Origin of the sequence: Paenibacillus sp. Mc5Re-14 (assembly GCF_001049835.1) — a bacterium.
GTDB classification, from domain to species: Bacteria; Bacillota; Bacilli; order Paenibacillales; family Paenibacillaceae; genus Paenibacillus; species Paenibacillus polymyxa_C.
Genome location: NZ_CVPD01000002.1, coordinates 57,672 through 115,000, shown reverse-complemented (window position 1 = coordinate 115,000; position 57,329 = coordinate 57,672). Strand labels below are relative to the sequence as shown.

At 44.4% G+C, this 57,329-nt stretch carries 46 protein-coding genes, 2 rRNA genes and 1 riboswitch (2 of these 49 cut by a window edge); of the genes, 32 read left to right on the top strand and 16 right to left on the bottom strand.

All coding sequences use genetic code 11. From position 1 onward, the window contains the following. The 4 genes from BN1546_RS25430 to BN1546_RS25410 form a co-directional block, all read left to right on the top strand. Window positions 1–1,951: ribosomal RNA gene (locus BN1546_RS25430) — 23S ribosomal RNA — on the top strand (it extends 977 nt beyond the left edge of the window). Between the two features lie 144 nt (window positions 1,952–2,095). Then, window positions 2,096–2,212: ribosomal RNA gene (gene rrf / locus BN1546_RS25425) — 5S ribosomal RNA — on the top strand. 381 nt (window positions 2,213–2,593) lie between these two features. Then, window positions 2,594–3,445 (top strand): alpha/beta fold hydrolase, encoded by an 852-nt coding sequence (locus tag BN1546_RS25415; RefSeq protein WP_064961846.1) that lies wholly within the window; start codon window positions 2,594–2,596, stop codon window positions 3,443–3,445. Window positions 3,446–3,702: 257 nt separating this feature from the next. After that, window positions 3,703–4,425 carry a YjjG family noncanonical pyrimidine nucleotidase gene (locus BN1546_RS25410; protein ID WP_090739224.1) on the top strand — a complete coding sequence of 241 codons (723 nt, stop codon included), beginning with the start codon at window positions 3,703–3,705 and terminating at the stop codon, window positions 4,423–4,425. 182 nt (window positions 4,426–4,607) lie between these two features. Here the strand turns inward: BN1546_RS25410 and BN1546_RS25405 are convergent, their stop codons facing one another. Together BN1546_RS25405 and BN1546_RS25400 are read right to left on the bottom strand one after the other, a co-directional pair. Then, on the bottom strand, window positions 4,608–6,881 hold the full coding sequence (locus BN1546_RS25405; RefSeq protein ID WP_090739223.1) for an alpha-galactosidase: 2,274 nt from the start codon (window positions 6,879–6,881) through the stop codon (window positions 4,608–4,610). Between the two features lie 70 nt (window positions 6,882–6,951). After that, window positions 6,952–7,950: a LacI family DNA-binding transcriptional regulator gene (locus tag BN1546_RS25400; protein ID WP_090739222.1), complete on the bottom strand. Its 999-nt coding sequence runs from the start codon at window positions 7,948–7,950 to the stop codon at window positions 6,952–6,954. A gap of 175 nt (window positions 7,951–8,125) precedes the next feature. On the opposite strand from BN1546_RS25400, the gene BN1546_RS25395 reads away from it, so the two are divergent. The 7 genes from BN1546_RS25395 (at window position 8,126) to BN1546_RS25360 (ending at window position 17,740) form a co-directional block, all read left to right on the top strand. Continuing rightward, window positions 8,126–9,934, top strand: coding sequence for a sensor histidine kinase (locus BN1546_RS25395; protein WP_025678396.1), 1,809 nt, complete (start codon window positions 8,126–8,128; stop codon window positions 9,932–9,934). Then, on the top strand, window positions 9,927–11,033 hold the full coding sequence (locus BN1546_RS25390) for a response regulator transcription factor (protein ID WP_090739221.1): 1,107 nt from the start codon (window positions 9,927–9,929) through the stop codon (window positions 11,031–11,033). The genes BN1546_RS25395 and BN1546_RS25390 overlap by 8 nt, the downstream gene beginning before the upstream one ends. A gap of 195 nt (window positions 11,034–11,228) precedes the next feature. Further along, entirely contained in the window at window positions 11,229–12,530 is a 1,302-nt protein-coding gene (locus BN1546_RS25385; RefSeq protein ID WP_025678389.1) for an ABC transporter substrate-binding protein, read from the top strand. A gap of 75 nt (window positions 12,531–12,605) precedes the next feature. Continuing rightward, window positions 12,606–13,484, top strand: a complete 879-nt coding sequence (locus tag BN1546_RS25380; protein WP_025678388.1) for a carbohydrate ABC transporter permease — start codon at window positions 12,606–12,608, stop codon at window positions 13,482–13,484. Window positions 13,485–13,512: 28 nt separating this feature from the next. Beyond that, window positions 13,513–14,355: a carbohydrate ABC transporter permease gene (locus BN1546_RS25375; protein ID WP_013371135.1), complete on the top strand. Its 843-nt coding sequence runs from the start codon at window positions 13,513–13,515 to the stop codon at window positions 14,353–14,355. Between the two features lie 194 nt (window positions 14,356–14,549). Further along, window positions 14,550–16,151, top strand: coding sequence for an alpha-amylase family glycosyl hydrolase (locus BN1546_RS25370; protein ID WP_090739220.1), 1,602 nt, complete (start codon window positions 14,550–14,552; stop codon window positions 16,149–16,151). A 524-nt stretch (window positions 16,152–16,675) separates the two neighbouring features. Then, window positions 16,676–17,740, top strand: a complete 1,065-nt coding sequence (locus BN1546_RS25360) for a Gfo/Idh/MocA family oxidoreductase (RefSeq protein WP_090739219.1) — start codon at window positions 16,676–16,678, stop codon at window positions 17,738–17,740. A 161-nt stretch (window positions 17,741–17,901) separates the two neighbouring features. Here BN1546_RS25360 and BN1546_RS25355 read toward each other — a convergent pair whose 3' ends face one another. After that, a complete protein-coding gene (locus tag BN1546_RS25355; RefSeq protein WP_025678384.1) occupies window positions 17,902–18,420 on the bottom strand; it encodes a DUF3231 family protein in 519 nt (172 codons plus the stop codon). Window positions 18,421–18,571: 151 nt separating this feature from the next. Here BN1546_RS25355 and BN1546_RS25350 point away from each other — a divergent pair, with 151 nt between their 5' ends. The 5 genes from BN1546_RS25350 to BN1546_RS25330 all read left to right on the top strand — a co-directional run bounded on the left by BN1546_RS25350 (window position 18,572) and on the right by BN1546_RS25330 (window position 22,926). Next, window positions 18,572–18,835 (top strand): WGxxGxxG family protein, encoded by a 264-nt coding sequence (locus BN1546_RS25350; RefSeq protein ID WP_013371139.1) that lies wholly within the window; start codon window positions 18,572–18,574, stop codon window positions 18,833–18,835. Between the two features lie 190 nt (window positions 18,836–19,025). Continuing rightward, window positions 19,026–19,454, top strand: coding sequence for a MarR family winged helix-turn-helix transcriptional regulator (locus BN1546_RS25345; protein WP_040101355.1), 429 nt, complete (start codon window positions 19,026–19,028; stop codon window positions 19,452–19,454). Window positions 19,455–19,676: 222 nt separating this feature from the next. After that, window positions 19,677–20,699, top strand: a complete 1,023-nt coding sequence (locus tag BN1546_RS25340; protein WP_013371141.1) for an NADH:flavin oxidoreductase/NADH oxidase — start codon at window positions 19,677–19,679, stop codon at window positions 20,697–20,699. A 193-nt stretch (window positions 20,700–20,892) separates the two neighbouring features. Beyond that, window positions 20,893–21,945 carry a helix-turn-helix transcriptional regulator gene (locus BN1546_RS25335; RefSeq protein ID WP_090739218.1) on the top strand — a complete coding sequence of 351 codons (1,053 nt, stop codon included), beginning with the start codon at window positions 20,893–20,895 and terminating at the stop codon, window positions 21,943–21,945. Window positions 21,946–22,131: 186 nt separating this feature from the next. Next, window positions 22,132–22,926, top strand: a complete 795-nt coding sequence (locus BN1546_RS25330; protein ID WP_090739284.1) for an SDR family NAD(P)-dependent oxidoreductase — start codon at window positions 22,132–22,134, stop codon at window positions 22,924–22,926. A 178-nt stretch (window positions 22,927–23,104) separates the two neighbouring features. On the opposite strand, the gene BN1546_RS25325 is transcribed toward BN1546_RS25330, so the two are convergent. Next, complete coding sequence (locus tag BN1546_RS25325; protein WP_090739217.1) at window positions 23,105–24,490, bottom strand: MFS transporter; 1,386 nt, start codon at window positions 24,488–24,490, stop codon at window positions 23,105–23,107. 112 nt (window positions 24,491–24,602) lie between these two features. Here BN1546_RS25325 and BN1546_RS25320 point away from each other — a divergent pair, with 112 nt between their 5' ends. From BN1546_RS25320 to BN1546_RS25300, 5 genes are all read left to right on the top strand, one after another. Continuing rightward, window positions 24,603–25,481: a LysR family transcriptional regulator gene (locus BN1546_RS25320; RefSeq protein WP_013371145.1), complete on the top strand. Its 879-nt coding sequence runs from the start codon at window positions 24,603–24,605 to the stop codon at window positions 25,479–25,481. 350 nt (window positions 25,482–25,831) lie between these two features. Further along, window positions 25,832–27,214, top strand: a complete 1,383-nt coding sequence (locus tag BN1546_RS25315) for an MFS transporter (RefSeq protein WP_090739216.1) — start codon at window positions 25,832–25,834, stop codon at window positions 27,212–27,214. A gap of 220 nt (window positions 27,215–27,434) precedes the next feature. After that, window positions 27,435–28,439 (top strand): LacI family DNA-binding transcriptional regulator, encoded by a 1,005-nt coding sequence (locus BN1546_RS25310; RefSeq protein WP_013371147.1) that lies wholly within the window; start codon window positions 27,435–27,437, stop codon window positions 28,437–28,439. Window positions 28,440–28,874: 435 nt separating this feature from the next. Further along, window positions 28,875–30,356 (top strand): glycoside hydrolase family 5 protein, encoded by a 1,482-nt coding sequence (locus BN1546_RS25305; protein ID WP_013371149.1) that lies wholly within the window; start codon window positions 28,875–28,877, stop codon window positions 30,354–30,356. Window positions 30,357–31,113: 757 nt separating this feature from the next. After that, window positions 31,114–32,118, top strand: coding sequence for an aldo/keto reductase (locus BN1546_RS25300; RefSeq protein WP_013371150.1), 1,005 nt, complete (start codon window positions 31,114–31,116; stop codon window positions 32,116–32,118). Window positions 32,119–32,155: 37 nt separating this feature from the next. Here BN1546_RS25300 and BN1546_RS25295 read toward each other — a convergent pair whose 3' ends face one another. Then, on the bottom strand, window positions 32,156–32,977 hold the full coding sequence (locus BN1546_RS25295; protein ID WP_013371151.1) for a helix-turn-helix domain-containing protein: 822 nt from the start codon (window positions 32,975–32,977) through the stop codon (window positions 32,156–32,158). An 87-nt stretch (window positions 32,978–33,064) separates the two neighbouring features. Between BN1546_RS25295 and BN1546_RS25290 the strand changes: the two genes are divergently transcribed. The 5 genes from BN1546_RS25290 (at window position 33,065) to BN1546_RS25270 (ending at window position 37,480) form a co-directional block, all read left to right on the top strand. After that, on the top strand, window positions 33,065–33,352 hold the full coding sequence (locus BN1546_RS25290; protein WP_013371152.1) for a xenobiotic reductase b: 288 nt from the start codon (window positions 33,065–33,067) through the stop codon (window positions 33,350–33,352). A gap of 158 nt (window positions 33,353–33,510) precedes the next feature. Next, complete coding sequence (locus BN1546_RS25285) at window positions 33,511–35,022, top strand: aminotransferase-like domain-containing protein (protein WP_090739215.1); 1,512 nt, start codon at window positions 33,511–33,513, stop codon at window positions 35,020–35,022. A gap of 36 nt (window positions 35,023–35,058) precedes the next feature. Next, window positions 35,059–35,976, top strand: a complete 918-nt coding sequence (locus BN1546_RS25280; RefSeq protein ID WP_013371154.1) for a D-alanine--D-alanine ligase — start codon at window positions 35,059–35,061, stop codon at window positions 35,974–35,976. A gap of 301 nt (window positions 35,977–36,277) precedes the next feature. Next, a complete protein-coding gene (locus BN1546_RS25275; RefSeq protein WP_090739214.1) occupies window positions 36,278–36,832 on the top strand; it encodes a GNAT family N-acetyltransferase in 555 nt (184 codons plus the stop codon). Window positions 36,833–36,868: 36 nt separating this feature from the next. Further along, window positions 36,869–37,480: a DUF1349 domain-containing protein gene (locus BN1546_RS25270; protein WP_013371156.1), complete on the top strand. Its 612-nt coding sequence runs from the start codon at window positions 36,869–36,871 to the stop codon at window positions 37,478–37,480. 452 nt (window positions 37,481–37,932) lie between these two features. Here the strand turns inward: BN1546_RS25270 and BN1546_RS25265 are convergent, their stop codons facing one another. From BN1546_RS25265 to uxuA, 6 genes are all read right to left on the bottom strand, one after another. Further along, entirely contained in the window at window positions 37,933–38,661 is a 729-nt protein-coding gene (locus BN1546_RS25265; protein WP_014599753.1) for an HAD family hydrolase, read from the bottom strand. A gap of 29 nt (window positions 38,662–38,690) precedes the next feature. Continuing rightward, window positions 38,691–39,740 (bottom strand): 2-amino-2-deoxy-D-mannitol dehydrogenase GutB1, encoded by a 1,050-nt coding sequence (gutB1, locus tag BN1546_RS25260; protein WP_090739213.1) that lies wholly within the window; start codon window positions 39,738–39,740, stop codon window positions 38,691–38,693. A 34-nt stretch (window positions 39,741–39,774) separates the two neighbouring features. Continuing rightward, entirely contained in the window at window positions 39,775–41,013 is a 1,239-nt protein-coding gene (locus BN1546_RS25255) for an aspartate aminotransferase family protein (RefSeq protein WP_090739212.1), read from the bottom strand. A gap of 252 nt (window positions 41,014–41,265) precedes the next feature. After that, the gene (locus tag BN1546_RS25250; RefSeq protein WP_025678347.1) at window positions 41,266–42,474 is read right to left on the bottom strand and encodes an MFS transporter; all 1,209 of its coding nucleotides are present in this window, start codon (window positions 42,472–42,474) and stop codon (window positions 41,266–41,268) included. A gap of 362 nt (window positions 42,475–42,836) precedes the next feature. Continuing rightward, the gene (locus BN1546_RS25245; protein ID WP_090739211.1) at window positions 42,837–44,444 is read right to left on the bottom strand and encodes a mannitol dehydrogenase family protein; all 1,608 of its coding nucleotides are present in this window, start codon (window positions 44,442–44,444) and stop codon (window positions 42,837–42,839) included. Next, window positions 44,445–45,524: a mannonate dehydratase gene (uxuA, locus tag BN1546_RS25240; RefSeq protein ID WP_025678345.1), complete on the bottom strand. Its 1,080-nt coding sequence runs from the start codon at window positions 45,522–45,524 to the stop codon at window positions 44,445–44,447. Window positions 45,525–45,682: 158 nt separating this feature from the next. Here uxuA and BN1546_RS25235 point away from each other — a divergent pair, with 158 nt between their 5' ends. Then, window positions 45,683–46,336: a GntR family transcriptional regulator gene (locus tag BN1546_RS25235; RefSeq protein ID WP_013371163.1), complete on the top strand. Its 654-nt coding sequence runs from the start codon at window positions 45,683–45,685 to the stop codon at window positions 46,334–46,336. 186 nt (window positions 46,337–46,522) lie between these two features. On the opposite strand, the gene BN1546_RS25230 is transcribed toward BN1546_RS25235, so the two are convergent. Together BN1546_RS25230 and BN1546_RS25225 are read right to left on the bottom strand one after the other, a co-directional pair. Beyond that, window positions 46,523–47,377: an SDR family oxidoreductase gene (locus BN1546_RS25230; RefSeq protein WP_090739210.1), complete on the bottom strand. Its 855-nt coding sequence runs from the start codon at window positions 47,375–47,377 to the stop codon at window positions 46,523–46,525. A gap of 98 nt (window positions 47,378–47,475) precedes the next feature. After that, window positions 47,476–48,291, bottom strand: coding sequence for an AraC family transcriptional regulator (locus BN1546_RS25225; RefSeq protein WP_090739209.1), 816 nt, complete (start codon window positions 48,289–48,291; stop codon window positions 47,476–47,478). Window positions 48,292–48,430: 139 nt separating this feature from the next. Here BN1546_RS25225 and BN1546_RS25220 point away from each other — a divergent pair, with 139 nt between their 5' ends. Next, window positions 48,431–52,078: a glycosyl hydrolase 115 family protein gene (locus BN1546_RS25220; protein ID WP_090739208.1), complete on the top strand. Its 3,648-nt coding sequence runs from the start codon at window positions 48,431–48,433 to the stop codon at window positions 52,076–52,078. Window positions 52,079–52,163: 85 nt separating this feature from the next. Here BN1546_RS25220 and BN1546_RS25215 read toward each other — a convergent pair whose 3' ends face one another. Next, the gene (locus tag BN1546_RS25215; protein WP_090739207.1) at window positions 52,164–53,051 is read right to left on the bottom strand and encodes a dihydrodipicolinate synthase family protein; all 888 of its coding nucleotides are present in this window, start codon (window positions 53,049–53,051) and stop codon (window positions 52,164–52,166) included. A 210-nt stretch (window positions 53,052–53,261) separates the two neighbouring features. Beyond that, the gene (locus tag BN1546_RS25210; protein WP_090739206.1) at window positions 53,262–53,900 is read right to left on the bottom strand and encodes a YczE/YyaS/YitT family protein; all 639 of its coding nucleotides are present in this window, start codon (window positions 53,898–53,900) and stop codon (window positions 53,262–53,264) included. A gap of 120 nt (window positions 53,901–54,020) precedes the next feature. On the opposite strand from BN1546_RS25210, the gene BN1546_RS25205 reads away from it, so the two are divergent. The 4 genes from BN1546_RS25205 to BN1546_RS25190 all read left to right on the top strand — a co-directional run bounded on the left by BN1546_RS25205 (window position 54,021) and on the right by BN1546_RS25190 (window position 55,886). Then, on the top strand, window positions 54,021–54,473 hold the full coding sequence (locus BN1546_RS25205) for a MarR family winged helix-turn-helix transcriptional regulator (protein WP_013371169.1): 453 nt from the start codon (window positions 54,021–54,023) through the stop codon (window positions 54,471–54,473). A gap of 30 nt (window positions 54,474–54,503) precedes the next feature. Further along, entirely contained in the window at window positions 54,504–55,025 is a 522-nt protein-coding gene (locus tag BN1546_RS25200) for a spermidine/spermine N(1)-acetyltransferase (RefSeq protein ID WP_090739205.1), read from the top strand. A gap of 8 nt (window positions 55,026–55,033) precedes the next feature. Next, window positions 55,034–55,132, top strand: a riboswitch (guanidine-I (ykkC/yxkD leader). A gap of 94 nt (window positions 55,133–55,226) precedes the next feature. Continuing rightward, window positions 55,227–55,568, top strand: coding sequence for a DMT family transporter (locus BN1546_RS25195; RefSeq protein ID WP_058831437.1), 342 nt, complete (start codon window positions 55,227–55,229; stop codon window positions 55,566–55,568). A 3-nt stretch (window positions 55,569–55,571) separates the two neighbouring features. Beyond that, window positions 55,572–55,886: a DMT family transporter gene (locus BN1546_RS25190; RefSeq protein WP_090739204.1), complete on the top strand. Its 315-nt coding sequence runs from the start codon at window positions 55,572–55,574 to the stop codon at window positions 55,884–55,886. An 84-nt stretch (window positions 55,887–55,970) separates the two neighbouring features. Here the strand turns inward: BN1546_RS25190 and BN1546_RS25185 are convergent, their stop codons facing one another. After that, window positions 55,971–57,329 carry the 3' portion of an amidase gene (locus BN1546_RS25185; protein ID WP_090739203.1) on the bottom strand. 810 nt of this gene lie beyond the right edge of the window, so the window shows 1,359 of its 2,169 coding nt (coding positions 811–2,169); its start codon lies off the right edge, out of view; its stop codon occupies window positions 55,971–55,973.

Here is a 57,329-nt window from a genome sequence, read left to right as displayed (position 1 = left end):
TTAGTTCCGGGAGTCAGACAGTGAGTGCTAAGATCCATTGTCGAAAGGGAAACAGCCCAGACCATCAGCTAAGGTCCCCAAGTGTGTGTTAAGTGGGAAAGGATGTGGAGTTGCACAGACAACCAGGATGTTGGCTTAGAAGCAGCCACCATTGAAAGAGTGCGTAATAGCTCACTGGTCGAGTGACTCTGCGCCGAAAATGTAACGGGGCTAAACACACCACCGAAGCTATGGCTTGATGCTTGCATCAGGGGTAGGGGAGCGTTGAATGCGGGTTGAAGGTGTACCGGAAGGAGCGCTGGACTGCATTCAAGTGAGAATGCCGGTATGAGTAACGAAAAGATCTGTGAGAATCAGATCCGCCGAAAGCCTAAGGGTTCCTGAGGAAGGTTCGTCCGCTCAGGGTAAGTCGGGACCTAAGGCGAGGCCGATAGGCGTAGTCGAAGGACAACAGGTCGAAATTCCTGTACCACCGTAATCCGTGATGAGCGATGGGGTGACGCAGTAGGGTAGTGACGCGGACTGATGGATGTCCGTCTAAGCAGTGAGGCTGATGTGTAGGCAAATCCGCACATCGTTAAGGCTGGGCTGTGATGGGGAGCGAAAATTATAGTAGCGAAGGTCATGATCTCAGACTGCCAAGAAAAGCCTCTAGCCAGGAGAAGGTGCCCGTACCGCAAACCGACACAGGTAGGCGAGAAGAGAATTCTAAGGCGCGCGGAAGAACTCTCGTTAAGGAACTCGGCAAAATGACCCCGTAACTTCGGGAGAAGGGGTGCCTCGGTAGGGTGAATAGCCCGAGGGGGCCGCAGTGAAAAGGCCCAAGCGACTGTTTAGCAAAAACACAGGTCTGTGCGAAGCCGCAAGGCGAAGTATACGGGCTGACGCCTGCCCGGTGCTGGAAGGTTAAGGGGAGTGGTAAGCTCTTCGGAGCGAAGCTATGAACCGAAGCCCCAGTAAACGGCGGCCGTAACTATAACGGTCCTAAGGTAGCGAAATTCCTTGTCAGGTAAATTCTGACCCGCACGAATGGCGTAACGACTTGGGCGCTGTCTCAACGAGAGATCCGGTGAAATTTTAATACCTGTGAAGATGCAGGTTACCCGCGACAAGACGGAAAGACCCCATGGAGCTTTACTGCAGCTTGATATTGAATTTGGGTACGATCTGTACAGGATAGGTGGGAGCCGTAGAATCTTGAGCGCCAGCTTGAGAGGAGGCATCCTTGGGATACCACCCTGATCGTATCTAGGTTCTAACTTGGTACCGTGATCCGGTGCGAGGACAGTGTCAGGTGGGCAGTTTGACTGGGGCGGTCGCCTCCTAAAGAGTAACGGAGGCGCCCCAAGGTTCCCTCAGAATGGTTGGAAATCATTCGAAGAGTGCAAAGGCAGAAGGGAGCTTGACTGCGAGACCTACAAGTCGAGCAGGGACGAAAGTCGGGCTTAGTGATCCGGTGGTACCGCATGGAAGGGCCATCGCTCAACGGATAAAAGCTACCCTGGGGATAACAGGCTTATCTCCCCCAAGAGTCCACATCGACGGGGAGGTTTGGCACCTCGATGTCGGCTCATCGCATCCTGGGGCTGAAGTAGGTCCCAAGGGTTGGGCTGTTCGCCCATTAAAGCGGTACGCGAGCTGGGTTCAGAACGTCGTGAGACAGTTCGGTCCCTATCTGTCGTGGGCGTAGGAAATTTGAGAGGAGCTGTCCTTAGTACGAGAGGACCGGGATGGACGTACCGCTGGTGTACCAGTTGTTCCGCCAGGAGCACCGCTGGGTAGCTATGTACGGAAGGGATAAGCGCTGAAAGCATCTAAGCGTGAAGCCCCCCTCAAGATGAGATTTCCCAATACGTAAGACCCCTTGAAGACGACGAGGTAGATAGGTTGGGGGTGGAAGTGCAGTAATGCATGGAGCTGACCAATACTAATCGGTCGAGGGCTTATCCTAAGATAAAGCGCAATAAGTTTCGGATCCAGTTTTCAGGGTGTAAGTTCAGTATATCGTCAGCTCAAGTAGCTGAAGTTACACGGACAAACACACAGCATTTGGCGATGCTGATTCCTGAAAAAGAATTTACACCGTAAATTCATGTTTGGTGGCGATAGCGGAGGGGTTCCACACGTACCCATCCCGAACACGACCGTTAAGCCCTCCAGCGCCGATGGTACTTGGACCGCAGGGTCCTGGGAGAGTAGGACGTTGCCAAGCACAAAAAAAAGAGCACAGCCTTAATGGCTGTGTTCTTTTTGTATATCCGATTCATTTATCATTCATATGAAAGGCTCATGGCATGCCCTTAGTTAAAAGCACTAAATATTCTGGTTGTTCCTTGTATAGTGCTGCTGCTGGAGGACACTTAAGGCTTGAAGTTTACGGTAATTTCCTTTTGCCACTTTGTATCTCTGACTTGTACGGCAAGATTAGAAGATCCAAATTCGGTTTTGTTTTAGAAAAAATCATGTTAAACTTTTCTCATAAAATAAACAGACTTTCAGAGGTGAGTTGTAGTGCTGGAACGATCTATGGAGAATACAAGGGATTTAAACAACGGAAAGGGAGTGATTTAAAGAAGAAAAGGAGACGATGAAGATGAGCACTTATCAAACGGTTATTAGTGATGGATTTGAGCTGAAATATACTATAAGAGGTAACGGAAAGCCGATATTGGTGATCGGCAGTAGTGTATATTATCCTCGCTTATTTTCAGACCATTTATATAAAAAGTTTCAGTTTATTTTCTTAGATCATAGAGGGTTTGCAAAACCGGCTCGTGCTTTAAAACCAGAAGACTATACTTTGGATAAAGTCATTAATGATATAGAAACAGCAAGACGTTGCCTTCATTTAGATACATTTATTATATTAGGGCATTCCGGGCATGCTTTTATGGCTTTGGAATATGCTAAACAATTCCCAGGCTATGTTGAAAAAGTGGTGCTATTAAATTCAGCACCTACGAACAGCCAAGAAAGACAGCGGCAAAGCTTTTCATTCTTTTATGAAACGGCTAGTCCAGAAAGAAAGGACCGTTTTGAAAAGGAAATTGCTTTATTAGAGAATGATATCAAAAGAGAGCCCGACAGAAGATTTGTTCACATGTGTATACGTATGGGAGCACAAAGCTTTTATGATTATACCTATGATGCAGCTTATATGTGGAATGATGTGCACACAAACATGCCTATCATTGATTATTTATGGGGAGAAGCCTTCGGAAAGATGGATTTGATACAGTCCTTGGCGGATGTCGATAAGCCCGTGTTTATTGGTCTTGGGAGATCTGATTACTTAGTCGCACCTGTTTCATTATGGGATCGGGTCGATGATAGCTATATGAACGTAAAAAAGGTGGTTTTTGAACATAGTGGGCATAATCCGATGTTTGAAGAACCTCATTATTTTGATGAAACATTAACCGAATGGATTAATGAAAATCACTAGGATTTTAAAACGGTCGATTCCTATTATAAGGAGTCGACTTTTTTGATATTTGGAGCACAATAGCAAGGATCAGCAAGTTTAATTCAATTATGGCGTGTTCCATGACTTGACGAATCAATGAGGTTCTGTATAATTACCGGGAGATCATACTGTATTGATAGTCTATTTCCGTTTTTCTATATCCTATTTGGGACAAGTCTATAGTTCATGGAACTTAACCATATAGCAAAGTTATGACATGGAGGTTGGGGGTCGTTATGAAATACGAAATTATTTTATTTGATGTTGATGATACGCTGTTTGATTTTAAAATGGCAGAGAGTCATGCGCTACATAATACGTTTGCCCAATTTGGAATGCCGCAAGGGGCCACTGAGTATAAATCTAGCTATGATGAGATCAACAGTTCGTTGTGGCGAGAGGCAGAGGAAGGACTTATTACCTCGGCACAGCTACGGGTGGAAAGATTTAAACGATTGTTTACTGTTCATAAGCTAGACTTCAATCCAGACGCCTTTAGTGCTGCTTATTTACGTTATTTGGGTGAAGGAGCTTTTTTGATGGACGGAGCGGTTGAATTATGTGACGTACTATCTGAGTGTCGTTTGGCGATCATTACGAATGGAATAAAAGAGGTCCAAACCTCCAGAATTCAGCTTTCCCCGCTGCGTCATGTGTTTGAGCAGATAATTATTTCAGAAGAAGTGGGTTACCAAAAGCCGCAGGCCGAAATTTTTGATTACGCATTTACCAAGCTAGCTATTTCAGATAAAAGTAAGGTCCTAATGGTGGGCGATTCTTTAACCTCGGACATTCAAGGAGGGAATAAGTACGGAATTGACACTTGCTGGTTCAACCCTTCCGGAAAAACAAATACGTCCGGCATTCAACCCACTTATGAAATAAAAAGTTTGATGGAACTACTGAGTAGTGTACTTTCAATGCCTCCCGTACTGAACCATACATCTTTAGAATACTAGATAATAAGAAATTGAAGTCAGACTCTAGCAGGTTAAAATTGTATAGTATGATATGAAAAAGGAAAATCAAGGACTGTTATGAACTGAGATGTCTGAATAAAGAGAAACGGATTCGTTGTAGAACGAATCCGTTTCTCTTTTTATTTCCTATTGCGATATTGAAGCAAATCCCTTCATTTTGATTAGCAGGAGATCGCTTTAAGGCGGAAGGTAGAGCTGGCAAAATCCCCAGTAAGATCCGAGACAACAAGCCCAATTTTCATTAAGCGGTCACCTCCAAAAATTTCGCCGTCAAACGCTACACGGAAAGGGGAAACGCCATCTTCAGTCGAGGTATTAATAGGATCTGAAGTATTGCCGGTCGCACCGGTTTCGATTATATACTTTTTGGCTGGGTCAAGTCCTTTTAGAGTTAGTCGCCGGATAGGTCCATTTGGCTCAGCCAGCACACGGAAGTAAGCGACAAAAGCTTCGGACTGGTCCTCGCTAACAAAAATCCAGGCAGTATCGCCTCGGCCTTCAAACGGACTAAGAAGTCGATACATATCTCCCTGCTGTACAAGGGAACGGATTTCTTTATACTGGGCAATTTGTCTGGCAGCGAGCTCTTTTTCTTCATTTGTAAATGCAGTAAGGTCAAGTTCGTAGCCAAAATTCCCGCTCATTGCCACGTCGCCACGTATGGCGAGGGAAGTGTTTCGTCCCACCTGGTGGTTCGGCACGTTCGATACGTGGGCCCCCATAGTACTGGCCGGATACACGATGCTGGTGCCGTACTGGATCGCCAATCTTTCAATAGCATCAGTGTCATCACTGGTCCATGTCTGCGGCATATAGTAGAGCATCCCTGGATCGAATCGTCCACCTCCGCCAGAACAGCTTTCAAACAAGATGTCCGGGAACCGTGAGGTCAGGCGTTCCAGCAGATCATAAAGTCCGAGCATATAACGGTGCGCAGTTTCCTTTTGACGTTCGCTAGTAGCGGTAGCCGAAGCGATCTCCGTCATATTACGATTCATGTCCCACTTGACATAAGTAATTGGAGCGATCGAGAATACGGAGCTAAGCGTCTCGTACAAGTAATCGCATACTTCTTTGCGGGAGAGATCAAGCACCAATTGGGATCGACCTTCCGTCCGCCGCCGACCTTCTGCATGCAGGCACCAGTCGGGATGGGTGCGGTACAGTTCACTATCAGGTGATACCATTTCCGGCTCAACCCATAAGCCAAACTGTAATCCTTGTTCATTAACTCGTTTGGCCAAGTCGGTAAGACCACCAGGTAGCTTGCGGCGGTCTTCGAACCAGTCTCCAAGCGAACTGTTATCGTTGTCTCGCTTGCCAAACCAACCGTCATCAAGGACAAATAGCTCAATTCCAAGAGGTCCCGCTTCTTTGGCAATCGCCTCAATTTTATCGGCGTCGAAGTCAAAATATGTGGCTTCCCAATTATTTACGAGAATCGGGCGTTCCTTGTCGCGATAAGTTCCCCGGCACAGACGTGTGCGGTAGAGTCGGTGATAGGTGCGCGACATGCCCCCAAGACCTTCTTCGGAAAAGACCAGCACGGCTTCAGGGGTCTGGAATGACTGACCCGGTTCAAGCCGCCAGGAGAAGTCAAAAGGATTGATTCCGATACTTACACGAGTCTGATTAAATTGCTCTACTTCCGCCTGTGCGACGAAGTTGCTGCTGTAAATTAGACTGAAGCCGTACACATCCCCACGATCTTCAGTTGCATCAGGACGAAGCAGTGCCAGAAAAGGATTCATTTGGTGACTGCTGGAGCCCCGTCGGCTTTCCAAGCGAATGGCGCCGGGCCCAAGATCGCGGCGCTGGATATGTCTCTCCCGAACCCAGGCACCAGATAAATAGAGAGCTTGGTAATTGGAATCGGCGAAGTCGACAGAGGCGCTCATCGCATGCTCAATATTCATGACAGCGCTTCCCTTATGTTCAAAAAGAGTAGACCTAGCAATTGCGCTGTGGTTCGCAAACACAGTATAAAGCAGTGTAGTCTTTAGGCCTGAATGTTGATCCTCGAGGAACAACAAGAGAGTTGTTGCTTCATCATCCGATTCGGTATAAACGGAAGGAAGTCCTTCGAGCTTGGGTTTACCCGGTTCAATACGGTAACCACTATATTTTAGCTCCGTAGTCCGAGTTCCATCCGCAAGCGTAACTTGATAAGCCGGCTGACGGAAGTCGCTTGTTCCATACTGTGGATATTCCTGTGGAAGCGTATCCAAAGAAAGCGTACGACTGGAAGAATCGGGAGTGGGGGAGAAGGAGCAGCGCTCTCTAAGCTCCAATATACTTGCAAGACTTTGGTCATGATGAAGTTGAGCTCCCCAATAGACATGTGCAGGATATCCTTCTGCAAGTTGGATAATATAGCTGCAATCCTTGGACTGCAGGTGAAACAAACCAAGCGCCTCGTTAACATGAATGTTCATGATATTCACTCCTTAGGGGTTATCATCTCGATTGTTTTACGTAAGGATACTTATCAATGACAAATGACTCTTAAGAATTGATTTTACTGTTTAAGCATGAGCTTTCCCGTATGACAAGCTTAGTCCCGATCACGTTGTACGCAGGTGGTTCACGTCCCTCAAACCGTTCAGAGAGCAGCTGCACAGCAGCCTTTCCCATCTGTTCGGGATAGGCACGCACTGTAGTTAGCGGAGGCTGAACGAAGGCCGCCATCTCAATGTCGTCAAAGCCGACAACAGCCATATCTTCTGGTACCTTGACTCCATGTCCATGAAGGGCGCGGAGAGCACCGATGGCGAGCGGATCACTTGCAGCGAAGCAGGCTGTTGGTCGTTCCTGCTCGGCTAGGAGCTCATTCATCATGAGATATCCATCCGCTGTACTCCAGGCACCTACCCGGACGAATTGAGGATTGTACAATCCTCGTTCCCGCATGAATCGTTCAAAATAATGCGCCCTTCGCTCTCCATCGCTCTTGCCGCCGATAAATCCGATTTGTCGGTGGCCAAGGTCGAGCAGATGTCCGAGTGCCTGATCAACCGCTTGCCGGAAATGGAGTCGTACGGAATCGTATTCCAGCTGCTCATGGTACTGGTCAACAAGGACAATGGTGTTCTTGTCCGGATACAGCTTGGACACCTCTTCAGGATCAACGCCTCCTACGACAATCAGACCGTCCGCCTTCTGCAAGGTGCCCAGAGATGAGCGGCCTCTCAGCGTCTGCCCCAATGTGAGGCCAAGCTCTTCACAGCGCAGTTCGATTCCACGGCGGATTGAGGCGTAATACGGATCGTCCCTTTCCTCCTCAATGGAACACCACAGCAGGAGGGCGACCGTTTTCCCGGCACGTTCCGTATTCCGCTTTAACTGCCTCAGCCGGGAAGGCTTATACCCAAGCTGTTCAGCAATTAAAAAAACTCTGTTTTTGGTGTCTGGACTCACGGACAGTGACAGATCGTTATTTAAAACCCTTGAAACGGTTGCGGCAGACACACCCGCTTCGCGGGCAATGTCTTTAATGGTTGCCAAAGAGCTCACACCTTTTTAGTTAATAATTTTACTAAAAATCGACTTTATCCTAACATATCCTTTTGCCACTTTCAAGATGGAGCGTTGAATTTTTTTAACATTATTTTAGTTCTACTACTGTTCAGATTAGTTGTGTTAACATGATGAATATTCTTTGATGACGGAGGGGGTTTATTTGAATATTCTGTCCCTAGCTCGTAAGTGGTTTGGTCGCCTTCGCTTTAAAAGCAAGGTTATAGCGGTATTTCTCCCGCTAATCATTATTTCTCTGCTCATTCTTGGACTTGTGTCCAATCAACTTTTCAGCCGTTCATTGATAGAGCAAACTACCAGCAACGTAGTGGACGAATCGCAGCTTATCCTGTCCCGGACCGACTACATATTCAGTAGTGTGGAAACAGCGGCCAATATTATGGTCACAAATATTAACCGCATGTATGATTCATACGGCGCTAGACCTGATACTGCTATGGATCGTGTTCAATTTGGAAACCTGATGCAAAGCCGCCTATCTATTGACTTGTCTATCTTTCGCGAGGTGGATGCGGCGGTATTTATTGATACTGAAGGAACAATTTTCGCTTCTTATACCGAAAGTGGGGATGATAGCAAAGTCGATAGCATGCTCAAACGGGTAAGGGAATCTGAAAGTTATGGACAGGCACTTTGGTTTGATATGGAGAAAAGAGATTTCCTAACACCAGATCCAAACTCTCCGGTTTTGACGCTGGGAAAGATGGTCATTAATATAGACACCGGCGACCCCTATGGAACGCTTTTTCTTTTGGTAAAGGAAGAAGGTTTGTCTGATTATTTTCGTTCCAGCGATCCCGATACGAACAAATCTTATTATTTTTTAGATAACGAGATGCGTGTGGCTGTGGCAGAAGACAATGGGATGCTGATGAAGCCAGTGAGTTCACAGTTGGCGGAGGCCATCCAAGGTTGTGGATCTAATGTGTCCCCAAAAACATGCTCATTTGAGGACGGCGGCAATCTCGTAACGGTCAATGATTATAACCGAATGGGTTGGAAGCTAGTCAATATTGTTTCTCTTAGCCTGCTTACAGCTGATGTCCGGCAAAATGTAAGGCTTTCACTCTTAATCGGCGTATTCTGTCTTGCTTTTTCCTGGCTCGGTGCTAGCTTTCTGTCCAAAATGGTCGTTAGCCCGCTCGAACAACTGACTAGAGCCATGCGAAAAGTAGTAACCGGCGATTTACAATCGGTTGCGACAGTCCGAACAGAAGATGAAATCGGTACCATTGCTGAAGCTTTTAACTTTATGATAAGACGGATTAGGGAGTTACTGGATGAAGTTAGGCAGGAACAAAACCGCAAGCGTGAATATGAACTTGCACTGATGTCCGCTCAAATAAAACCGCATTTTCTATACAACACTTTAGATACCATTTATGCACTGAATGAGTTGGATCGTAATGATGAGGCTAGAGATACTACGAAGGCGCTGGCAGATTTTTATCGAATGGTGCTGAATAAGGGACGGGAACTCATTATTTTAGAGAAGGAAGCTCAGATTACGGATGATTACCTGACAATTCTGCAAATCCGTTATCCCGATGTGTTCCGCTATGAAGTGGATATCCCTTCAGAGCTTGCGGGTACACCGATTCCGAAACTCTCGCTCCAACCACTTGTCGAGAATTCGATTTACCATGGTCTTAAAAAGAAAGGAACCAAAGGTTTTATCCGTATTTTCGCTTTTAAACAGAACGATAGGGTGATCGTCCGGGTAGAGGACAACGGTGTGGGAATGAACGAAGTTCAAGTTCAGAACATTATGTCCAGACATTTACCGAAAGAAGGAATACGATCAATCGGTACCTACAGTGTTCAGCAACGGCTGAGCCTGTATTTTGGCGAGGAGTACGGGATATCCGTGCAGAGTGTTCTCGGAGAGGGAACCATTGTTGACCTGTCGCTACCAACGCTGCCAAAGGGGAGTGAACACCAAGATGTATAAAGTGATGATTGTTGATGATGAGCCGCTGTTCCGAGACTTTCTGCGAATTAAGATAGACTGGGAAAGTCACGGCTTTCGAGTTTGCTGCGAAGCAAGGAACGGGCGGGAAGCGCTTCAGGAAGCCGAGCGGCATCAGCCGCATCTTGCCCTCGTTGATATCAATATGCCATTTATTGACGGAATTGAATTAGCCCAGAGATTGAAAGTCAAGTTCGAACGAATCGTAATTGTATTCATATCCGGGCATAACGAGTTTGAGTATCTACAGAAGGCCGTTCGAACTGGAGTGCAGGATTATTTGCTGAAACCGTTCAATGCCGAAGAAATGCTTTCAATGTTGGAGCGTATTAAGCCGAAATTACCAGTGCTTCCACAGGAGAGCGAAAGCGCAGAGTTAAGGGGACAGGGCGGCGAAGCGTTGCATAGCAGAGCAGGTATGCCTGATTTGGGCCATCTACGCGATGCGGTTGTGCTTGACCTCCGAATGAAAGACAGTGAAACGCTAGAGGAGGTCCGCAAGGCAATCCGTCAGCTTAGTAAATATAACTGGGGAGACGAATATGCAGATGCGATGCTTATGGGAATCGTATCTTTAGCCCTTTCCTTTGCCAGTGAACGAGGCATTCCTTATGACCAGCTATGGGAAAACGAAGGAGACAATTCTCCTTACGAACGGCTGCGGGAGTTAGATTCCTGGGAGGCTGCTGAAGGTTGGATGCTCACCCTATATCGCAAGCTGATCCAACTGATGGAGAATATGCGTCCGACGAAGGCTTCCAATTTATTTGCGGCGGCGATCAACTATATTGAGGAACATTATGCAGACTCAGAGCTGTCTGCTGAGCAGGTTTCGTGCGGAGTATTCGTCGATCCCAGCTACCTGCGCCGCGTATTTCGCAAGGAGTCTGGCTTTTCCATAGTGGATCATATTACACACATCCGAATGAAGAAGGCTAAGGAGCTTTTGCTGAAAGGAAATCGGAAGCTGTCAGAAATCGCCGAAAGTGTAGGATACAGTGACCCTAATTATTTCAGCAAATGTTTCAAGAAACGCTTTGGTATGACACCCACAGAATATGAACAACTCAAAAAGAGGTAGCATCTGCCTTGTGAGGCAGAACACATCGATTTAAGCCTGGCGGTTTTCCTATATGGAGGACCGCTGCTCTATTTGTCCCGTTTTTTACTGATAATACCCGTTTTATTCCTTAAAGAAGAAAAGAGGCAGCGGTATACTGTAGTCAAGCAAATGAAAGCGTAATCATCAAAGACTCTTCATGAGGGGGAAAAACAAATGAAAAAAAATCTCAGAATTTGGAGTGCAGCCTTGCTAGTGCTCACCATGTCCGTCGGATTGGTCGCTTGTGGTGAAGACAACTCAGCCTCTTCCAATAACGGATCAGGGGACGGAACGATTAAATTGAAGGTGTATGCGCAGCATTTCGATGACGATACCATAAAGCCGTTCGATTATGCGGTGGAAGAGCTCAAGAAGAAGATGCCAGACGTAGAAATTGAACTAGATCCTGCCGTGCAGGACGGGGGACAGAAGCTTAAAACTTATGCAGCAACGGGCAACATGCCAGATATCTATTTAGCGGATTGGCCTGTCCTGCAAACTTTTGCAAAATCGAAAAATGTCGAGGTGCTGGACAACTATGACACAACTGCCGAATTCAAAAAGAATCTTAATCCAGGTGTGGAATCGCGTTTGGTAGCTCCTGATAATCATGTGTATGCTTATCCCGAGACTGGTATTGAATTCCAAATGATCTATTACAACAAGTCAATTTTTGAGAAGGTAGGAATCAAGACACCACTTAAGACGATTGACCAGATGGCCGATGCAGCTAAGAAGTTGAAAGCTGCTGGTTATGTACCGATGTCAATCTTTGCTAAAGAAAAATGGATTACGACCGCTTTTTATAATGGGCTGGTTACAAGAGAGCAACCACGTGGATTCGGAGCACTTGAGGAGAAGGGTGTAAAAGCATTGCCAGAAGCATTCGTAACAGCGGCACAGCAGATGAAGCAACTGCAAAGAGCCGGATTGTTCGATGCCAACGCCACGAACACCAATTATGATCAGGCATCGTCCCTATTTTATCAGGGCAAAGCTGCCATGTTCGTAAATGGACAATGGGAAATCTACAGCTCCCAGGAAAAGCTGGGCGATCAAGTCGACTGGATGTACTGGCCTGCAAAGGATGAAGCAACCTACGAGAATTCCAAATATTTTATTGACGGCTCAGGTTCTCCACAAGGTTACGCAGTATCAGCGAATAGCAAAAATAAGGAAACAGCCGTAAAGGTAGCGGCATTCCTTGCCTCAAAATCAGCAGAGTACAGATACTCCCAGCTTGGAAGTCCAATTGTTCCAGTGAAAGTTGATAAACCAATGGCCTCCAATGTTCCAGCAATGATGCAGCGAGTTGTTAAAGAGTTGTTACCAAATGCGCAGGAATATGCTCAACTTCTGAGTAATACAAAAATTCAGAACACGATTAATGACAATACTCAGAATATGATGGTAGACAACTTTTCAGAAAACGATTTTGTAAGCAATCTGAATAACACATTGAATAAAGAAAACTGAGAATTCAGGAAACGGCAACCCTTGGCGCATAAGGCGCTGGGGGGCTGTTTCAAAGATAAGGGGTGGAAGCAAGACATGAATAAATATTTGGGGAACAAATCAGCGCTCGCACTGTTTCTCCTCCCTGCTTTGATACTGTATAGCGTGATACTGATATATCCCGTTCTGCAAACCGTTCTTCGCAGCTTTTATGATTGGGATGGCCTGAGTACGTTGACCTTTTCAGGATTGAATAATTACCGGGAGTTGTTCTCTGATCCTCTACTTGCTACTTCGCTTAAGAACGGATTGATCTTTGCAATTGTACTGGCAGTCTTTCAGATCGGACTGGGAACGATATTGGCACTAATCTGTGCGGACCCACGTACACGCGGGCGGAAAATACTGAAAACCGCTTATTTTATCCCAGTTGTCCTATCGGTAACCGTGGTATGCCAGCTGTGGATTGCAATTTATGATCCAACCAACGGATTAATCAACCGACTGTTTGATCTCTTGAACATTCCGTATCAGCAAAATTGGTTGAGCTCCCCAACAACATCCATTATTGCCATCGCCTTTGTTAATGCTTGGCAGTTTATGGGATACCAATTCTCGTTGTTATATGCGGGAGTTAAGTCAATACCCGAAGACTACTTTGAGGCTGCCACGATTGACGGTTGTAGCAAATGGAAAGCGCATCTGCATGTTACGCTTCCTTTAATGAGAGAAACGTACAAATTTTGCTTCATTATCGCGATAACCTCTGGAATAGGGGCGTTTGTGCAGATGCTGATTATGACAAATGGTGGGCCCGGTACTACAAACTATACACTGACATTCATGATTTATCGCTATGCTTTTATGGAGAGCAACTATGGTTATGCGTGTGCTGTATCCGTGCTACTTGTATTAATCTCGCTATTAGCAACTGTAGTTATCAATAAGCTGTTCGACCGCGGACAAACCGCGTGATAAGGCGTGTATTGAAAAGGAGAACGAAATGAGTAAAACCGCTTTGAGCAAGTTCAGACATGCTGCCCTGCAGATACCACTGTGGTTGTATCTAATTGTTTCGGTCTACCCGTTGTTTTGGATGGTATCCTATTCGTTAAAGAACAACGATGAGATCTTCGTCTCTAACCCATTTGGACTGCCAACGCATTTTCGATACGAAAATTACATCAATGCCTGGACACAATTTAATATTCCCCGTTACTTTCTAAACAGTCTGGTTGTATCAACGATTTCGACTCTGTTTATCCTTTTACTGGCTCTGATGTTTGCCTTTGCAGTGGCTCGTATGAGGTGGAGATTTCGTTCTACCGTCCGGACTTATATGACCATAGGAATGTTTATGCCACTTCAGGTTATCATGATACCGCTGGCGATTCTGGTTCGCGATTTTAATCTAACGAATACGTATGGAGCTCTTATTCTTCCTTATATCGCAATTGGCCTTCCTTTCTCGTCCATGATTTTCTATGGGTTCCTTACGGGAATCCCTAAGGAGATTGAAGAGGCAGCATGCATGGATGGAGCTAATATTTATAGACTGTTCCTGAAAATCATTGTACCTCTTGCATTACCTGCAATTGCGACTGTAGCCATTTTTCAGTTTTTGAATAACTGGAATGAATTCACTTTGGCCTATATTCTCATTTCTGATGAAAATATGAAGACATTGCCGCTAGGCTTGCTTTTCTTCCAAGGCTCTTATAGTACAGATTGGGGAGCGATGGGTGCTGTTATGACTATTGCCTCCTTACCGATGGTACTCGTCTATCTGTTCTTGAGTGAACAAGTAGAGCGGGCGATGACGGTAGGTTCCGCTGTAAAAGGGTAAAAATAGACTTTCAAGCAAACTGCCTGGGTTAAGGATCACCAAGAGATCCTCTAACCCAGGCAGTTTGTTCGATAACGACATCAGACAATAAAATCGATATTTTCCACTATAATAGATAATAATATCCCCTTTTTTTGGGTGGTTTTTCTTTATAATGAAGGCGCACCCATAACAATTAAAGGAGCTGATATGTTTTGACTCGTAACCAACGCTTAAGAAAATGGTCCACAATCCTGTTAACGGTGCCTATGCTCACGATGTTCACCTCAGGTGCAATGGCCGAGCAGGATATGAACGGGCATAAGCCTCCGAATTCTGCTGGAAGCGGCGTGTTTTACGAAATTTATATTAATTCTTTTTATGATTCGAATGGGGACGGACATGGTGATTTAAAGGGTATTACACAGAAGCTAGATTACTTAAACGATGGCAATCCCCGTTCGGGCAAGGATTTGCAGGTCAGCGGTCTCTGGCTCATGCCACTGAATCCGTCTCCAAGCTACCATAAATATGATGTAACTGATTACTATCAGGTGGACCCGCAGTACGGGAATCTGAATGATTTCCGCACCTTGACGAAAGAAGCGAAAAGAAAGGGTGTCAAGGTGATCATCGACCTTGTTATCAATCATTCGAGCAGCGAGCACCCTTGGTTCAAGGAGGCCAGCGCCAACCCGCAAAGCAAATACCATGACTATTACGTATGGGCAGATGAGAATACAAATCTGGATGAGAAGGGATCATGGGGCCAGCAGGTATGGCATAAAAATCCGAATGGCGAAGGGTATTTCTACGGTACCTTCTGGTCGGGGATGCCGGATCTGAACTTTGACAATCCCGAAGTCCGCAAGGAAATGATCAAAGTCGGCAAGTATTGGCTACAGCAGGGTGCAGACGGATTCCGGCTTGATGCGGCGATGCATATTTTTAAAGGGCAAACGAAGGATGGCGCAGATAAAAACATTGCGTGGTGGAATGAGTTCCGTTCCGAGATGGAAAAGATAAATCCAAATGTATATCTGGCAGGAGAAGTATGGGATAAACCGGAGACAATAGCTCCTTATTACGAATCGCTCCACTCTCTGTTTAATTTTGATCTGGGCGGAACGATTTTGAACTCCGTGAAAAACGGCCAGGATCAGGGTATCGCAACATTCGCAGAGAAAACGCTAAAGCTGTACAAATCATACAATAGGGCGGCACTCGATGCTCCGTTCCTAAGCAATCATGACCAGACCCGTGTTATGAGCGAGCTGGGCGGGGATGTGCGAAAAGCCAAACTGGCTGCATCCATTCTTTTGACGCTGCCGGGCCAGCCATTTCTCTATTACGGGGAAGAGATCGGCATGAAGGGAGAGAAGCCCGATGAGTTTCTTCGGGAGCCTATGCGCTGGTACAAGGGAGAAGGTCTCGGTCAAACGAAGTGGGAGGAGCCCAAATACAACAAAGGCGAAGTATCGGTGGAAGCGCAGTTGCGGGACAATGATTCCCTGCTGGCAAGCTACCGTACGCTTATCCGCCTGAGGGAAGAACATGAGGCTCTTCGCAGCGACAATCTAGAACCGTTCCAAGCAGGTTCTGCCAACGTGGCGGCATACAAACGTTCCTCAGGCAAAGAAACATTGTATATATATCATAACCTGTCAGGAGAGCCGGTTACCCTCCAGACGAAAGATTGGGATAAGCAGAAGAGGAAAGTAGTCTTCTCCAGCTCAAAGGATTTGAAAGTAAAGAAAGATACGGTGAAGATTCCCGCCTACAGCTCTTTGATTACCAAAGAAGATAGAAAGAGCTGAGCTACGCAAACTTACAGCCACAATAAGGATAGACATTTATTGGTAAACTCATGTGGGGGTGTGAAAAACACCCCTCATAAGGAGGAAGCAACATTCTAAAAACGAATTACTGATTCATGATTTCAAATTAAAGTCTTCGGGAAACATTTTCGAACTGCCATAATATCTTTGAAGGATCAAGAGTCATATGAGGAAGCTTGTAAAAAAGCAAAATTTGCAGCAAGGATGGCCGATTCCATGCGAGACAACTTAATAAATATGCTCCAAGAAATAGGATTGCAGATTTTTTGAAGGTGTCGCATGTACGTAATTAATTGATTCAGACTGCTCGTTGTTACATACAACTTCCTTAAACCACCTAGATCATAATAACCCCCTTTTTTTGGGGAAAGATTTCCTTTATAATGAAAGCGTATGCAATAACATCTTACGGATAGCTGCTTGGCAATAACCTATTTACAATTGAATTCGATCCGTGAGCAACCGTTTGATAGGTGGTGGCTCAATTTAGGAGTGGAAGGAAAATGAAAATGGACAATCGGAAATACAATGTAGTTATTATTGGTTATGGAGGTATGGGAAGCTACCATGTTCAATTAATTGAACCTATTGAGCAGCTTGCCATTGGCGGTGTATATGATATTGTTGATTATCGGATGGAATTGGCTGCAGCAGCCGGCTATAAAACTTATGCCAGTCTAGAGGCTGTTCTCGGCGATCAGGACGTAGATATTGTATTAATAGCAACGCCTAATGACGTTCATAAAGAAATCGCGATCCAAGCACTGCAAGCTGGCAAACATGTCATTTGTGAAAAGCCAGTTACGATAACGAGCGCAGATTTCTTAGAGATTGTCGAGGTGGCCAAGCAAGAAAATCGTCTGTTTACAGTACATCAGAATCGCAGATGGGATGAAGACTTCCGGATTGTCAAAGATATAATCAGTAAGAAGACCGTTGGCGATCTTTTCCACCTGGAATCGCGGGTTCAGGGAGCTAACGGCATTCCAGGAGACTGGCGGCAATTAAAGGCGTATGGTGGAGGAATGCTATTGGATTGGGGAGTGCATCTGTTGGACCAGCTTCTTCAGATTACGGACAGCCAAATCGAAAGCGTGACTGCTACCTTAAGTTATATTCTGGGGACAGAAGTGGATGACGGCTTTACCAGCTTGATTGAGTTCAAGGACGGTCTTACAGCGGTCATTGAAGTAGGTACAACGAATTACGTAAAGTTGCCGCGTTGGTATATTAAAGGAACTGAAGGAACAGCAGTGATCAAGGATTGGGATTTGAGCGGAGAGATTGTCACCCGAAATCCAGATGTCGCTCACGTGGAACCCAAACCGATTCAAGCAGGTCAAGGGTTGACGAAAACGATGGCACCGCCGTCTGAGGAATCCACCCTTAAGTTCCCGATTGAGAAAATACCTGCTGCAGCAGAAAGCTTTTACGAAAATTTTGTCTCCACCATCGAAGGAAAAGCCGAGCTTGCGATCAAAAGCGAAGAAGTGCACCGTGTGCTGGTGCTGATCGAAACCATTTTTGAGGCAGCAGCGACCAAAAGCGTGATTCGAAGATCGATTTAAAAGAAACGCAGAGTCTTTCACAGATTCTGGAATGGAATAATTTGAGAGCATGGGCAGGCGGATATGGCTCGTGAAAGAACCCCCTTTATCCTCATAATGAGGACAAAGGGGGTTCTTGTTTAATCTACCCTGAATATAGCCAGCAGAAATTTTAGTCTGTTTTATACTTCAACAGCTTCGGGTCTTTTCACTTGGAGAGGAGGTGGAATTAACCATCCTTTTTCTTTAGACATTTGAAGAATCTTAACGCCTAAAGCAGTTTTGGTGGCATGATATTTTGCAAACAAAGCCCCTATATCCTCTCTGATGGATTGACCCATCACTTGACTACAAGCCACCAGTCCCAATGATGTATCAGACGCAATTTTAGCGGCGATCTCCGGGTCAGTAAACCGCGCACCCACAGGAATATCTTCAAGTTTCACTGGAGGTCTTTCTGGTAAGGCTGGCGCTGGGGCAATCCCATTGTCAGTAAGAAGCGTATCACACTCCTTAATTTCAAGTTTCGCTTGATCAATGAGTGCATCCAATATTTTTCTCAAATCCTTATCACCTGCATGATTCAGGAATGCTTGGTAGAAAGACAGAGCTCCTTTCGCGGCCAATGAAAATTGCCAAACACCGGAAATTTCACCATAGTGCATAGGTTCGTCTTTTGGATTCCCACTTAATATTCCCATCATAACCGCTCCTTTAATATTTTTTACACCAATCTTATAGTTCCAATTAATGATTAAAAGTATCCAAATAAATTTGTAAATACACAATAGAATAAGGAGCGGATTTTTGGAGAAATTATATGCATCACACTTTCAGGGAGGATTCCTTTTTATGAAAAAACAAATAGTCACAGCGGTAACTTCCATTTGCTTATTTGCAGCTTTAGCCACCCCTTCTTTAGCACAAAGTCCAAATGTAAATGCAGCCAATGACCCAGCTCAAAACCCTTATCAAAGTAACAATCCAACTTATAACGCTAACAATGTACGAGCAAACGCCGTAGATAATGACAACGATATGGATTGGGGTTGGCTTGGCTTGCTTGGTTTGATAGGACTGGCTGGAATGCGCAGAAAAGTATCTGACCATAAATAATTTGCAAATTAAAATCAATTTCAAAACAAAACACCTTCAGAAGATGCATTCCTAAGCATGGAAGCTGATTTGAAAGGTGTTTTTGTGTTGTTTTGACCATTTCCAGTAACCCTGATAGAATTAATTATTCCCTATGGTGACTCCTATAATGTGTGTAATTTATACTTCAGAATAGAACGGATGAGTCGTAATGCATAACAACAATACTATCGAACTTTTAAATATTTGGCTGTCCCTTACTAAACTCCAATCGAACATAAACGATGAATTGGAACGTGCACTTCAAGAAAACTATAGTTTATCCTTAAATGAATTTTTGGTTCTGTATTTCTTATCTCAAACTGAGGAAAAGAAATTGAGATTGCAGCATTTACAAGAGATGGTTGGGTTAAGCCAAAGTGCATTATCTAGACTGGTAGTCAGAATGGAAGCAAAAAGCTGCGGAGCTTTGCAAAGACATATATGTGAAGATGATCGTCGGGGAATCTATACAAGCATGACCGATTTTGGTGAAAAGAAATTTGATAGAGCGCTCGAAACCTTCAACCAGATTCTGGAGTCAGTCCTTTCAAAAGATGACTTGAAGCAAAAATTACAATCACTTATTGAAAAAATATAATCCTTTCATATAAATTAAAACTTAATACGAAAGTTAATGCTTGAATAGAGCAAGATTTAATCCTAGGTCTAGAGAATACAATCTCTGGGCCTTTATTACGTAAACGCATAGTTTAAACGATAGTTGACAAATAAAAAATGCATGCTGTATTATATGGATTATATGCATGTGCATGCATTTAATATAGTGTTCACTATAAAACCTAGAAAGGGGTCTTTCTTAATGAAAGATTTATTTAGTGCTTATAAATTTAAAGGCTTGGAATTAAAGAACCGGGTCGTCATGCCTCCAATGTGTCAATATTCTGTTGAAAAAAAAGATGGTATAGCTACCGATTGGCATTTCATGCACTACGTAAGTCGTGCAATTGGTGGAACTGGATTTATTATAATTGAAATGACCGATGTAGAACCGGATGGACGGATTTCTGATTTCGATCTGGGATTGTGGTCTGATGAGCAAATTCCTGCATTGAAAAGAATTGTAGATGCCTGCCATAGTTATGGAGCAAAAGTAGGTATCCAAATTGCTCATGCTGGACGTAAAGCAGAAGATGCTGAGGTGCCTGTTGCTCCGTCCGCTATTCCATTTGATGAGAAATCTAAATTACCTAGAGCTCTTTCAACACAAGAAGTTAAAGAAATGGTGGAGAAGTTCCGCGGTGCTGTAGCACGTGCTGTGAAGGCCGGAGTTGATGCCATTGAATTACATGGAGCTCACGGATACTTAATCCATCAATTTCACTCTCCTCTTACCAACCAAAGAGATGATGAATACGGGAAAGATCTTACAAAGTTTGGTCGGGAAATTATTCAGGCAGCCAAGGCAGAGATGCCGGAAGACATGCCGCTTATCATGCGCATTTCCGCTAAAGAATACGTAGAAGGAGGATACGACATTCAAGAAAGCATTTCTTTTGCCAAAGAATATCAACAAGCAGGAGTAGATATTTTTGATATTTCTTCAGGCGGGGAAGGACCTATCGCTGCGTGGGGTAGACCAGGCAGTCACGCAGCATACCAAGTGACACTTGCTCGAGAAATCAGACAAGCACTCGAAGTTCCAGTCATTGCAGTCGGAAGACTCGATGATCCGATCCTGGCAAACGCTGTAGTAGGAAATGAGGACGCAGATCTTGTGGCTGTCGGGAGAGGAATGTTAAGAAACCCTTATTGGGCTCTTGAGGCGGCAACAAACTTGAAAAAAGAAACAACGATCCCGAAACAGTATACTACAGGTTTTTAAATACAGTTTCTGCTGGTAGAAATATAGGGAACTGCAATTATCGAAGTGAAAATGACTCAAAAGCAACCGACATATCGGTTGCTTTTTTATTTATTGTGGTCAAACATTTAGTAAGCATATGTTAACAAAATTCACTATACTGGAATGGTTATAGAGCTTGAATAATGTAAGTAAATAAAGGAGGTCTATATGTATGAAGAAGACTCATACCTCTGACCATATTAAAATTCCGCCAGGATTTTGGACGGGATTACATGAATTGGGAATTTCTGCTCACGTCGTAGCTCATAAAGCACGGCTGCCGCTTAACATTATGACAGAACCAGTAGTCACCCCAGCCCAATATTTCGCGATCTGGCAGGCTTATTCCGATCTCATTGGTGACACTGCCAAAGGAATCATCAAGCTTGCAACCGTCTTTGAAACAACGAAGTACCCACCGACCGTCTTAGCGAGTTACCACGCTCGTAACTACCGCGACGCTCTAAATCGAATGGCTCGGTACAAACAATTATGTCCCCCTGAAACCTTACGTATCACTGAAGAGGGCGAGCACTGTACAATCGAACTGGAATGGCTGTATACCGAGCAGCCTGGTCCACCGATACTGGTCGGTATTACGCTGGCATGTCTTCTGGAGCTTGGGCGCCGGGGCACTGGTCAACCTTTGACGGCACAGCTTGTGGAATTTTCGCAATCAATGGGCGATGTACAAGCTCTTGAAGCTTACTTCGGTTGCCGTATCCGGATTGATGCAAAATGTAATCGAATGACGCTACATCGAAGAGATCTGGACCTCCTTTTTGTTTCGTACAACGAAGAATTGCTGGAGATTCTCACTCCCGTCCTAGACCGATCTCTGGCTGAACAGCAGCGCAATTGCTCCATTACCGAAATGGTCAAATGGACTATAAAACGGAGCCTCACAGGAGGACGCCCTGATATTGAGGCTATCGCGAAGGAACTCAACATGAGCGATCGCACGTTGCAGCGCCGGCTCACTGACCAAAACACGAACTTTAAGCATCTGCTGACACAAGCTAGACATGAGCAGGCACGAAAGTACTTGGCAGACCCATCGCTTGATATTAAAGAAGTAGCTTTCTTGATTGGATATGAAGACCAGAACTCATTCTATCGGGCTTTCCGCCTTTGGGAAGGTGACACTCCTTTAAATTGGCGTACTAAACATTTAGCTGCAAACTCAATATCAGAAGGACAGCTCGGAAGACCGTCTATTCATTAATAGATTCCAGACTAGCCAATTGTTCAGAGAGCTAGTTTTATTGAGTTTTATCAATTGGCGTGTGAAACAAGAATTTTGGCGCAATATGCTAGTTACTGAACAATTCAGGCAAGGTAATATAATCAGGACTCTTTAAAAGGCTGATCTTAACATAGTTTGGAAGTAGAGAAAAAGGAGAAATGTATGGTGGATATGGGTTTAAACAATAAAACTGCTTTAATTACAGGATCAACGAAAGGTATAGGTAAAGCAATAGCGATTGAACTTGCCAAAGAAGGTGTGAATGTACTTATTAATGGACGGAGTTATGATGAGGTAGAACAAACAGTAAATGAAATAAAGTCAAAGTTCCCAACTACCTCTCCCCAAAATGCTACGGCCGATATTGTGGATAAAGAGCAAAGAAAAGCATTATTTGAAAAATACCCCGAAGTTGATATTTTGGTTAACAATATGGGTATTTACGAAATTATGCAGTATGAGGACGTTGACGATGAAGTGTGGGAAAAATACTTCCGTACTAATGTTCTTGCTGCAAATGGATTAGCTAAATTTTACTTATCTAAAATGTTGAAAAACGATTATGGACGCATTGTTTTCATTGCGAGTGAAGAAGCAATTATGCCTTCAGGACAAATGCCTCAATATTGTATGACCAAATCCATGCTGCTATCATTGTCAAAAAGCTTGTCTAAATTAACAAGAGGTACAGAAGTTACCGTTAATACAATCATGCCTGGACCAACACTTTCTGAAAATGTACATCAAATCATTGAGGGGATTTACGCCAATGAAAATATGACTTTTTCAGAAAAAGAGAAACAATTTATGGCCGCAAACCTGCCTCAATCCGAAATACAGCGATTTATTAGACCTATTGAAATCGGTAGATTAGCCGCATTTGTATGTAGCCCATATGCGTCTGCATTTAAGGGTTCTCCAATCCGTATGGATGGGGGAATGGTGCCAACTATTTTTTAATATTTTTACTGGGATTTGAAAGCTGGATTAGGGCTGTGAACTGGAATTATTGTCACCTACCAATCGCTACCAAAAACAGCCGATTGCTCGGCTGTTTTTTAACTAAATTCCTTTCTCTTTCGTTGAAAAATTAACGTTAAATAAAGAGTAGAGGGGTTTATTTGAAGAAACGGTGAACCTATGACTCTCGCAATTGTCCTGAATCCAGGCGTCGCCGACTCATCAATACCAAAGTCAATGCAATTACCGTAAGGACAATCCCAAGCACTTGAAATCCCTCGAAGCTGAACTTACCTCCCATTACGATACCTATCAACAATGAAGAGAAAATGGTTCCCAGATATCTTGATGTATTAAATAATCCGGATGCTACACCGATTATTTCTTTTGGAGAACTTTGGAACAAGGCTGCTTGCATACCTACATTGTTCAGTCCGTTGCTAATACCGAATGCAGCCAAAGCCAAACACACGCTGATCACCGGAGAAGTTGGATTTAATGTTACAAGCCACACCGATCCCAATGTCATCAGGATTGCCGATACCAGTAATGCCGGTCTGGGTCCTGATTTATCAATCCATCGTCCTGCTATTGGGGAAGCAGCTAGCGAGCACAAGCCTAAGCTTAGCATGAGAATCCCTGTTTGGAACTCGCTTACATGCCTTACCACTTGCAAGTAGGACGGAAGCCCGAAAAAAAGCGAGTAATAGAGTACGTTAACGAACATGAATTCGACATTAACCCAAGTCAACGCAGGATATTTGGCGAACGTGCGTAAAGGAATAAAGGGTGACGTCGCTTTTAACTCATATCGTACGAATGCCCCCAGCGCAACGAGGCCTATTAACCCGACAATGACGTTTTCTAACGAGATATGCCCAGATGATTTTGCCGAGAGTAATCCGACGAGCAGGGCAACCAGCCCTAATGTGAAGAGTAGGATCCCTCTTGCATCAATTAAATCAAACCATTTACGAAAGGACATGTTGCGTGCAACAGATGTTGGCGATTCGTCCTTAGGAATAGTCCTCCAAGCCAATAGAAAGCTGGCTACCACAAACGGAATATTGATGAAAAAGATGGCAGGCCAATTCCACCAATGAACCAAAACCCCGCCAATAAAGGGTCCAATTGCTGCCGCTCCTGATAGGAAAATGGACAAAACAGACAGCGCAGTCGCTTGTTTCTCTGTAATATGAATTCGAACAATGGCCATTCCAACCCCAACCATCATACTTGTTCCGATGGATTGTACAATGCGGAACACGATGAGCCATCCAAAGGTTGGTGACAACGGAGCTAATAATGATGCAATGAAGGCTACAACAAGTCCAATAAGAAACATCTTCCTACGGCCGAATAAATCGCTGGCCTTTCCCATGATAGGTTGAGCTATGCTACTTGCAATGTAGAAAGAAAAAATAATCCAGGAAACACCTGTAAAGTCAAGTTGGAACACATTTTGCAGACTTGGAATTGCAACAGAAACCATCGAAGAATTTAATGGGTTCAATAATATCCCTAGACCAACTGAAATCATTAACCACCAGCTGCGAACACTCATTTCTGCCCCCCCCATAGCGAATTAATGTCATCGTACTTGAAATCGATTATTTATTCCAATGCATTTGATGTTATAATCTCATTGATTTGAGGGAATGAATGGGGGATGCGAAATGGAACTTCTTCAACTGCAATATTTTCTCACGGTAGCTCATTTGGAACATGTAACCGAAGCTGCACGAAGTCTGCACGTTACTCAATCGTCGCTCAGCAAAACGATTCAACGCTTGGAGGAAGATTTGGGAGTCCCTTTATTCGATCGAACAGGGAGGAAACTGCGATTGAATGAGTTCGGAAGCAGATTCCTTTACCGTGCAGAAAGGGCTTTATTTGAATTAGAACAGGGGAAGCAGGAGCTTAGCGACTTATCCAGCCCAGAACACGGAACTCTCGAATTGGCAGTGACCACCGCAAGCACATTACCAGGTATTCTTCGAGAGTTTCGGAGAAAACGGCCCTATATTCAATTTCATGTACAAATGCTGACCACACAGGAAATGGTTACACTTCTTCATAGAGGAGAAGTTGATTTTTGCTTGTCTTCACCTCCTGTTGAAGGAGATGACATCGAATGTAAAATCGTATGTATCGACCCCATTCTTGTAGCTGTTCCAAAGGGGCATCGGCTTGCGGATCGAAATAGCGTATCCTTGACAGAGCTAAGGGAAGAATGGTTTGTCGGCGTAAAAAGAGGCTATGGTACTCGTGATTTAGTGGACTCTGTATGCATGTCGGAAGGATTTGTGCCTAACTATGTGTACGAGGGGGATGAACCTGCAAGGCTTAGTACTCTTGTGGAAGCCGAAATTGGGATAGCTTTCATACCGAGCACGGCACGAAATTCGCAGGAACATCTCAAATATCTCCAGGTAGAGAATCACGAATTGATACGTGAGATTGCTTTATTATGGAACAGGAATCGGTATATTTCGCGGGCTGCTCAGGAATTCCGCGAGATAGTTGTAGAATATTTTGCGACGAATTCCAAATAGACAATCTAACTCCATATATGTTTTTGATGATCTACCATTGAAAATAAATAAGTAGGAGATTGCGTTAATAAGATAGCGCAGAGGCTAAACATTGTTATCCAACGAGCAGGAACTAACCGTTTTTGCTTTACCTCGTCATGAAATGATTATTGTCAAAAATAACAGGTGATATTTTTATTGTTTTAGTGATAATATGGTTAGGTAATTGCAATTAAACAGATTTTTACTTTTATTTTGTGGAGGCGTTAGAATGAAGTACATAGTGAAAAGAAGGGCACAAATTAAAGGGGATAACGCATCACTGGCCCTATAAACTGCGTAATCCCTGGCATTTTTAAGGGGTTTGCATAATGGAAAAATCGATTGAGAAACGTATTCCCAATTCTTTGATTTGGCTGTGCGTGCTTGCATTTTTCAGCGTATTGAATGAGACGGTGTTCAACGTATCGTTGCCCGACATTGCCGCTCAATTTGGAATTAACCCATCCGCTGCAAATTATGTTAATACCAGCTTCATTCTTTCTTTTGCCGTAGGAACGGCCGTTTACGGAAAAATATCGGACATTTACGGCGTAAAAAAACTGGTTCTCAACAGTATGATGATATATAGCGGGGGATCGCTAATTGGCTTGCTTTTTCATGCCTGGTTTCCGATTTTGCTTGTCGCACGATTTATCCAAGGAGCGGGTGCTTCTGCCGTCCCCGGACTGATTATGGTCATCGTTACCAAAAGTATCGAAAAGCAGCATCAAGGAAAAGCTTTTGGAATGATTGGATCGACCGTTGCTCTGGGAGAAGGTTTTGGTCCTATAGTTGGAGGCTGGATCGCGGACTATGTACATTGGTCCTATCTGTTTTTCCTGCCAATGATGACGCTAGTCACACTACCTTTTTTCTTACGGACGCTGCCTGACGAACCTATGAAAAAAGGTGGGCTTGATGTTCTGGGAGGCCTGCTCTTTGTTCTTGGAATTGTTTCGTTCACTTTATTTACGACACATTACGAGTGGTGGTATTTGACCAACAGTGTCATTCTTTTCATAGGATTTGTGCTGAGAATTCGAAGAGCTAAGGAACCTTTCGTAGAACCAGCTTTATTCAAGAGGAGAAGGTTTATTGTCGGCGTATTTGTAGGGGGAATACTTCTAGGGACCGTTGCAGGATTTATGTCTATGATCCCTTACATGATGAGAGAAGTACACCAGATGCCGACAAGCCTTATCGGAGGCGGTGTTCTGTTTCCAGGAACGCTTAGCGTGATTCTTTTTGGGATCGTTGGCGGTTCTTTGGTCGATAGGCAGGGAGCTCGTTTTGTCATGGTTGCAGGGTTATTGCTTCTCGTGATGGGGCTTTTGATCGTTTCACTTTTTGCCGATCGTAGCCTCTGGATCATTTCAGGAGCATTGGTTTTGATTTTTGGTGGATTATCCTTTGTCAAAACGGTCATCTCAACCATTGTGGCAGGCTCGTTAAGTGCTGACGAATCAGGCTCAGGTATGGGGTTTTTAAATTTTTCCTGCTTTCTGGCGGAAGGGATTGGTATCGCAATTGTAGGAGGAATGCTTACACAGCTTAGGTGCAACTTTCCTATTCTCCCGATCGTTACTGACGTTGCAGCATATTTGTACAGCAATTTGACGTTACTACTTCTAGCTGTAGTAATTACAGGCGGTGCCATTTTTATGATCGTATTTAAGGGAGAAGAGGCTTCCTTGGACATTAATAGAAAATAATAATTTTTATAGAGCTGACATTGATATGTAATGATGTCAGCTTTTTTGTACAAAAAACTAAACTTTTTAAAGGGTGCATACATTGATTAATTGGACATCAACTAGATGTTTTTTCGGTATTACTGAACGTTTCCTATGAGGCTGAGCATCGCGTATAATATATAGTAAATTGTTATGTACCGAGTGTGAGATTCGTTTATTTTGGTTTGGGGTGAGTGTAGTGGCATCTATTCATGAGGTGGCGAAACAAGCAGGGGTATCGGTGGCAACGGTATCCAAAGTGATTAATAATTATTCTGATGTCAGCAGCAAAACGAGGAATAAGGTGAACAAGGCGATTGAATTGCTGAACTACCAGCCGAATGTGGTTGCCCGAAGCCTCGTGAAAAAGCGTTCCTGGACGGTCGGGATGTTCCTGCTGGATTTCTTCACGAATCCTTTTATTTCGGAGCTTCTTGATGGGTTAAGAAAGTCTCTTGAAGATAGCGGTTATGACCTGCTCTTTCTATCACCGAATCTTAGCAATCCCGATTATACCTTCACTAAGCATTGCATCAGCCGCAATGTAGATGGAGTTGTCATGTTTGGTGTCGATCGAACTAATCAAAATTTTTTGGATCTACTTCAGGCTGAGATGCCGACGATGATGATCGATACCGATCTGCTGGGACCTAGAACCGGATATGTAACAGCCGACAATCGCATAGGTGCTTACTTAGGTGTTCAGCATTTGGTGGAACTCGGACATAAACGCATCGCTTTTATTTCAGGGGATTTGGGATGTCTGGTTGGTCAAACGAGATTTTCCGGGTATCAGGAGGGGCTGCGCTCGAACGATCTTCCTTACTACGACCAATATGTGGAGGTAGAGAAATACAGCATTGAAGGTGGATATAAGGCGATGAAGCGCCTGCTACAGCTTCCGGAAGCACCGTCCGGCGTAATCTGCTCTTCAGACTATATGGCGACCGGTGCGATCGAAGCAATTCGCGAAATCGGAATGCGAGTACCTGATCATATTTCCGTTGTTGGGTTTGACAACACATTCTATGCGGAACTGTCCATGCCCAAGCTTACAACAATCAATCAGAACATTACGCTAATGGGAATGAAAGCAGGAGAGCATCTCATCCGAATGATTGAGAATCCCGATTATTCACCGCCAACGGAGATTGTCCCGGCAAATCTGGTTGTACGAGACTCGACAGGAGAGTATAAGGAATAGTTTTTTAAGAATTGACAAACACAAAAACAAATTGTATTTTAATTATGGTGTAAGCGCTTAATATAAGGTCCCTTGAATCACTTCTGCTCGTTCTTGTTTCATTCCCGAGTTATGGACAAAAGGGAAGGTCTCATATTGCGTCAGAGGGGAGGAAACTGGAATAGATATGATTTTAAAAGAAGGTGGTGATCCGGAAGACGTAGGGCGATATGTTGTTAACCTGAGGAAAGCGTGAAGATGTTAATGGTTGAATCTAATTGAGTCTATTGGAACAGGAGGTTTCACTAACATTTTTATTTCATTTTCGAAAACGTTTTCGCCAACAAGTTTGAATGCTGTCACTGTTCTTGAATCCGGCCGATATGCAGATGAATATCGGGGCTACTTGCCGAAATTTTTCGCGTAATCATGCCATATTAAAGGGAGAAGAGAATTATGAAAATGTCGTTCAATTCATTCACTAAGCCATTAATCATGATCCTACTGTTCAGTTTATTAACGCTACTTTTTCAAGCGGCCTTACCTGCAACGCCCGCTTCTGCAGCTGCCTGCGCAAACCCTGTAAGTTATTTCGGTGAAATGAAAGCAAGTGGAAACAAGATTAACGGCTCCAAAACGAATCGGCCTATGATGGTCAAAGGGTCGAGCTTCTTCTGGAGCAACTGGTCCGGTCCATTTTGGAATACCGCCACGGTGAATCGGATGGTGGATGAATTCCAAGTAGAGATCGTAAGAGCGGCATATGGCGTGGACCCCAGCGGAAATCCGTATAACACGGCCGATGAATCCAAAGTTCGTGACGTGGTCAATGCGGCAATTGCTAAGGGGATCTATGTTATTATCGATTGGCACTCACATGACGCGCACAACAACGTCAACGCCGCTAAAAGTTTCTTCAGCCGCATGGCGCAGGAATACGGAAGCTATGATAACGTCATTTTCGAGATCTATAACGAACCTACGCAAGTCTCGTGGGGGACAATCAAAAGTTACGCTGAGCAAGTTATTCCAGCCATTCGTCAACATTCTGACAATCTAATTGTCGTTGGTACGCCATTCTGGTCTCAGAATGTAGACCAGGCAGCGAACGATCCCATTACATCCTCTAGTAATATCGCCTATACATTGCACTTTTACGCTGGAACTCATTTTCAGTCGCTCCGGGACAAAGCCAACTACGCAATGAGTAAGGGCATCCCGCTATTTGTTACCGAGATGGGCTTTGTTAACGCGGATGGCGACGGCGGCATTAATTACGATTCCACGAACCAATGGCTTGACTGGATGAACCAGAATAACCTGTCATGGGCCAACTGGGCGATTAATGACAAGACAGAAGGCGCCAGTATTTTCAATACGAACGGGAGTCTCACAGCAGGAGGTAACTATCTGAAAAGCATTCTAGCCGGGCACGCACCGTATGCCGAGTGGAGGCAGAATGCGGCTTGCGGTGGCAGTAGCGCAAACACATTATATGACTTCGAGGGTAGTACGCAGGGCTGGACCGGTTCGAATATATCCGATGGTCCATGGAGCGTAAACGAGTGGTCATCCAAGGGCAGTAATTCTCTTAAAGCGGATATCATCATGTCTGCTAATTCCCAGCACTACCTGCTTCTCTCACAAAGCCGCAACCTTAGTGGTAAGGCAACGCTAAGCGCGACCGTCAAACATGCATCTTGGGACTCCGCAGGTGACGGACTCAATGCCAAGATTTATGCCAAGACAGGATCAGGTTGGGCTTGGTATGCTGGCAAAGCTGTCAAGATAAATTCTTCTGGAGGTACGACGCTGTCGTTCAACCTTGCATCTGTACCCAATCTTGACGATGTTAGGGAAATCGGCATACAATTTCTTGCCTCGGCGAACAGCAGCGGTAAGTCAGCCGTTTACGTTGACAACGTGACACTTCAATAACCCATTCCTAACCTTTCCTGCTACGGGGCTTCATCGCTATATTGTGAGTTTGTCCTTTCGACCAAGTTATTTGCGCATAGTGGGGGAATGATGCTAGTGATAGTTGATTGATCCATAAAACTGTGTCAAATTAAAGAGGCAAGAGGAAAGAGGAAAGACGCAAGATAAAGCTCTTGCCCAAACCAAGTGACAAGAGCTTTATCTCATTACCGATTGTGTCAATAATATGATCTCATTACTCATGGTCTTCATGAAGTACCCGTGTTTTGTAGTTGGGAAATATAAGGCTTACAAAAGCTGGTACATATACCGAATTACAAACCAAACACCTCAGTAATTAAATAGAATCAATAAACCTCCTTTTAAGCACAACCTTATCTTAGTCCTCGGACTGGAGGAAGGTTGTTTTTCTTTGTTATAAAATAGGAATCCTTTGTTGTTTCACACAATTATTCCCTAATTAATCATTCACATTATGATATCGCGGATTTACGAGAGAAGACGGAGGTTATGATGAATAAAGCAAAAACTCTCATTATTGAAGAATTTAGTAGCTGTCCTATTATCTAATAACATTATGACATGTACTTTTATCACAGTGACATTCCAATACATAAGAATTGTTAGATATACTTGAGCTGCCTAAGATTAGGTCCTCAACTTTATGACATGTCTTGAGGGAGGCGTGAAATGAGAAATAAGAAGAGGGCACGTCAGAGGCCAGTATTTTGCTAGGAATGAGAAAGGATGAAATCAGGTGACTTATATTGCACAAGAGAATCGATACGAACAGATGAAATATCGGCGGATTGGACGGAGCGGTGTCAGGCTCCCGGCCATTTCGCTCGGCTTGTGGCAAAATTTCGGTGGGGACAAACCGTTTGAGGATAGTCGTGCAATGATACTACGCGCCTTTGATCTTGGTGTCTCGCACTTTGATTTGGCAAACAATTATGGACCGCCTCCCGGATCGGCCGAGGAGACCTTTGGACACGTTTTAAAAAAGGACCTCGCACCTTATCGGGATGAGCTGTTTATTTCAACAAAAGCTGGCTACTATATGTGGCCTGGCCCGTACGGTGAGTGGGGATCGAGAAAAAACCTGCTTGCAAGCCTGGATCGCAGCCTTCAGCGAATGGGACTCGACTATGTCGATGTCTTTTACCATCATCGTCCCGATGGTGATACCCCCTTAGAGGAATCGATGGGAGCGCTTGCTCATGCTGTGAAAACAGGCAAAGCACTGTATGTCGGTTTATCCAATTACGGACCGGAGGAGACGAAGCAAGCAGCTGCGATCCTTAAAAACCTTGGTACACCGCTGCTCGTCCACCAGCCTATGTATTCGATGCTGAACCGGTGGATTGAGAACGGATTGCAGGACGTGCTGACTGAAGTAGGAGCCGGCACAGTGGCTTTCTGCCCGCTTGGTCGCGGACAGTTGACGGGAAAATACATCGATAAGCTGGAAGCTGAGTTTAAAACAGGCCTGCGCACGTTGAAACTAGAGGCCATATCTCAGGAGCGGATTAACAAATTCCGTGCGCTGGAGGCGATCGCGAAGCGCCGGGGTCAAACGTTGCCGCAAATAGCGTTGACATGGGCGCTGCGCGAAGGAGGTGTGGATTCGGTGCTAATCGGTGCAAGCCGTGTAGGTCAAATCGAGGAAAACGTGCAAGCAGTACACGCGGATCCGCTATCGGCAGCGGATCTTCAAGAGATAGACCAGGTTATGCATAATATCGGGGATGTCCCCTGGTAATGTCATGGCAACAACACGATTCATTAAACGAAACAAATCAGTCGAGGCTTGAAAGACCCATTGAGCTGTCTCTTTTAAGCCTTGCGCGAAAGTATGATGGAGAAAGTCCCTTCACTTTTTTAAACATTTTGGAGAACAGTAGCGGGTCGCTATAACCAACAGAATAGGAGACTTCCGTGATGGACAGCTGCGAATTGTCCAGCAGATCGCCTGCTTTGTCCATCCGGAGGTTCAACAAGTATTGTTGTGGGGAAACATTAAGAATCTCCTTGAAAAGGACGGACAGATATACACGATCAATCCCAACTATGTGTGCGACCTCGGAAATGGAAACTCTTTGGTTATAGTTCATTCGAATAAACTCGACCGCTTTACGAATGTAGGCGTCCTTGGGCCGTATCTCGGGCAGTAGCTGACTCGTAGCAACCAACATATCAATCCAATCGGCGAGTAACCTGAACAAAATACTCTGTCTTCGTAGTTCACTGGTGCTGTGGTTCACGTCGCAGGCAGAAAATTCATCCAAATAAAAATCAAACCAAAACAATGGGGAGTACCTGAATACGGGATGAAGGGGAGAAATGTGCGCCTGCTCGAATAGAGGTATAACCCCGTTACCCGAAAAGGCTATCCAAGAATAAATCCAAGGATCAGTTGGGTCCGCTTCCATGTAACAAAGAATGTTGTCGTATACGATAAAGCCTTCGCCTTGCTGAAGATGAAAGGTCTTTCCGTCAATCTGGTAAACGCCTCTACCCGCATGGATAAACATGATTTTGTATTGTCCTTTGATGCCGGGCCCCCAAGAATAGCTGGGTTCACATACTTGTTTGCCGTGATAACAGTAACAAATATCCATCTGGTTGCTTTCCTCCTATAATAGTACATCATGACATATAAGATCCTGAAAGTCACTTGCGAAATGAGTTCACTTATAAGGAGTATAATGCTTGATCAGTTCCTTACGGACTATACGAGTCGTCAAACAGATGAATACGGTGGATCCATTGAAAACCGGATACCAGTTATTGCGAATGGCCAGCTTGATGATCCTGATAAGGCTGCCACAATCATTGGGCAAGGGTTTGCTGACGTAATTGCGTTGGAGAAAGGCGTACTTGCAAATTATGATTGGATAAAGAAGGTTAGAAATGGTAAACCGTTATCTGAGCTGGATCAAAATAAAGTTTTAAGACCGGATGCAACCATTAAGGATTTCGAGATTAGTCAATAAGATGATCATTGCGTAACCAAACATCTGGAGTTACGGATATGATGAGGACGTAGCTGGGATAAAATCGGAAGAACCATCGAAGGATGAAAAGTCCAGAGCGGTGGTTCTTTTTTTCTTTTGTTACCTATGCCATCATTATAGATGGAGGGCGATGAACAATGTTCCAAGATTTTAAGATCGTTGGTGACCGTCCGGTCGCGATACAAGTAAAAGAATATATTAAACGTTTAATTATAAAAGGGACGTTTCATAAGGATCAGAAGCTACCCTCCACACGTGAAATGAGTAGTGTGCTCAAGGTGAGTCGCAATACAGTTATTGCAGCCTATGAAGGCCTAGAGGACGATGGATTTACGTATACAATACCGAGTAGAGGCAGCTATGTGGCCGCTATGGTGGACCGTTTGGTTGCGGATAACGGAGGGGCTGACGCCTCCTTCGCCTGGCAGATTGATTGGAAGACAAGAATGAGCAAGTACGCTGTATCGGCTGCAGAGCTTGATATGATGAAGCAGGGCATTCGCGCCCCAAGAGGAATCATCTCGTTTACAAGCATCGCACCGGATGAGCAGCTGTTTGATCTGGGAAATGTAAGGCGAGCCTTTATGGATCGGATGGCAATCGAAGGGCAGGTGCTGCTCAACTACGGCTATGCCAAGGGTTACAAACCACTGATCGATTACCTGATGAGATATATGGAGAATAAGGGCGTCGATATAAGCGGCAAGGATCTACTGATTACAAGCGGTTTTACAGAAGGCTTCGATATTGTGCTGTCGGCACTTCGCCCTTCAGCGCGCCGCGGTACAGTAATTTGTGAAAATCCGACCCATCACACAGCGATCAAAAATTTAAAGCTACAAGGCTTTGAGATTACCGGCATTCCAATGGAGCGGGATGGTATTAATGTGGAGCAGCTTGAAGCGGTATTGCAGAAGCAGACAAATAGCTTCGATCTCGCCTATTTGACTCCTTCCTATCACAATCCTACAGGCATTGTCATGTCGCCAGCAAAGCGCAGCGCTGTAATGAATTTAATGATGCGCTATCAGATTCCGGTGATTGAGGATGGTTTTAATGAGGAGCTGCGCTATTCAGGAGCGCATATTGCGCCATTAATAGCAACAGCAGGGCGAGGGAACGGAGTCATCTATATTGGCAGCTTCTCCAAGGTGCTGTTTCCTGGCTTGCGAGTAGGCTGGGTGCTTGGAGATCGAGCGCTGATTGACACTCTGGAAAGCATTAAGCGTGCGCGCACCATTCATACCTCAACAATCGACCAATCGATATTATATCAATATTTACTCAATGGAAATTTTGAGAAATATGTAAAAAGAGCACGTATGGAATATAAGCGCAAATACGAGCTTACGAAGGCATGCTGTGATACCCATCTCTCTGAGGCGCAACTATCTGGCGATGGGGGCTTGCATGTGTTTCTTACCTTCCCAGCAGGTGTAAATACGCGCCAGTTGCTTGAAGCATGCATAGATCAAGGTGTTATATATACACCTGGAGACAAGTTTTTTATACATGAAGGTGAAGGGACGAATACTTTGCGGCTTGGCTTTTCCCGAGTAACGGATGAACAGATCGAGCGGGGTATTCAGATTATAGGCCAACAGGTGCGTAACTTTTCTAAGGCATGTGGTCATAAGAACAATCCGTAACTGCACTATGATTTTTTAAGAAAATGGGGGGTCATGATGAAGATTGGCGTTATTATGGGGGGTACTTCCACTGAGCGTGAGGTTTCTCTGCAGACAGGTCAAGAGATGCTGAATCATTTGGATCGCAGCCGCTATGAGGTGGTTCCAATTGTGATCGATCAGCCAGCGGATTTAATCGCACAGGTTCAGCACACAGGCATCGATTTTGCGTTGTTGGCGCTGCATGGCCAATATGGCGAGGATGGCACGGTGCAGGGAGCGCTGGAGACACTGGGCATTCCCTATACAGGGAGCGGTGTTCTGGCAAGCAGCCTGTGCATGAATAAGCAGCTGTCCAAGATGCTGCTGAAGTCGGCAGGGGTGCTTACGCCTGCAGGCCTCTGCTGGCAGGGAATGGGCGATTATGATCAGCAAGCGGTAGAGCAGTTGGGTTATCCCGTTATTGTGAAGCCGAATATGGGAGGATCCAGCATCGGCATCCAGCTTGTGCATAATGAGAAGGAGCTTCACTCGGCTATTCAGAAGGCTTGTGCTTTGGATCAGACGATTTTGGTTGAGCCTTTTATTCAAGGGACGGAGCTTACCTGCTCAATTGTGGATGGCGAGGTATTACCGATTATCAGGATTCGCTCTGCCCATTCTGAATGGTTCGACTATAAAGCGAAATATGAGACCGGCGGTGCTGAGGAGAAGGTGATCCAGCTTCCTCCCGTTATTGAGCAGCGTGTGCGCGAGACGGCGCTTGCCAGCTATCGGCTGCTGCAGTGCAAGGTGTATGCAAGGATCGATATGATTTTGTGCCAGGATGTACCTTACGTTTTGGAGGTAAACACCTTACCCGGAATGACCGCTAACAGCCTACTTCCGAAGAGTGCAGCTGCAGCAGGCATAACCTTTACGCAGCTGCTGGACCGTATTATTACTAGCTCACTTCATGAGCGAAAAAGGGAATGAGAGAAGGTTTAACATGTTTGATGGATTAGACCAGCTAGAATACCTTGATACGGAAGCTTTCATCTGAGAGAACATCGGAAGGCTTTTTGTTCATCCTAAAGAGAATTTAATGGTCTATAAAGTAAAGGGATTAGACAGAAAATGGCGAAATATTGTTATAATGGTTAGAACGGAACAGCGTTAAACTGATGTAGATTTGAAGGATGTTGCAGCATTAATGCAACTTGATTTTGCTTCAAGATGGGGAGGTGTTCACATCTCTATTCGCACCTTATAAAACTGTAGGAGAACGAATACGAAAATGAATATTTTAATCAGAGAAGTGAAGGCTGAGGACGGTGAGTGTAGCACAAACATTGATGGTAGCTTTATCGTGGATTCTACCCTTGTTTTGCAATTAACGGGACAGCAAATCGAATATACGGTGAAGGAGAGGCCTATTAGTAAAAAAAGCTACGATGATGATCAGTTTGAGGAAGACACAGTTGAGGATTATTCGAATTATATCGACAATCCCGATCAGATCATATATTTAGCGCTCGTAAATAATCAAGTCGTAGGTCAAATTGTTCTGAAAAGGAATTGGAATAAGTATGCATATGTGGAAGATATCAAAGTCGACAAGCTATATAGAAGCTTCGGTATCGGTAAGGAACTAATCGAACAGGCTAAACGCTGGGGGAAGGATGGCGGAATGCCAGGAATCATGCTGGAGACACAAAGTAATAATATTCGCGCTTGTAAATTCTATGAAAGTTGCGGTTTTGTGATCGGTGGATTCGACTCCTACGTCTACAGAGGCCTAGATAAAGAAAGTGACGAGATCGCGATCTATTGGTATCTGATGTTTGATTAGAACGACAAATTTATTTGAATAAAGGAGGACAAAAAGATGACTAAAAAGAGAATGGAATGGGAGGAAGGGAATTGGATCAATTCACCTCTATATGCCCGGAAAGAAGGAGATTTCCTTAAGGTTGCGCCTGAAAAGGGAAGAGATTTTTGGAAAAAGACATTATATGGTTTTGAATTTGAAGATGGGTCCGCTTTATTATCGGATTGGAATAATAACACGGCGGTAGAAGTATCGTTTCAACTCGCATCCTTTACGGAGCTTTATGATCAGGCAGGTATTTTGTTATACCATGGCCCCGAGCAATGGATTAAAGCGGGGATAGAAATCAATGATGGCATTCCTCAGCTTTCCACAGTCGTAACCGCTGGGTATTCTGACTGGTCGCTTGCGGCTGTGCCGGAGTGGGTTGGTGAAGAAGTCACCCTCCGCGCTTCCATCATCAAGGATGCTGTGGTCATTCGCGCACGGACGGAGAATCATGGATGGCGAACGATTCGTGTGGCGCGTTTTCCCTACACCACTGGAAATCAGGCAGGTCCATATACCTGTTCGCCAACCCGTGAGGGCTTTGAGGTTACCTTTACTCGCTGGCACTTTACAGAACGGGACCAAGACCTTCATAGTGATCCTCCTGTAGAACATCATTGAAGAACGAATGCACAGCTGAGCACAGCAATATGAGATACGATAAACTAGCTTATATGCACATGAAATAATGATTAAGAGTAGGTGTCTCATAATAAAATATATTGTAATAGACCCAAAAGGGAAGATGTGTATTTTGGTGTGAAATCCGGGACTGATAAGGAAGACCAAAGCGGAAAACTACTACTTGACACAATAAAATACATACTCTAAAAACTCCGATTTTGTCTTTCCTAAGTTCAGTTTTTTACGCAACAGACATGAGGTTGAAAAATATTTGATGTAAAGCACGCCCCATAGAGTACACACAGGGTAGTCTAAATGACATACTCTACTATGTACTCTATGGGGCATAATTATATCTGTCATTATCCATTTTAAAGATCAGGCGGTTTAATATATTTATAGAGGAGATATGCCTTCCAGCATCTTACAGCCCTTCTCTTGGCAGACAACTATTCCCCGAATGGCAAGCTCTCTTTAAGCGCCCACAGGTCATCATAGCTGGAAATACGGTAATCTGCCTTGGATAAATCCTGCTGGCCCGAGCCTGGGTTGTGTAAACCAATGCAGCGCATACCAGCACTCTTGGCTGCATGAACACCATTTCGTGAATCCTCAATAACAATACAATGGTCCGGGGCTATGCCAAGTAGTTCGGCGGCATATAGGAAGATGTCTGGTGCCGGTTTACCCTGGGATACCTCTTCTCCAGTGATTCGAATATCAAAGTAACGGCCAAGTCCCGTTTTTTCCATAATGAGATCAATCAGCGACCGCGGAGAGGAAGAGGCTACTGCAATCGGAATTCCTTTTTCCCGTAACCAGTCCAGCCACCGTTCCAGTCCGTCGATCGCCATCAGGCCCTCATATGCTGTTATGGTCTGCATCACATTTTTTCGGTGATAGGCAAGTGCCTCTTCCAATGTATTAGTAAGTTGATGCCTGTCCAGCACTTGACGCCACATGGATTCGAGTGTCACTCCAACATAGGTGTGATGCTCTTCTTCCGTCATGGGTGCACCGAAATGGGCAAAGGAGCTGCGTTCAACCTCAAAATAAATCGGTTCGCTGTCTACCAACACCCCATCCATGTCGAAAATGACCGCTTTGACCGGAACGGACGCTGATAGGTCTCCTGTGCATTCATGATTCGTCGGTGTAACATGATGAATGCTCGTCATGTCCATTCTCCCCCTTGTTAGTAGCTAATTTAGTTGCCGGAGCCATTCGATTGCAGCACAATCTTGATCGCCTGAGACGAAGGCTGAAGTGTCCGCTCGCTGATATTACATCCAAGTGTCTTAAAGGCTTCATGGTAGTCATCAAGCGGATACGAGTGGGTAATGATTTTTTTGGCGGGAATGATTTGCTGCTCAATCAGATAATGCGCCGTGGAGAACGTGCCCAGAGAATCAATCGAGCCGATGATTTTAAGGCTACGGTCAACGACCTCTTTCGGATTAAACGAGCTTATCCCATCTCTCAGCCCCACCAGCATCAAATACCCGCCGCTCGTAAGCTGGCTTAGTACCTCGGTGCCGACCACGCCTGTGGTATCCACAATCATGTCCACCTGATTCTTTGCCGGAGCCAGCCTATGAATGGCCGCCTCCAGCGTGGCATGCGCGGACCACCGTTCGGGGGCAATAGAATCCGCAATGGCGAGCCGTTCCTCCGAGATGTCAACAAGGCAACCAGTCACGCCTTTCGAAGCAAGAGCATAGCTGTACAGAATCCCGATCGGACCTGCGCCTATAATAACAGTGGTGAAGTTCGGCAGCAGGTTAATCTGGTTGATCCCGGTCAGCATACAGCTCAGCGGTTCGGTCAGCGTCGCTTCTTCGTAGCTGATATGATCCTTCAGCTTGTACAAAAAACGGTCCTCAGTCACATAATAATCGGTGAACGTACCGTCGGCGCTGACTCCGGTCTCTGTTACGGATTTGTGTGTACAATGATTTTGTCTTCCTGTCCGGCACATTTCACATTGACCGCAGTAGTATGTTGGATCAATCACCACCCGGTCCCCAGGCTTGAGTGAACTGACGGCTGATCCAACAGCGACAACATCCCCGGCTGACTCGTGACCCAAGATCGTGGACGGCACGGCATGATATTTGCCACTAATGATACCTAGATCCGTACCGCATACGCCTGTCGCCCGAATCCGGACGAGTACATCGTTATCCTTTTTAATCTCCGGGATCGGTCTTTCCTCAAGTGCGACATCCCAAGCTGATTTGTATACTAGTGCAAGCATGAATAATTCCTCCTTTTGCCTATTGGGCAGATCGTTAGTGAAGAGTAGAAAGAACGGCATCAAGCCGTTTAACAATTTCGACAATCTCATCTTCTGTAGCCGTGAGAGAAGGTCTCACTTTGACCACATTGCCATAACCGTAACGGGAACCTCTGAGAATTAATTGCTGTTCCTCAAATGCACGATCGATAATTCCATTGCTTTTCACTGCATTCGGGGCATCGTCCTCATCTACAATTTCCAGTCCCCACATTAGTCCGACGCCACGAGCCTCACCAATGCAATCATGCTTGTCGGCCATCTCCGTCAGCAGGGATCCAAGCAGGTCTCCTTTGGACCGGACGGCTTCCAGAAAACCGGGTTCGGTTACAACCTCCAGCGTGGATTTGGCTGCCGTGACCGAGATCAGATTGCTGCCCGAGGTAAAGGAATGCTCGTGCTTCTCCAGGACATCAAGACGAGACTGCATCAAGACCGCTGCAACCGGGACACCGATGCCACCCAGACCTTTGGCGAGTGTAATGATATCCGGTTGGATGTCAAACAGCTCACTTGCGAACATGTAACCTGTCCGCCCAATTCCGGTCTGCACTTCGTCAGCAATCAGAATCATTCCGTGCTCGTCGCATAGCTGACGGAGACGCTTGAAATATCCTGGAGGCGGGATGATATTACCTCCGTTGCCCAGAATGGGTTCGATAATCATGCAGGCCACAGACCCAGAGCTTGCATACTCAATGGCGTCTGATATGGCGTCAATACAATGATGACCACACTTGTCTGGTGAAGAATTAAAGGGACAGCGATAGCAGTAGGGGGCAGGCACATGCAGAGAGTTTGCTGTAGTTGAGTTAGGAAAGTTTTTCCGGCGGAAGGCATTGCCGGAAATGCCTGTTGCGAATTGGGTTTGTCCATGATGTGACAGATGCAAGCTGATGATATCAGTAGCTCCGGTATATTTCTGGGCCAGTTTCACAGCACATTCGTTCGCTGTGGAGCCGGTAATATCTCTCATCCACCCAGCGTCGATACCGTTCGGGGCGTACTGGATTAGATGATCTAGGACTTCTTCGACATAAGGCTCTGTAAAAGACGAAGACATGTGAGCAAGATTGCCGACCTGCTCCTGTACTTTTGCGACGACATGAGGGTGGTTATAACCGAGCGACAAGTTGAAGGTGCCGGATACGCCATCCAAATACTCCTTGCCCGAATCGTCAATCAGAGTAATGCCTTTACCATATCTGAAACGTTCTTTGGTTAACGTATGCACGATATTTACCCTCCATATCAGAATATACATTCTTATTAAGTCATCTTATAAAAGTGTACCACCCTATTAGAGCATCACGCGGCTGAACTCACCTCCCCAAAATAAGAAGTTTATCTTCCTTGCCCTCATGGGCAAGGGAGCACAATCTGGTGCTTCTGCGATTTCACAGATATGAGAGATAACCGCAGTAACAGAATCAGCCCGAAAAGCAAAAATGCGATAGGCCTCACCTCCCCTAAGAACTAAGCGATGTCATCCTTCCTTGCTCTGATGGGCAAGTGAATCAACTACTCGGCTACCCCGATTGTTCCACAGATGCGTGAGAATAAGTGCCAGCAGCAAAATCAGAGTAAACCCTCCTAAAATCCAGAGGCTAGCCGCCACCGGCCATTCGCTCATGCTCCAGCCTATAACATATTGAAGCACCGATCCGCCAATTCCGCCTGACGCAATCAGAATGCTGGTCGTCCGTTCGGTCATTCCTGGAATCATTACGTTGGCGTAGACAAGCGCGATACAGAAGAGGCCAGACATGAATATGCCTGCACCAAAAATGAGAAGGTATGTAACCCATTGGCTGGATATAAACACCATGGCAACCAGAAAACAGAAAGTTCCAATTGCACTCCATAACAGATAAGGAATATATCCTGCTGATTCTGCAATCTTTCCTGAGAACATACGACCAATGATCATTGCAATCCAAAGCACGCTGACACCTAGCGAGGCAACAGATCCCTGAAGTTGTAGCGTTTCTGTCAGAATAGAAGGTAGGAAGTTCATGAGCCCCAGTTCAAGACCCATATAAACAAAGAAGAAAATAATGAAGATTCCTAGCAATACACGGTGCTGTCCTGAGTAACGAGCTTGTTCAACTGAACGCTCAGTAGTGCGGATGTCTGCTTGTGTGAGGTGAGTGGAGGCGGAAACAGGCATGGTAAGCCAAAATAGCAACAGGATAAAAGTAAGAAAGGAGATGGTGTAAAAAGTTAGATTCCATATTCCAAACCAGATATATAGGCTAACGATGGCAGGCATAAGCAGTGCACCAAGTGCAAAATAGACATCCAGCTTGGACATGGCCACGGCTTTTTGCTCCTCCGTAAACTCAATTGTAAACGCTCCGATGGATGATTCAATAATGCCTGAGCCGAAGCCAATGCAGATTGCCATTACGATGACCCAATTCCATGAGGGCAGTACACCCAAGATAGTACATGCGATGACAATACTCCCCAAGGCAATAGCAAGCATGGACTTGCGGCCCATATGTAGAGCCATGAAGGGAGTGAGCAGAACGCCGACAAGAAAGCCGAAAAACTGCAAGAACAGCAGCAATCCACCATCGCTGTACCCCCGTCCATAGTGAGGCAGCAAAGTCGGCAGTAATGCCCCCAGCACAACGCTGGTGACACCGATTAACAGATAGAAAGCACAACTTAAAGCGAAAAGTCTCTTCAAGGCCTGTCCCTCCATAAGGTCATATTTTTTTATATGAGCATTGTTTTTACTAGAATATACCATTACTCTGGAAAAGTATATATACAATTCTACAGAAATTGTAAAAATAAATCGATAGACTCTTAATAATATGCGTCATGCTCCTTATCAACGTGATACACATCAGTTTTATCTTGAAGGCACTATATACTTTCGTACAATTGACTTTGATTTAGAAGTTGGTCCATCCTTCAAATGAACGGTTGATTAAAAACATTGGAGGGATCTTTCATGCGTTTGGGAGGAAAAGTTGCGGTCGTTATGAGAATTACAAATCCCCCTGACCAAAGTTTCGTAGCAGGGGGATTGCTTTAATATAAGTTCTAATTCACATACTTCTCTATCGTACTTCGGACTGCTCCGGGACTTGCCAGCATTTCATGAAACATGGCTTCAATCTTGTCGCCCAGACCAATCTCATATAATCGGACGCCGAACAGTTTTTCATCCTCAAGGAGGTAGCGAATTTCGGAGGTCTGATCGCCTAGCTTCGTATTCTGTAAATATCCCTGTAATGTATCCAGTAACGGGTCCGGACTGAGTGTGAAGGGAGCTCCTTGATCATCCAGTCCCAGCAAATAGCGACACCAAATCGCAATGGTCAAGGGAATAGCAGTCAAGTTGGCAGGATCAAGACCTGCTGTGCTAACATAAGACTTTATGGTTTCCCCAAAACGGATGCTCATCTTTTGAGATGTATCTGTTGCAATCCGCTGTGGTGCATCCGGAATATAGGGATTGGCGAAGCGTTCCTGCAATACCTCGTCAATGAATGCTTTCGGTTGGATAATTCCGGGATCAACCACAACAGGCAAGCCTTCCTTGTAGCCGATGGTTTCCACCAGACGACGCAAGGTGTGATCCTTCATTTCATCTGCAATGAGTTGATACCCTAGTAGACACCCGGAGAGGGCCAGCGCTGTATGTAGCGGATTGAGACAGGTAGTCACTTTCATCTTCTCCACTTTGTCCACCGTATCCCGATCCGTGAAGATGATGCCAGCTTCCTCTAGGGCAGGTCTCCCGTTTGTAAACTTGTCTTCAATGACCAAATACTCGCTAACCTCAGCATTGACAAAGGGGGCCGTATACGTATGCCTGGTGGTAACGATCATCTCCATGTCGACCAACCCCAGCTCCCGAAGAGCAGACTGTACCTGTAAGGAAGGGCGGGGGGTGATTTTATCAATCATAGTCAGCGGGAAGGTTATTTTCTCCTCATTCTGCAGATAGTCTACAAACCCTTTCTCAACTAGACCTCTGTGATTCCACTCCTTGGCGATAGTAATCATACTATCCATTAACAGATCGCCGTTATGGGAGCAATTATCCATGCTTACAAAGGTCATTGGAAGCTGCCCCTTCAGATAACGCTGATAGACAAGCGAAGTAGCTATGCTCATCACATGCACCGGCTGTTCAGGACCATTCGCTAAATCCCTCTCTACAACAGCCAGATACTTACCGTCGGGCCCGGTGAGGACGTATCCTTTTTCCGTGACAGTATAGCTGGCCATCTGCAGAGTCGGATTTTCAAATATTTCAATCAGACGGAGGTAGTCGTCCGGACGATTCTTTTCTGCTACGAGGCTCTCAACGACGCTTGCGATCATACTTTTGTGAAATTTTCCGTCTGCACTCATCAACACCAGTAAGGTTAGATTGTCGTAAGGCTTATAAGTTTTGTCGATCATTTCAAAATCAAAGGCTTCGGCCGCAATTATACCTGTATCCGCTTTCAAACTATTCAGCAGCTGCTGCTGTGCATTGGCTACGAACCCCCGAAAAATATTGCCTGCGCCGAAATGCACCCATTGCGGTCTAACTCGGGTATTATGGGCTACAAGCTCCAAATCATATTTTGGCAGTTCAATACCTGCTGCTTCCCAGGCCGTCCTGTCTAAAAGGCTTTTCCGGTTAAGCTGGAGCATCTATTTCACTCCCTTGTTGTTTTGAGCCAGACTATCCCAGACACCCAGCAAGTACATAACTCCCAGTGCACGGTCATACAAACCGTAGCCTGGCCGACAATTCTTTTCTTCTCCCCATAGATGTCTGCCATGGTCTGGGCGCACATATCCCTGATAGCCGTTCTCGTGATAAGCTCTAACTACTTCCGGTACATTGACGCTTCCGTCCTTTCCACGGTGTGACACTTCAATAAAGTCGCCATTTTCGAACACCTTAACATTACGGATATGCGCAAAATGAATACGATCATGAAATTCCCGAATCATAGCCGGCAAATCATTCTCAAGATTAGTCCCCAGTGAGCCTGTGCAGAAGGTTAGACCATTATATGGACTGTTCACTGCATCCAGGATACGCCGGATGGTCTCACGACTCCGAACAATTCTCGGTAACCCGAAGATGGGCCATGCCGGATCATCAGGATGAATGGCCATCTTGATGTCAACCTCCTCGCAGACGGGGATAATGCGCTCAAGAAAATACTTTAGATTGTCAAACAGCTTGTCTTCAGTGACTTCCGCATAAGCAGCAAATAGTTCATCTAGTCTCGCCAACCGCTCCGGTTCCCAGCCTGGCATCGTGAACTTCCCTGCTCCCTTGAGAATCCGATCCACCATTTGGCGGGGATTATCGGTAATGGCAGCCTTTTCATAAAACAGAGCGTTAGATCCATCAGGTAGTTCTTTATACAACTCTGTTCTGGTCCAGTCAAAGATAGGCATAAAGTTATAGCAAATCACCTTGACTCCCACCTTGGCTAATTTGCGAATGGTGTCAATATAAATGTCAATGTATTGATCGCGGGATGGGAGGCCGATTTTGATATCATCGTGGACATTTACACTTTCTACGACCGCCGTACTAAAGCCCTTGCTTGTGATCTGCTCAGCTACCTTCTCAATTCGTTCCATTTCCCATACTTCACCCGCTACCTTATCATGTAAAGACCAGACAATACCCATAACTCCCGGAATTTGCCGGATATGATCCAGTGTAATATTGTCGTTGCCTTCTCCATACCATCTCCAGGTCATGTTCATAAAGATACCCTCCCTGATTTTATTGGCAATCTTGTATACAAGATCGGTTTGATCATAAAGTACAAAGTTTGCCCTTGTCAATGACAATTTTAGAGGGGTTCAACACATCAAAATGTTTTATAATAAGTCTAGATTTATAAAGTGAAGGCAGGAATGATATGTTTACAAAGGAAGAAATCAAGCAGCTTTTGAAAAATGATATTTTGTCGATGATCTTAAAGCCTGGTACTCTGCTCAGCGAGACGACCTTGTCAGAACGCTTCCAGTTGTCCAGAACTCCGCTGCGCGATGTATTGAAGCAGCTTGCACTAGAATCTTATATTGATATTTATCCCAAAAAGGGGAACGTTGTCTCTTATATCGATCTGGAGTCCGTAGAACAAATGAGCTACCTGAGAAGCGCAGTGGAAAAAGAGATTATGAAGGAGCTTTCTACGCAATTTGCATTAAGCGATATACAGAAGCTGAGCGAAATTCTGGACAGACAGAGGGCTGTCATTGATGAAGATCATGCTACGGATCAATTTCTCATTTTGGACGATCAGTTCCACCAAACTATGTTCCAATTGGTAGGCCGAGAATTTCTTTGGCAGCTAATTCAGCAATCAAATGTTCATTATATCAGATATCGCAAGCTGCATATGCTGCAAGCAGGGAAGCTGATGGAAATCTGGCATGAGCACCAAACCATGCTTGAATATATGTTGAATCAGGAAACGAGCAAAATGGATGATCTGGTTCACCATCATCTCAGAAAGGATATACATTCTCTCGAATTTCTCCGGCAGTTCGCTGACTATATCAAGAAATAATGCTGGTGTGTGTTATTCATTTTTTGCTTATGAGTTTAGTTGTTTGCCGTCAAGTGGTGGTTGGAATTGAAGGATTTTCATAGGAATTCGAGATCTTGTATACAAGATAGGGCGTTGTTGACACACTAAGCCCCTTGCCGCTTCGCAATTGTAAAATAGAAGGGCAAGGGCTGGAAAATGAAGATTCTATACCCCCGAATAGGCCATGAAACCACCATCGATAGGAATGACTGCACCTGTCACAAAACCGGAAGCGGTTTCATCGACCAGCCAAAGTAGCGTTCCGAGGAGGTCTTCAGGTTCACCGAAACGGCGCATTGGGGTGTGGGCAATAATCTTGGCCGAGCGCTCGGTAAGCGAGCCGTCCTCGTTGGTGAGCAATTGTCGGTTCTGCTCTGTCAGGAAAAATCCGGGGGCAATGGCATTCACCCGAATGCCGGATTCGGCTAGATGTACGGCCAGCCACTGGGTGAAGTTGTTGATGGCGGCTTTGGCAGCGCTGTAGGCGGGAACCTTGGTCATCGGGCTGGAAGCGCTCATGGAGGATATGTTAAGGACCACAGCGCCAGGTCGCCCGATCATGCTTTTGGAAAAAATCTGTGTTGGGATTAAAGTCCCGATAAAATTTAAATCAAGTACATTGCGGAAGCCGGGCACACTGAGATCGAAAAAGGTAGTGATTCCAGGCTGGTTCAGATCTTCAGGATGAAACGTCTCCAGACTCGTATTCGCACTGGGGTGGTTGCCGCCTGCTCCATTGATTAGAATATCGCACGGACCGAGCAGGCGGCGGACCGTCTCCTCAGCCTGCTTCACGCTTTCGACATCGGTTACATCGCAGGCAACCGCAATGGATTCTCCGCCGCTTTCACAAATTTCCTTTGCTATCAATTCGCCCTTATCAGCAGTACGGTTTAAAATGGCGACCTTGGCCCCCTGGCGGGCAAGCTCCTTGGCCATGGAGCTGCACAACACGCCGGAACCGCCAGTTACCACAACTGTTTTTCCGGACAAAGCCGGATGCAGGGGAAGACTAGTCAATTTACATTCCTCTTTTCGTTGGAAGATAAGCCCGTATTACGCTTATTCGCGTCCCACAAGCTGTCATGAATTTTAGTCTAAAACGATAACAGATGATCTTATCTAGCTTTCTTTCTAAATTCGCTAGGTGTCATGAATATCGTTTGTTTAAAGATCTTACAAAAATACATGGACGAGTTGAAGCCACATTCGTTACCAATCTCGAGTATCGTTAACTTTGTATTGATCAGCAAGTTGCAAGCATGTTGAATCTTAATATTATTTAAATATTGAATAACCGTAAGTCCCGTGACTTCTTTAAAACGATGACACAAATAATATTTGGACATGTAAAACGACTTTGCGATTTCTTCGATTTTGGTGATTTTGTTATAGTTTTGGTTGATATACGACAGAATAGGTCCAAAGTTAGCGTACTTGGAAGACTGCTGCTCCACGGTTTGGGAATTCTTATTATTATTTAATAGAGATAACAGTTCAGCTAAAAGTATAAAAATACGATCACTCTCACCCGAGACGTTTTCTTTCTCCAGGGAATTCAATAGCTTTTTCACTTTCGCAAACACTTCTTGGTTCAAAGAGATGATGATTTCTGTGTTAAAGCAGCCTAATAAAGATTTTATCGCCCGCTCCGTAAAATATAATCGCAAGAAACGCTCCGTGAAATAGACACATGTTCTGGCACAGCCTTGATTTTGGTAGCTTCTATGGAACAAATTTGGTTTGAACAGTGCAACATCATGCAGCTCAATGTCATAGATGGAGTCCTGGATCAAAATCTGATGGTACCCTTTTTCTAGAAAATAAAGTTCATATGCATCGTGATAATGAAAATTGGTCATGTTGTGGTCTGCATCATGGACGACATATTCGATTGAAAATAGGGGATGCATATGACTTACATCAGCAATCATCGCTCAACCTCCATCCTATAGCAATATAATATAACAAATCGATAATTCGGCAACATATTAAAAGATTATTGCTTGGTATTCAGGTATAGTTTAGCTACCAGATTTTCTTCCGAATGGACCACATGAGGAGGTTAGACACTTGAAATCACACCAAGGAACCCAGAATGAATTTGAACTGTTGAAAAGAAATCACACGGTGCCTGTTTTTGTTTCCGAAACGGAAAACAGCGCGGTGCATCTTGCCTTTTGCAATCTTATGCGAGATATTGATTGGGTTTGCGGTTGTAAGCTATTGCGAGCAAAAGAAATGGATCAAAGCAGCATCGTGATCGGCACGATCACAGACAATGAGCCGTTACTCGCTTATCTGCAAGAAAAAGGGGTATCGCTGAAAAAACTAGCGCTGGAGGATGGCTCATATCGGTGGGAAGCGTTTCTTCAGGAAGTCATTGACGGTGTCTTATATATCATAGGAACCGACAGGCGCGGTACCATCTTCGGAATCTATGACTTGTGCGAGGCAATGGGTGTGTCTCCGTGGTATTACTGGGCGGATGTACCGGTGAAAACCTACGATGTATTTTGTCTGCCTTTGGACTACTCCAAAGCAGATTGGCCAGCGGTTCAGTACCGGGGAATTTTCCTGAATGATGAGGAAGAGCTTGATGACTGGGCCAAGATTCATACGCAAGATGGCACCATCGGGCCTGCCGCGTATCAATCCATTTTCGAACTTTTACTTCGACTGAAGGCCAATTTCATCTGGCCTGCCATGCATGTGAATTATTTTAATGAGAATCCCGAAAATGGAGTACTCGCTGAAAAAATGGGGATTGTTGTAGGCACGTCGCATTGCGATATGTTGCTTCGCAGCAACCAGAATGAATGGGAGCCATGGCTTGCAGCCAAGGGTTATGACGACGCCTCATACGATTATTCCATCGAAGGCCGAAATCGCGAGATTCTACAGGAGTATTGGCGGGAAAGTGTCGAGAAGAATAAAAATTACGAAGTGTGTTATACGGTTGGCATGCGTGGAATCCATGATTCGGTATTTCATACGCAGGCCATTGATGAGGACAATTCCATGACTAAGGAAGAACGGGCAGAAGCCAAGTGTTCTCTGCTAGGAAAGGTCATACAAGATCAAAAGCAAATTCTCAAGGACGTGATCGGCGAATCAAAAGAAAATGCTTCATTACAGACATTTATCCCGTACAAAGAAGTACTAGAGCTATATGACCGAGGTCTTGATATACCTGAAGGTGTGACTCTCATTTGGGCAAACGATAACTTTGGGCATATGCGCCGATACCCGAATGAGAAGGAACGTCAACGCAGTGGAGGCAACGGTTTGTATTATCACAACTCTTACTGGGCAGCTCCAGGAACGGGGATGAGCTATCTCTTTATCAATTCAATTCCATTGGCCCATACAGAGAATGAATTGAAAAAATCGTATGAATCCGGAATCCGAAAATTGTGGATTCTGAATGTTGGCGGGTTGAAGCCCCTTGAACAGGATATGGAATTCTTTTTGCGATCTGGCTGGGAAGCCGGCAAAGAGGAAGGAATGACCAAGAATGCATCCCAATTCGTCGAATCTTGGATAAACGCCAATTTTTCCGGCAACCACGGACCTGAAGCTGCGGAATTATATGAAACATTTGCACAGGTCACTAATGTACGAAAGATCGAACATATGCAATCCAATGTGTTTTCACAAACTGTATTAGGTGATGAAGCAGGGCGCAGATTAATGCGGCTGGAGGATATTTTTCGTCGAGGCAATGCCATAATGTACAGCCTTCCGGTCCAGGAGCGGGCTGCATTTTTCCAGATGTTTCTCATGAAAATTCACGCGTCATATTATACTAACCATGAGTTTTATTTTGCCGACAGAAGCACGCTTTCTTACGAGCGCGGAAACATGCAGGCTGCTGACCGATATGTGGAGCTTTCGATAAAAATGGCGGACTACAAGCGAAGAATGCTTCATTTCTATAATGCAAAAATGAGTGAAGGCAAGTGGAATGGAATCCTCACACCGGAAAGCTTTCCACCACCGCCTACCGCCTTGTATCCTGCGCGAAAGCCCGCATTGAAAATTGCTCAGGGTGGCATGAGAATCGACCTTTGGAATGAAGAAACCACACTGCGCTTTTCCATCCATGGTCAAAAACAAAAATGGTTTGAGATTGGAAACCAGGGGAACGGGACTATTCCATTCACGATTGAGGTAATGGAAGGCGAAGATTGGATCATTCTTTCCGAAAGTGAAGGATTGATCCAAACGGAGAAAAGAATTCTTGTCTCGATCATTGATCCGCATCAGCATGCTGGAAAGACTGGACAACTGACCGTCCGAAACCATAAAGATATGACTTCTGTTCCAATAAAGGTGCAAGTTGAGGAAGGTGTAAATGTTCCTGAAACGTTTTACGGACATATAGAGGCAGACGGGTATGTGTCTATCCCAGCAGCCTCCTACGACCATAATGTTCCCGGTGCAGATTCGACAGATAAGTCTGGTTGGGTAGTCATACCGGGGATGGGAAGATATGAAGGAGCCGCGATGATGGCCTGGAACGGTGAACTACGACCCCTTGGAGGAGAGCTTAAGAATCATCCATATTTAGGATACGATATTTTTTTGAAAGAGGCTGGGCAGTTTACCTTAGAGATTCACCGTTTTCTTACTTTAAATTCGACAGGCAACATTCGTTTCGGTATCGGAGTCGATGATATAGCACCTATTCTGGTAGAATCAGAGACTCGTGACGAGTGGCTGGGCACCTGGCAGGAATCCGTTTTTAATAACGGTGAGAAGATAAGAGTGGAGCTGCCCTACCTAGCTTCCGGTATACATGCCTTAAGAATTTATATGGTAGATCCTTATGTCACGATTAACAAGTTAGTGATATATACGAATGAGCAAAAAACGTGCAATTTAGGACCGATTGCCAGTCAGCATTATCATAGGTTGGTTACCGATCACGGTCTGGAAAGTCCTACTGTGAATTGGAATGAAATCGAACAATTATGTAATCAATTTTACGAAACTGGAGAGCATGAAGTACCTCTCCCCGTCGTTCTTTATGCCACAAGAGATTTTTACGCTACCATCGATGAGATCTTCTTGAAATGTTTTGATGTTCCGCAGACCATGTTGGGGGACAAACGCTATGTGGACATCTGTGATGCTGACGGTACCAAGGATATTATAAAAGAATTTGGTGCGGGTATGTTTATCGAATCAAACAGCATCGTTGCGATCGAAGCCGAATATGCATTGGAAAACTCTAAAAATGCGTATCTCACGTCCAGTAAAGACGGTAATGCTATTGATTGGAGCCACGTACAGGCCGAAACCAATGGAAGAACAGGTTTCGCCATGCATGTCTCTGAGCCTGGAAGGCAGTGGGAGAACCCGGAGATTGCTCCAGGGATGCATTACAAAATAAACATCACGAATTCAGGTAATTACCATATTTGGATTTTGGTTCGACATCATAACGGCCAATCCGATTCATGCTACTTATCGCTGGACGGCGTAGTGAGACCTTTATCCGAACAACTGGGCCAGGGCACACTGCATACGTATAACACAGCTCAAGTGTACTATTGGTGTTTACTGTCGGATTTGGAATTGACCCGTGGTGATCATCTGTTTTCGATCTTAGCTCGAAAGTCGCAACTCAGAGTCGACCGGATATATATGACACAAGGGAACGAATTACCGCCTGTGGATGCACTCTGGACGGATTCGATAAGAAAACAGCCCTAAGTTAAAGTAGCGCCTCCATGCTGAAAGAGCGGAATTTAGATACATGTTGAGATTCCGCTCTTTTTTCGATAATAAAAGAAACAATTCATTCCTGAAGATTGTTTAATATGAGTTTCAAGTATTCTCTAGCTGATGGATTCAATGGTTGTAAGGGTAAAGGAAGACTGGGACTTGAGATCAAGCCACTTATTTCTGCTGCTGCTGAAACAACACGAAGGCTACCATATTGATGAAATAACGTCCAAATAGGTTCAAGTAGTGCCGAGAGTCGTTCTGCTTCGTCAGCAAAACCGTCCTGGGCCAATCGGGTCATATTTAGACACGCTTTTGGGAACAATCCGCCAAGAACTGAGAACCATGCTTCACAACCTGCATTCAAGCCGGTGACTGCAAATGAATCTCCACTTACTCCTATAGTTACGTGGGGAGGAATCGACCCTCGTAGTTTTTTGATGCGTGTCTTGGCTGCTTCGGGATCAGTAGGTACTCCGGGAATCTTAATCGAACCAACATTAGGTAACTCAGCAATTCGGCCGTGCAATTCATCACTGAAATGAAAATGGGAGGTACCCGGATTATCATAGACACAAAGTGGAATGGAGAGTGAACTGGTTACCTGTTCATAAAGTGAAAATACTTCTTCATTCGTTAGTGCTTGATAGGAGATGGGGGCTAGCAGCACTGCACTTGCTCCTGCTCTTTGTGCATCTTCCGCTAATCGAAGTACTTCTAAGGTACGAATCGCACTTATACTTGTCATCACGGGAATCCCCTCGGCTGAGTGGACAGCAAGTTGAAGAACACGTAAACGTTCTTCTCGATTAAGATATGCATAATTTCCAGTTGATCCTAATGTACCAATTGAGTCTACACCAGCTGCAACTAATCGTTGAATCAGCGTCACAAATGCTTTTTCGTCAATGCCTGTCTCATTAACCGGTGTGAGTGGAAAAGCAGATAATCCGTGGAACATAAAGTTACACTCCTTTATGAATTGACCTTCAAAATACAAACACATTATAAAAATGAATAAGACGCAATTAAAGTACCAATTAAGAAACAAATAACTGTACCAATTCTTCTAGAGAACTTAAAATTGAAAATAAAGATTCTGTATCGAAATTAATGTAATGATATTACGCCTTCAGATCAGGTTAGTTGAATTAGAAAGACAAAAAGCATTCTATATTGAATGCTTTTTGTCTTTATCATGATTTGGTGATGTACCAGAGTGTGTTAAGATGCGATCTAATACTTTTCCAGTGAGGGGCATGAAATAATTGAGTATTAGCCCCCCTAGACCAACAGTTAACAAAGTTCCGATGCCAATGGGTCCATTTAAAATTAACGCTATGACCAAGAATATGAGGTAAATGAATGTTCTTGAAAAAAATAGATTTGTTCTAGTTAATTCCTGTACGATTATTGTTAATCGGTCAACTGGAATGGGCGCAAAGTTTGTCTGTAAATATGTTGCAGTTCCTAATCCAACAACAATTAAACCAATTCCAAAACAAACAACTTTGCTGTACCATAGTTCAGGCGTTAACACATCCTGCAATAAAAAAAGCCACATATCAATACCAATCCCCGTTATAAATGCTGTTAACAACCCCAAAACTTCTGGTCTTTGTCTATTTAAAAGTGAATTACAACAGATCAAAATCAAAGCCATTATGATTTCCCAACTTCCTACAGTAAGCCCCACATTTGTGGATAGTCCTACCAAAAGCGCATCAAAAGGTGATGTCCCAAGGTCTGATTGTATAGTGAAAGAAATACCAAGGGATAATATAAAAATACCTATTACAAAAAAAAACATATTTCACTTTACTGACCTCTTTAATATAATTTTATATTGCAAATGCAACAAAGTTAGGGTAGATTAAATATATACCATGTTTATTGCATTTGCAACAAAATAGGGGCAAAGGAGTTCATTATGAAGGAAGTACTTCGTGAAATTGGGATGATAGCCAGAGCATTAGATTCGATAAGTAATATTGAATTTAAAGAATATGACCTTACAAAAGGACAGTATTTATACCTTGTACGAATATGTGAAAACCCAGGAATCATTCAAGAAAAGTTAGCTGAGATGATAAAAGTAGATCGAACAACCGCATCTCGCGCTATCCAAAAACTTGTAATTAATGGGTTTATTGAAAAGAAAGAGGATCAGCATAACAAAAAAATTAATAAACTCTTTCCAACAGAAAAAGGGAACAATGTCTATCCTTTCATAAAAAGAGAACATGATTATTCGGATAATGTTGCCTTAGCGGGATTTTCGGAAAGTGAAGTAAACACTATTTTTAATCTACTTCAAAGAGTAAGAAAAAATATAAGCGATGAATGGGAATTTGTGAAAAAAGGGAACAAAAGAATTTACTAATTGATTTATATGAAGGAGCATAAATTTATAATGAATGCGAAAATTATCAAATGCAGCCGTGCAGATTTACAAACACTCCAAGAAATAAGCATTGAAACATTCAACGATACTTTTAAAGAACAAAATTCACCTGAAAATATGCGAGCCTATCTGGAAAGAGCATTTAACTCGAAACAGTTAGAGAAGGAATTGTCCAATGTCTCTTCAGAATTCTTTTTCGTCTATTTTAATGAAGAACTTGCTGGATTTTTAAAAGTAAATATAAATGATGCTCAATCCGAAAAAATGGGTGATGAGTCACTCGAAGTTGAGAGGATTTATATCAAAAACAAATTTCAAAAACATGGGCTTGGTAAATATCTGTTAAATAAAGCTATGGAAATTGCACTGGGACATAATAAAAAGAAGGTCTGGCTCGGGGTATGGGAAAAAAATGAAAATGCCATTGCTTTTTATAAGAAAATGGGGTTTGTTCAAACGGGTGCACACTCTTTTTATATGGGGGATGAAGAACAAATTGATTTCATAATGACCAAATCAATGATACTATAATTGAATTTAAAAATGTTTTCTAGGGTTCCGCGATGTCATATCGGCTGGTCCGAGAGAAAACTCACAGTCGTTGTACTGTGTCACGGAGGGATAAAAGCCTGGGAGAAAAACTGCTGTATGCAGTATGATCTCAGGCTTTTTTTAATTGCTGCTTTGATCCATATTACATTTGCAGCGTTATCAAAAAGGAGGAAGTACAAAATGAACAAGACATGGTTATCTGTTGTAATTGCGGCATTATTTGAAGTTGCATGGGTTATCGGGCTGAAACATGCCAGTGGATGGTTAGAGTGGGGAGGGACTTTGGTTGCTATTTTTGTAAGTTTCATACTCATGATTATGGCTTCCCGCACGCTTCCGGTTGGAACCGTATATGCAGTTTTTGTCGGTTTGGGAACAGCCGGAACTGTATTGGCAGAAATATTGTTGTTTGGTGCTGAGGTGCAGGGATCTAAATTCATGCTGATTGGGTTGCTTCTGCTCGGAGTTGTAGGACTCAAAATACAGAATAAAGAGAAGAAACAAGGAAAAGAGGTGCACTAACGGATGAACTGGGTATTTCTGATTTTGGCAGGCGTATTTGAAATGATTGGAGTTCTCATGATTAATAAGCTTCATAAGGATCGGAATTTCTTGTCCATTTTCTGCTTGCTTGGAGGCTTTGGATTGAGTTTTTTCTTTTTAAACCTGTCCATGGAAGCACTACCCATGGGAACAGCCTATGCCGTCTGGACTGGTATTGGAGCTTCGGGTGGGGCCATACTGGGTATGATCTTTTATGGTGAACCGCGTAATACCACGAGAATTTTGTTTATTGTGATGGTACTCAGCTCAGCGGTTGGACTAAAGCTTGTAGGCTGAACAATGATGGGATTTGAAGACAAACTCCCTATACTGGGAAAGCAGCTAGGGAGTTTGTTAATTTATGTTCTATGATGTCCTTCGTCATTGGGGTAATGTGACAGATTTGATTTGAGCAGAGGTATTTCCGTAAATATCCTTCGCCAGCAAAAGAATATGCAGTGTATCGGCTTGGGAGGCACCACTCTGTTTGTATATCGTAGTTGGAAGTGTTGCTGACCAATTAGCTTTATCTTCTGTAATAGCGACACGCATGCCATTGACATAAACTTTGAGCTGAGCGATTTCACTTTGATCTGTGACTGAACCTTTCAAAGCGAGAATATCGCCCTTGAGCGAAGTATTCAACTTAAGTGCAGGAGCTTCTGTTTCCTTGCGTTTAGAGGGTGGGAGAGCAGTTTGTGGGTTATAGGAAAAGGTTTCATCCTCAAGCGCTGGCGTGCGTGTTGCAATAGGACGGTTTTTGGTTGCTTGCTCATAGGAATAAGCGTATCGAAGCAGGTCGTTATCGCTATATGCGGCACCTGCCATCGTCAGGTTGACGGGCATACCGGTATCTTTCATAGCACCCATACTCACAGACACACTTGGGATTCCGTACTCGCGTAGAAGGAAATTCGTATTGGAGAAATAGTTGCCATTCTCCCAAGCCTCCTCATAGGATGTTTCATTTACATCGGAGTCCGCTTTGCCGATATTCGAATTGGCCGGGAAAACTATAAAATCAAGGTTATTTTGCTTCATCCAATTTTCAAAATCAATCTTTCGTACATTTTCAAGCCCCCGTAGCCCTTCTTGAAACTGAGGAATTTGTTCGTAAGGGGTGACGCCTTTCTTTATGGTGTCAATGAATACGTCATAGTGACCAAGGTCTCTGCCACGTTTGGCATCAACTGAACCGGGCGGATTCGGAAAGACGGTTGCAGGGTCGATATTAGTCCATGACGGGAAATTCGGATCGCCCACACTTTTAAGGAATTCCTCAGCTACATAAGGATTAAGCAGCCCGAATTCCTTTTCAGCCCACTTTGCCGGCATCAAACCGCGTTCTTCAGGTGTTTTCGCTGTTGGTCGGTCCTTCTCGCTGTTCACTTGCAAGGGGAAGTCAACTTCCACAACTTCAGCTCCAAGAGCAGTTAAATCCTTTACAGCTTTTTCCCATAATGCCTGTATTGAAGGTCTGAATTTAATCGGAGTTGTGGTTTCAGAGTCCTTACCGATATAGATTTTCGGAACACCGATGCGTTTGCCTTTCAAAGCCTGCGTATCTCGCAACTCCAGATAGGAATTGGGACGGACACTGTTGACAGAAGGGAGCCGAACGGCTTTCTGTTCTCGCCAAAAATCGCCCTTGGTGATTTTGTCCTCTACAACGATCACGTCAAGCAAGCGGAGCATGTCCTCGACAGTTCTCGTATGTGGGACGACGACATCCCGTACAGG

Coding starts and splice junctions, on each gene's coding strand:
- BN1546_RS25195 (WP_058831437.1), top strand. CDS start 55,227: ATGAACAAGACATGGTTATCTGTTGTAATTGCGGCATTATTTGAAGTT.
- BN1546_RS25290 (WP_013371152.1), top strand. CDS start 33,065: ATGCTTGATCAGTTCCTTACGGACTATACGAGTCGTCAAACAGATGAA.
- BN1546_RS25320 (WP_013371145.1), top strand. CDS start 24,603: ATGGAACTTCTTCAACTGCAATATTTTCTCACGGTAGCTCATTTGGAA.
- BN1546_RS25225 (WP_090739209.1), bottom strand. CDS start 48,291: ATGATTGCTGATGTAAGTCATATGCATCCCCTATTTTCAATCGAATAT.
- BN1546_RS25410 (WP_090739224.1), top strand. CDS start 3,703: ATGAAATACGAAATTATTTTATTTGATGTTGATGATACGCTGTTTGAT.
- uxuA (WP_025678345.1), bottom strand. CDS start 45,524: ATGAACATGACCTGGAGATGGTATGGAGAAGGCAACGACAATATTACA.
- BN1546_RS25325 (WP_090739217.1), bottom strand. CDS start 24,490: ATGAGTGTTCGCAGCTGGTGGTTAATGATTTCAGTTGGTCTAGGGATA.
- BN1546_RS25350 (WP_013371139.1), top strand. CDS start 18,572: ATGAAAAAACAAATAGTCACAGCGGTAACTTCCATTTGCTTATTTGCA.
- BN1546_RS25405 (WP_090739223.1), bottom strand. CDS start 6,881: ATGAACATTCATGTTAACGAGGCGCTTGGTTTGTTTCACCTGCAGTCC.
- BN1546_RS25245 (WP_090739211.1), bottom strand. CDS start 44,444: ATGCTCCAGCTTAACCGGAAAAGCCTTTTAGACAGGACGGCCTGGGAA.
- BN1546_RS25345 (WP_040101355.1), top strand. CDS start 19,026: ATGCATAACAACAATACTATCGAACTTTTAAATATTTGGCTGTCCCTT.
- BN1546_RS25215 (WP_090739207.1), bottom strand. CDS start 53,051: ATGTTCCACGGATTATCTGCTTTTCCACTCACACCGGTTAATGAGACA.
- BN1546_RS25335 (WP_090739218.1), top strand. CDS start 20,893: ATGAAGAAGACTCATACCTCTGACCATATTAAAATTCCGCCAGGATTT.
- gutB1 (WP_090739213.1), bottom strand. CDS start 39,740: ATGCTTGCACTAGTATACAAATCAGCTTGGGATGTCGCACTTGAGGAA.
- BN1546_RS25355 (WP_025678384.1), bottom strand. CDS start 18,420: ATGGGAATATTAAGTGGGAATCCAAAAGACGAACCTATGCACTATGGT.
- BN1546_RS25235 (WP_013371163.1), top strand. CDS start 45,683: ATGTTTACAAAGGAAGAAATCAAGCAGCTTTTGAAAAATGATATTTTG.
- BN1546_RS25280 (WP_013371154.1), top strand. CDS start 35,059: ATGAAGATTGGCGTTATTATGGGGGGTACTTCCACTGAGCGTGAGGTT.
- BN1546_RS25415 (WP_064961846.1), top strand. CDS start 2,594: ATGAGCACTTATCAAACGGTTATTAGTGATGGATTTGAGCTGAAATAT.
- BN1546_RS25285 (WP_090739215.1), top strand. CDS start 33,511: ATGTTCCAAGATTTTAAGATCGTTGGTGACCGTCCGGTCGCGATACAA.
- BN1546_RS25305 (WP_013371149.1), top strand. CDS start 28,875: ATGAAAATGTCGTTCAATTCATTCACTAAGCCATTAATCATGATCCTA.
- BN1546_RS25360 (WP_090739219.1), top strand. CDS start 16,676: ATGAAAATGGACAATCGGAAATACAATGTAGTTATTATTGGTTATGGA.
- BN1546_RS25190 (WP_090739204.1), top strand. CDS start 55,572: ATGAACTGGGTATTTCTGATTTTGGCAGGCGTATTTGAAATGATTGGA.
- BN1546_RS25265 (WP_014599753.1), bottom strand. CDS start 38,661: ATGACGAGCATTCATCATGTTACACCGACGAATCATGAATGCACAGGA.
- BN1546_RS25270 (WP_013371156.1), top strand. CDS start 36,869: ATGACTAAAAAGAGAATGGAATGGGAGGAAGGGAATTGGATCAATTCA.
- BN1546_RS25340 (WP_013371141.1), top strand. CDS start 19,677: ATGAAAGATTTATTTAGTGCTTATAAATTTAAAGGCTTGGAATTAAAG.
- BN1546_RS25375 (WP_013371135.1), top strand. CDS start 13,513: ATGAGTAAAACCGCTTTGAGCAAGTTCAGACATGCTGCCCTGCAGATA.
- BN1546_RS25275 (WP_090739214.1), top strand. CDS start 36,278: ATGAATATTTTAATCAGAGAAGTGAAGGCTGAGGACGGTGAGTGTAGC.
- BN1546_RS25315 (WP_090739216.1), top strand. CDS start 25,832: ATGGAAAAATCGATTGAGAAACGTATTCCCAATTCTTTGATTTGGCTG.
- BN1546_RS25210 (WP_090739206.1), bottom strand. CDS start 53,900: ATGTTTTTTTTTGTAATAGGTATTTTTATATTATCCCTTGGTATTTCT.
- BN1546_RS25380 (WP_025678388.1), top strand. CDS start 12,606: ATGAATAAATATTTGGGGAACAAATCAGCGCTCGCACTGTTTCTCCTC.
- BN1546_RS25390 (WP_090739221.1), top strand. CDS start 9,927: ATGTATAAAGTGATGATTGTTGATGATGAGCCGCTGTTCCGAGACTTT.
- BN1546_RS25385 (WP_025678389.1), top strand. CDS start 11,229: ATGAAAAAAAATCTCAGAATTTGGAGTGCAGCCTTGCTAGTGCTCACC.
- BN1546_RS25200 (WP_090739205.1), top strand. CDS start 54,504: ATGAATGCGAAAATTATCAAATGCAGCCGTGCAGATTTACAAACACTC.
- BN1546_RS25295 (WP_013371151.1), bottom strand. CDS start 32,977: ATGGATATTTGTTACTGTTATCACGGCAAACAAGTATGTGAACCCAGC.
- BN1546_RS25205 (WP_013371169.1), top strand. CDS start 54,021: ATGAAGGAAGTACTTCGTGAAATTGGGATGATAGCCAGAGCATTAGAT.